Consider the following 57,151-nt stretch of genomic DNA (forward strand, 5'->3'; position numbering starts at 1 on the left):
TACTTATCGACAATCAATCCCGGCAAAAAGTCCGCTTCGCCATAAACCGCGCGGCAGGAGCGAACGCCGGGAATCATTCGTTCACGATACGCCCATGCTTTGCGGATCCGCTCGATAAAAAACGCTTCATTTAATTCATCGTTCGGATTTTGCGTCAATACGCGCACAATCATTTGCGATTTTGGATTGATGTATCCTTTCGCTAAAAAATAATTTTGGTGGTTATATACATCAACGAAGTCCCCTGGTTCAAAATCTCCCTCAATATAATCCACTTCGCTTTGAAAAATCCATGGATGCCCTTGTTCGAGTCGTTTTTTTCGCTTCCGTTTCAAAAAGACTTTTGCCACGTTCTCAACTCCATTAAATAGAATTATTTGCTTTTTTTATGATACAGAATGAAGGAGAAATAAGCAACGTTTCCTTCTTTCAACAGCGATGCAGTTCCCTCTACGGCACAGCAGTTGTTGTCGAAGAATAATGAAGAAATTGTATAAAAATTCTTGACAACGATTTGAAAACGTAGTTATGATAAATTCAAATAAAACTGAATAAATGATGAATTCCACTAGGGGTGCCTTTAGATAGGCTGAGATCAAAGTGTGCCTTTGAGACCCTTAGAACCTGATCTGGATCATACCAGCGTAGGGAAGTGGAAGTGGCGAAGTTGCACATTTATTCTACCAGGTATTTCCAACCACTTTCTTTACGCTTGTAAAGAAAGTGGTTTTTTGTTTGTGTAAATCACAGAATCGGGGCCCTGTTCTGTGTTTTCCATAAAACGATTTTTCATTTTGGAGGGAATGCTATGTCATTTGCAAAACAGCTGCGCAAAGCGGCAGATTCTATTTGGGAAGCGAGCTTTCAACATCCATTTGTAACAGAGTTAGGCGATGGAACGCTTGATTTAAGATGCTTTCGTTATTACGTTTTGCAAGACTCGTATTATTTAAGCCATTTTGCGAGAGTTCAGGCGTTGGGGGCAGCGAAAACCGCTGATTTACATACGACTGCCCGCATGGCGCATCACGCGCAAAATACGTATGAAGCGGAGCTAGCATTACATGAAAAATTCATTAAGAAATTGGGAATTACCGAGGAAGAAAAAGCTTCCTTTGTTCCCGCGCCGACTGCTTATGCGTACACATCGCATATGTACCGCGCCGCGTATGAGGGGCATTTGGGAGATATTCTTGCGGCGATTTTACCGTGCTATTGGCTTTATTATGAAATCGGTGAACGCTTGAAAGATTGTAAGCCGGAAGAGCCGATTTACCAGGAGTGGATCGCTGCCTATGGATCCGAGTGGTTCCGCAGTTTAGTAGAGGAACAAATTGCCCGGATGGATGCGATTGCTGAAATGGTTACAGAAGCAGACAGAAAGCGGATGGAACAACATTTTATCATCAGCAGCCAATATGAATACGCCTTTTGGGAAATGGCTTATACGTTGGAAACATGGCCTGTAAAAGGAGACGGTTGAACATGCCAAATAATAAGGGATTAAAATTAGCTGACGTTTTAACAACCGTTGTTATTTCCATTGTATTCGGTATTGTCTATAAACTTTGGGGACCGTTTTATTATTTTGTTAAACCTTTTGGTTTGCATATGGACCAACTTATATATGGAATGTGGTTTATCGCGGCGACAGTTGCCTATCTCATTATTCGTAAACCGGGTGTAGCACTTCTTGCCGAAACAGCGGCGGCATCGGGCGAATTTATTATGGGTTCTGAATGGGGACTTGAGGTATTGATTTATGGATTTGTACAAGGATTATTTGCCGAGCTTGTGTTTGCTGCCTTCCGTTATAAGCGTTTTGATGTATTTGTCGTTTCTTTGGCTGCCGCTGCTTCCACCATTGGTTCGCTCATTATGGACTTTTACAAAGGGTATATTGAGGAACTGGCTGTTTGGAATCTTACGTTGTTTATCGGTGCCCGTTTTATTGGTGCCATCGTTATCGCCGGCATCTTTGCCCATTCTCTCGTAAAAGCGTTGGAAGCAACAGGGGTGACACAAATGGTGCGCCCGGCATCAAAAGAAGATTATGATGCACTGGATCGCTAGAAGGTGAGTGAATGGAAAAAGTTGCTTTTGTTGAAAAATTACGATTAAAATTTCCCGGCAAAGATACGTTGTTATTTAAAGATTTATCCGTTTCCTTTCATAAAGGAGAAAGAGTATTGCTATTAGGACCTTCAGGGTGCGGAAAATCAACTTTGCTGCAAGTAGTGGCAGGGTTGATTCCCCATTCGATTGATATACCGATGAAGGCGGAAAACATTCGCATTCCTGAAAAATGGGGATATGTATTTCAAGATCCCGATACGCAGTTTTGTATGCCGTTTGTCGATGAGGAAATTGCGTTTGTCCTTGAAAATCTAGGAGTTCCGCGGGAGAAGATGCAGGAACGAATCAATGAGCTTTTAGAGCTCGTTGATTTACGGCTGCCAACTCCCCATGTGAATATTCAAACATTATCTGGAGGAATGAAGCAGCGGCTTGCCATTGCTTCCACACTGGCATTGAATCCGGACGTTTTATTTTTAGATGAACCGACAGCGATGCTTGATGAGGAAGGAACGAAAACCGTTTGGGAAACGATTAAACAAATTGCCGGCGATAAAACGATCATTATTGTTGAGCATAAAATCGCACATGTTCTCGATTTTGTCGATCGCATCATCTTGTTTAATCACACCGGAGAAATTGTGGCAGACGGTGAGGCAGAAACGATTTTCCGGGAATATAAGAGTGTGATTCAGCAACAGGGAATTTGGTATCCCGATGTTTGGAACGATTATATAAAGAACCGTTCCCAACGTCCCGAGTTCCATCCGCAAACGGAAGTGCTTCGTCTGCAAGACTTTAAAGGCTATCGAAATAAAGAAGTGAAAATCCGTATCAATGAAGCGGTTGTTTATGAGGGAGAATGGATTGCTGTTACAGGGCAAAACGGAGCTGGCAAAAGCACGCTGCTGCACGCCATTACGGGGTTAATTCGCACAGATGGAGTTTGCCTGCTGCACGGCAAGAATGTTCGGGAAATGAAAAATATCGTGAACTATATCGCCTTTGTGTTTCAAAATCCGGAGTTTCAATTTGTCACGAACTCTGTGTATGAAGAAATTGCCTATACGCTTCGCCTGCAAAAAAGAGCGGAACCGGAAATAAAAGACACGGTTGCTTCAATGTTAAAAATGTTCGATTTAGAAGAACAAAAGCAGCAGCATCCATATCAGCTGTCAATGGGACAAAAGCGGCGCTTAAGTGTAGCAGCTTCGATTGTAAATGGACAAAAATTGCTGTTGTTAGATGAGCCGACATTCGGACAGGATGCGAAAAACACATTTGCTTTGTTAGAGCTTTTAGAAGAGTACCGCAGGCAAGGTTCCACCATTATCATGGTCACCCATGACGAACATATCGTTAAACATTTTGCGACAAGACGATGGGAAATAGAAGACGGCCGTTTAATCCGCGATGAACTGCTTATATCTTCCTGTTCTGACAGCGCTGTGTTGAGTGTTTGAAAGGGGGAGGAGCGGTGAGATTCGATATCCATTATCGTGAAACATGGCTGCACCGAATTAATCCAAGTTTAAAACTTATCGTAATGACCGTCTTATTTGTCGCTGTTCTGTTTATTCATAACCCTAATGTATTGATTAATTTAACACTCGGCTTTTTACTGTTACTGTTTGTGTTTGCAGGTTATCCATTGAAATATGTTTTATTATTTCTTTTGCCGTTTTTGTTTATTTTTGTTTCGACGGCCGCATCGATGATTCTTTTCGGTAACGGTCAAACAACATGGTTTCAATGGGGGCTTATTCATATTACGGAAGAGAGCTTTTTTCGCGGCTTGCATCTCGGGTTCCGCGCGCTTATTTTTGCGCTGCTCGGTCTCCTCTTTTCATTAACAACAAGGCCGGTTTACTTATTTTACTCGCTCATGCAGCAGCTCAAATTAAAGCCGAAATATGCCTACAGCTTTTTAGCGGGCATTCGTCTCATTCCGATTATGCTTGAGGAGTTTCAAACGGTGCAAAACGCTTTGAAAGTGAGAGGAGCGGCTGAAAACAGCAACGTTTTTCACAAAATCAAACGGTACGCTATTCCGCTTCTTTCCCAAAGCATTCGCCGCGCGCAGCGAATCGCGATCGCTATGGAAGCGAAACGTTTTTCCAAGGCAGAGGGCAGAACGTTTTACTATGAGCTCGGCTTTAGTAAATATGACATATTATTTGCCAGCTACGTCGTTGTCATTAGTCTGCTGGCATACTATGTATCTACTGTTTATTCGTACATCCCGATTGCCGATGTACGCTAGGAAAGAGGGAAATGATGGTGGGAGAATTTCATGTCATATCGACGGGGCAGCAGTCAAATGAACGTTTAATTGAAGTGATTACACACATTCATCCTTATGTCGATGCGATTCATTTAAGAGAAAAGCAGAAAACAGCAAAAGAGCTGGCGGCGCTTATTTCTGTACTTATAGCAAAAGGAGTGCCGGCGGAAAAAATAATGATCAATGACCGAGTCGATGTAGCAGTTGTCTGCGGAGCAGCCGGGGTTCAGCTTGCTTATCATAGCCTAAATGTAAAAGCGGTTAAAGAACATTTTCCTTCATTGCGTGTCGGCTGCTCCGTTCATTCATTGGAAGAAGCGCAAGAAGCAGAGAGGGACGGCGCGGATTATTGTCTATACGGACATATTTTCCCGACTGATTGTAAAGCGGGACTGGCACCGCGAGGGCTTTTTGAGCTGGAAGTCGTTGCTAAACAAATTCACATTCCTGTTATTGCGATTGGCGGGATTAGGCCAAATAACGTTGAGAAGGTGCTGCAGGCAGGAGCAAAGGGAATTGCGGTCATGTCGGGAGTGTTTCTTGCTGATGATCCGGTGGCTGAGGCGCGCCTTTTTGCCGGTATTTTAAAAAAATGGGGGAGAAAAAATGAATAAGATATATGATGTTGTCATTGTCGGCGGCGGGGTTATTGGCTGCTCGATTGCTTTCCAGCTGGCGAAACGCGGTTTGTGTGTGATTGTGTTGGAAAAAGAGAGAATAGCCAACGAAGCATCAAGTGCCGCAGCCGGAATGCTTGGGGCACAGTCGGAATTTTCCGGCGATAGTCCAATGATTCCGCTCGCATTGAAAAGCAGAGAAATGTTTTCGGAGCTTGCTGCTGAGTTGAAAGAGCTAACCGGCATGGATATCGGCTTCATCCAAAAAGGATTGGTAAAGCTTGCTTTTACGGAACATGAATTAAACGAGCTGCAACAACAATATCAATTTTGGCGGACGCGCGATGCGAGTGTGCGCTGGCTGACAGCAAAAGAGCTTTGTGAGTTGGAACCGAATGTAACTGAAGACATTTCCGGAGCCATGTATATTCCAAATGACGGCCAAGTAGACGCGGCGGATTTGTCTCATGCATTGGCAAAGGCAGCCGCCATCTATGGAGCAGAAATTCGCGAATATACGGAAGTTTACTCACTTTTACTTAGAAACGATCAAGCATGCGGCGTTGTTACAAATAGCGGAACGATCTACGGCAATACAGTCGTTGTGGCAGCCGGGGCATGGTCGGCGCATCTGTTAAAGCAAACGGGAATTGAACTAAACATGTATCCTGTTAAAGGAGAATGTTTTTCCGTTGTCACTGAACAACCGCTGCTGCAAGCAACAATGTTTGCGAAAAACGGCTGCTACATTGTTCCAAAGCGCGGAAACCGGCTTTTAATCGGGGCGACATCAACACCGAATACATTTAATAAACATGTCTCTGTTCAAGGAGTTTACAGCTTACTTGAACGGGCACAACAAATGATGCCGAAGCTTGCAGAAGCAAAATGGGAAAAAATGTGGGCTGGTATTCGTCCGCAAACCGGTGATGGGTTGCCATATATCGGGGAACATCCGCGCTGCAGCGGGCTATGGGTCGCAGCCGGCCACTATCGAAACGGAATTTTGCTTAGTCCTGTTACAGGAGTATTGTTAGCGGATTTCATTATCAAGGAAAAAACAGACATTGATATTTCTAGTTTCTCATTGATTAGAAAAGTGACATGTATCACTTAGAGGGGGGGAACACCGTGGAACTTATTATTAACGGTGAGATGATTCAGCTGCCTGAAAGTGTAAAAAACGTTTCCGATTTGCTCACCTATTTTCAATTAAACAACAAAATCGCGATTGTCGAAGTGAACTTAAACATTATCAATAAACAAGATTACGAAACAACGACATTATCGAATGGCGATAAAGTAGAAATTGTTCATTTTGTAGGAGGCGGTTGATATGTTAAAAATCGGTCCTTATGAATTTCAGTCGAGGCTGTTATTAGGAACAGGAAAGTATCCGAACTTTGATATTCAAAAAGAAGCGGTGGAAGTATCGGGAGCGGAAATTTTAACGTTTGCCGTCCGCCGTATGAACATTTTTGAAGCGAATCAGCCGAACTTTTTAGAAAAACTTGATTTAACAAAATACAAGCTGTTACCAAACACAGCGGGAGCAACAACAGCGGAAGAGGCGGTGCGTATTGCAAGGCTGGCAAAAGCATCAGGGTTATGTGATATGATTAAAGTGGAGGTAATTGGCTGTCCAAAAACCTTGCTTCCAGACCCTGTAGAAACATTGAAAGCTGCTGAAATGTTATTAGAAGAAGGATTTATCGTTTTACCTTATACTTCAGACGATGTCATTTTAGCGAAACGCCTGCAGGAGCTGGGATGCCACGCTGTCATGCCTGGAGCATCGCCAATCGGCTCAGGGCAAGGAATTATTAATCCGTTAAACATTAGCCTAATTATTGAGCAGGCAACCGTTCCTGTCATTGTTGATGCAGGAATCGGCAGTCCGGCGGATGCAGCTTTGGCAATGGAATTAGGTGCGGATGGTGTATTATTAAATACAGCAGTAGCTGGCGCAAAAGACCCGGTGAAAATGGCAAAAGCAATGAAATTGGCCATTGAAGCCGGCCGCCTTGGCTATGAAGCCGGGCGAATTCCGAAAAAGCGTTACGCGACTGCGAGTAGTCCAATGGAAGGAATGAGTGTTGTTTGACAGAACGTTACTCACGTCAGGAGTTATTTGCACCGATTGGCAAAGAAGGACAGAAAAAAATTGCAGCAAAACACGTGCTTATTATCGGCGCAGGAGCGTTAGGGACGGGAAATGCAGAAGCGTTTGTACGGGCCGGGGTTGGTAAAATTACGATCATTGATCGCGATTATGTGGAGTGGAGCAACTTGCAAAGACAGCAATTGTACAGCGAAGAAGATGCGAAGGAACGTCTGCCTAAGGCGATTGCCGCCAAACAACGTCTTGAACAGGTAAACTCAGATGTGTCCATTGAAGCGATTGTCGGCGATGCAACCGCAAGAGAACTGGAGGTAATCATCGAAGAAAGTAAGCCGCATTTGCTCATTGACGCTACCGATAATTTTGAAACAAGAATGGTCATTAACGATATTTCACAAAAATATCGAATTCCATGGATTTATGGTGCCTGTGTCGGAAGCTACGGCATCAGTTATGCGATTATTCCGGGAAAAACGCCGTGCTTAAATTGCATGCTTGAAGCGGTGCCGCTTGGCGGTTTGACGTGCGACACGGCGGGAATTATCAGCCCGGCCGTGCAGATGGTCGTTGCCTATCAAGTAACAGAAGCGTTGAAAATTCTTGTAGAAGATTGGCAGTCGCTGCGAAATAAGCTCGTTTCTTTTGATTTATGGAAAAATCAGCATACAGCGATTCGTGTCGATAAAGTAAAAAAGGCGGATTGTCCATCTTGCGGAGACAACCCTACCTATCCGTATCTTTCTTATGACATGCAAACCAAAACCGCGGTGCTGTGCGGCAGAGATTCGGTGCAAATCCGCCCTGCTGTCCGACAAGACCGCGATTTAGAAGAACTTGCCGAATTGCTTGCGAAACAAGGGATACAAGTCGAGAAAAATCCATATCTTCTTTCGTTTATGGCCGATGGGCACCGTCTAGTTGTTTTTAAAGACGGACGTGTTTTAATCCATGGAACAAAGGATATGATCGAAGCAAAGACGTTATATCACCGTTATTTAGGATAATGCCGCCTCTGCGGACACAGCACGCATGATGAGCTGATGAAAAAGAAAGGAAAATATTGTTGATGTATCAACTCCAACAGGTGCAAAAGGGCGAACGATAGCGAGGCTGTCTCATAAGGGTCTGACCTCACGCGTATTTCACAATATATTGTTCATTTATCCAACATGATGTCCTATATATTGTGTTGTGGGGTCTGACCATGGAGATTTTGAGACGGTCTCTTTAGATTTTCCGGCTCGGCATGTTCATAAATTGTTCACTCCATAGTCAAAAAAATGTACGATTTGTTGCGATTGTATGATAAAGCGGCGTGTTACGCTATAAAGGGGATTCTATTCATCATAGGAAGGAGACGGCAAGATGGAAGAATGGTCTGTTACGTTAAATATTGCTTCCTTGATAATATTATCTTATTTTATGGGCGTATGTTTATGGGAAGCATAATGACTGCGGCATGGCTCCGCAGTTTTTTCTTTTTTATAAGCATTATTTCAACGAGAGCAAGATTCTTAAATAATCGAGAGTTACATGGAAGCAATGCAAATCTAGTGGGGGACATTTTCATTTTCTGAAAAATTTGCTATCATGATGCATATAAATACATTGGATAATCATAACAAAGTAACCATTTGGGAGTGTGAATATTCCTTGGGAGAGTTGCCTCTGAGTTTGTGTGGGCTGATTCTTTTTCTTATTATTTTATCTGCTTTCTTTTCCTCTGCAGAAACCGCCTTTTCCTGTGTCAATAAAATTAGGTTAAAAAACTATGTTGAGGAAAATCGACGCGGCAGCAAAAAAGCATTATACATTACGGAAAATTTAGATGCAGCTTTATTAACTGTCCTTGTTGCCAATAACATTGTAAATATCGCAGCCGTTTCCGTTTCTGCCAAAGTTGCAATGGATATATTTGGTGAGAATATGGGGCTGTTTCTCAGCATGGTCGGCATGACAGTTCTCATTTTAATATTCGGTGAAATTTTGCCGAAGTCGTTCGCAAAGGAAAATGCAGAATCTCTTTCGCTTAAATACTCGGGGATTGTCTATGTGCTAGTAAAATTTTTAGCGCCCATTACCATTTTTTTTGCGGTGTTAAAATCGAAATTTACGACATGGCTCACCCGTGGCATTTCTGTTCCTGCCGTCACGGAAGAGGAAATTAAAGTGATGATTGATTTAAGCGAGGAAGAGGGAGTCATTGATAATAAAGAAAAAGAGCTTGTACATCGTTCGCTTGATTTTAATGATATTTTAGTCGGCGAGATTTTTACGCCGCGCATTGATATGGTAGCGGTGGAAGTAAATCGGCCAATTGAAGAAATTCGCGATCTTTTTCTTCGCGAAAAATATTCACGAATTCCGGTTTATGAAGATGATATTGATAATGTGATTGGAATATTGTCAGAGAGCGACTTTTTCAGCCAGCTTGTTCAGCAAAAGGCAGTGAATATTCGCGAATTGTTAAGGCAGCCGTTATTTGTTGTCGAATCGATGAAGATTTCAGCATTGCTCCCAGAGCTGCAAAAGAGCAAAGTGCATATGGCAATTGTCGTCGATGAATTTGGCGGCACATCAGGCTTAATTACATTAGAAGATATTCTTGAACAAATCGTTGGTGAGATATGGGATGAACACGATGAAGCAGTAAAAACGGTTCATAAAATTGATGAATTTCAATATGAATTTAACGCGGAATTGCCGCTCGATAAGTTTTGCGAAATCATGAAAATTACCGAGCCGGAAAGCTCTTCCCATACATTAGGCGGCTGGGTATTCGAAACATTTGCCCGCATTCCGAACGTTGGCGAAAAATTTACCTATGAATCATTAACATTAACAGTCAGACAAGTCGAGAACAGACGAATTCGTAAAGTGCTTGTTCGGATTAACGATCCGGTCAGCGACAGTATCTAAAGCGTTTTCATGTAAGTCAGACCTCTTGAACGAGTTGAGAGGTCTGATTTTATTTTTTGCAGGAAATAAATGTGTTTGACATATAGGATAATCTCCTTTACTATGACATATGTTTCTGTAAAACCAATCGGAATAGTGGGAGTTAATAAGATGAAAAAGTGGTCTTTATTACTAACAACTATTTTCTTGATTTTCCTGTTATTGTTAACGGCATGTGGAAATAACGCAGCTCAAGAAAAAGAGAAGAAAGAAAATACAACAGCAAAAGAAGAAACAACTGATTTATTGGCGAAAGTGAAGAAAGAAGGAGAGTTGCGTATCGGTACGGAAGGAACATACCCACCGTTTACGTTTCATGATAAAAACAACGAGTTAACAGGATTTGATGTGGAAATCGCGAAGGAAGTGGCAAAGTGTCTTGGTGTGAAGCCGGTATTTATGGAAACGCAATGGGATGCGATGTTTGCCGGTTTAGATGCGAAACGCTTTGATATGATTGCCAACCAAGTAGGAATTCGCCCAGATCGCCAAGAAAAATATGATTTCTCTGAGCCATATATTACGTCTGCTGCTGTATTAGTTGCACATAAAGATAATAATGAAGTTTCCAAATTTGAGGATATTAAAGGTTTAAAATCAGCACAGTCGATGACAAGCAACTATGCGGATTTAGCACGTTCGTACGGTGCGGAAATCGTTGGTGTCGATGGATTTAATCAGGCGATTGAACTGTTAGGCTCTAAGCGCGTAGATGTAACGATTAACGACAAATTGTCTGTACTTGATTTCTTAAAACAAAAACCTGATGCGCCGATTAAGATTGTTGCTACTCATGAAGATGCTTCCCAAAGCGGTTTAATGTTCCGCAAAGGCAGCGATACGTTAGTTGATGAAGTCAACAAAGTGCTGAAAGAAATGATGGAAGACGGCACATATTTGAAAATCTCAGAGAAATGGTTTGGTCAAGATGTATCTAAATAATGTATTTACGGATCCTGAACGTTTAGAAAGGCTAATAAACATTGCGCAAAGTTCCCTTCTCCCTTTGGTGAAGGGGGCTTTGTTTTACACCATTCCACTTACTCTTATCACATTTTCTATTGGTTTAGTATTGGCGATTTTGACAGCGTTGGCGCGTCTTTCGAACATGAATCTGTTACAAATCATTGCGAGAGTATATGTATCAGCGATTCGTGGGACACCGCTGTTAGTGCAGTTGTTTATTATTTTTTACGGGCTGCCAACCGTCGGAATTACGATTGACCCATTTCCAGCCGCGGTCATTGGCTTTTCGTTAAATGTCGGAGCATACGCATCAGAAATTATCCGTGCGGCGATTTTATCGATTCCGAAAGGACAGTGGGAAGCGGCGTATTCGCTCGGTATGAGCTACGCTCAAGCATTAAAGCGCATCATTTTGCCGCAGGCATCTCGTGTATCCGTTCCGCCGTTATCGAACACGTTTATTAGTTTAGTAAAAGATACATCATTAGCTTCGCTTATTCTTGTTTCCGAAATGTTCCGTAAAGCCCAGGAAATCGCTGCGACGAACTATGAGTTTTTATTACTTTATACCGAGGCTGCCCTTATATATTGGATTATTTGTTTTCTTCTCTCGATTGTTCAAGCAGGAATTGAACATCGATTAAACCGCTATATTGTGCGTTAATCATAAGGAGAAAAGGAAAATGATTTCTGTTCAAGGATTATATAAAACGTTCGGTGACTTAGAGGTCTTAAAAGGCATTGATTTACAAATCGATAAAGGCAAGGTTGTCGTAATCATCGGCCCGTCCGGTTCAGGAAAAACGACATTGCTTCGTTGTTTAAATGTGTTAGAAACACCGACAAAAGGAATCATTTCGCTCGGCGATAAGAAATTGGATTTTTCGAAAAAGATAACAAAACAAGAAATAAGTGAGTTTCGCCGTTTAACGGGAATGGTATTTCAAAATTATAATTTATTCCCGCATATGACGGCTTTAGAAAACGTGATGGAAGGACCGGTAACGGTTAAAGGTGAAGCAAAGGAAAAAGCACGGAAAAAAGCGGAAGAGTTATTAGCGAAAGTTGGCTTAGCTGACAAAATAAACCTTTACCCATTCCAGCTTTCAGGCGGACAGCAGCAGCGCGTCGGCATTGCAAGAGCCCTGGCAATGGAGCCGGAGATCATGTTGTTTGATGAACCAACATCGGCATTGGACCCTGAATTAGTTGGTGAAGTATTAAAAGTAATGAAAGATCTTGCCAACGAGGGGATGACAATGGTCGTTGTTACTCATGAAATGCGCTTTGCAAGAGAGGTGGCGGATGAAGTGATTTTTATGGATCACGGTGTCATTATTGAGCGCGGGATGCCAGAGCAGATATTTACGATTCCAAAACATGAACGGACAAAGCAGTTCCTTCAGCTTATTCAGTAAAATAAAGCCCCAAGCATAACGCTTGGGGCTTTAGCCATTTATATGAAATTGTCAAGCTTTAAATTAAAATCTACCGCCGCCAAGTTGTTGTTGAGCCATAGAAACTAGGCGTTTTGTGATTTCTCCACCTACGGAACCGTTAGCGCGTGAAGTGGTGTCAGGACCAAGGTTAACACCAAACTCTTGAGCGATTTCGTATTTCATTTGATCAATTGCTTGTTGTGCACCTGCAACTAGTAATTGGTTAGTGTTGTTGTTTTGAGCCATGTTGAATCATCTCCTCATTGAAGTTTTAATGGCTGGGTCAGCTGGATTTGCACCAGCGGCGCGTGAGAGTATCACGCTGCCAGTCTTGGCCTAACCCATCGGTATTGTTTACTGATGTTACTACTATTTTGAGTAGTTTTTAAATGATTATTCTTGGTAATTTTTATCTTTTTTGTGGTTACATGTTTTTTATACATTAGGGAATATGTAGAAGTGTGAAGAATTTTCGCACAGGAGGTATAAGCATGCGATGAATATTTGTCCGCTTTGTAATGGCTTCCGTGAGCTTCTATTATATTGTGAGAATTGCGGCCGAAAATTAGAAGATAAGGGGAAAATAATGGACTATTTCGATGATTATAGTCCATATATGGAAATTGACCTCACGAAGCGTGAAGACGGCTATCCTTCTACACTAAGGCGACATGAATGCGTTCATCTTTTTTACTGTCTGCATTGTGATCACGAGCAAATACAATGGATTAAAGAATAAGAGGCTGACCAAAGTGCCAGACCTCATAACGATAATCACTATATGTGAGGTCAGATACTTATGAGTCAGCCTCTTATTGAGCATTTATTAAAAAGGGGGGCATAACAACGAGAATTATGCTTTTTCGGCGTTTGAACGAATGCGAACTTCCGTATCTGCATCGAAGAAGTGGGCTTTGTTCATATCTAAAGCAAGCTCAATTGTTTGTCCAGGTTTTACTTCTGTACGGGCATCAACACGGGCAACGAACTCCTGGCCACCAATTTGTGAATAAACCATTGTTTCAGCGCCCATTAATTCAGCGACTTCAACATTTGCGGTAATTTTCGTATTTTTTGATGCTTCAATAAATACAGGCTCGTCATGGAAATCTTCCGGACGGATACCTAAAATGACTTCTTTGCCGATATAACCTTGTTCGCGAAGCACTTTCATTTTTCCTTCCGGCACAGCAATGGTTACATTGCCAACGACAAACACGCCGTCTTTTAATGTACCCTTTAAGAAGTTCATCGCCGGAGAGCCGATAAAGCCGCCGACAAAGACGTTTTCCGGTTTTTCATATACTTCTTTTGGCGTTCCGACTTGTTGAATAACCCCATCTTTCATGACGACAAGCCGGGTTGCCATTGTCATTGCTTCTGTTTGGTCGTGTGTTACGTAAATGGTCGTTGTTCCTAAACGTTGATGCAATTTTGCGATTTCTGAGCGCATTTGTACGCGAAGTTTGGCATCGAGATTAGAGAGTGGTTCGTCCATTAAGAATACTTTTGCATCGCGAACAATTGCACGTCCCAGTGCGACGCGTTGACGCTGGCCGCCAGATAATGCTTTCGGTTTGCGGTCTAAATATTGTTCAAGGCCGAGAATGCGGGCTGCTTCGCGAACGCGGCGATCGATTTCGTCTTTTGGAAACTTGCGAAGTTTTAAACCAAACGCCATATTGTCATATACACTCATGTGCGGATATAGTGCATAGTTTTGGAAGACCATTGCAATGTCGCGATCTTTAGGAGGAACATCGTTCATACGTTTTCCATCAATGTATAAATCTCCTTTTGAAATTTCTTCCAAACCAGCAATCATGCGCAGCGTTGTTGATTTACCGCAGCCGGATGGACCTACGAAGACGATAAACTCTTTATCCTTAATATGTAAGTTAAAATCCTTTACGGCTGTTACGTTATTATCATAAATTTTATAAATGTGCTCGAGACGGAGCTCAGCCATTTTAGTACCTCCTCTGATAACGGTTTCATTTGCTATAAGAGTACTAAAACTATCATCTTCCGTAAATGTACAACTTGCACAAAAAATAGAAAAGTTTTTAGGCATCCTGCCGGTTTTCATGATTAAGATACTGATGGGCCAACATAGCTAAATATGTTGTAACGGCTCCTTTGAAATGTTTGATCTCAATTCCTGTCCGTTCGCTGAATTTTTCGATTCGATATTGCAGGCTGTTGCGGTGCATATAAAGCTTTTTCGCTGCCAGTGAAACGTTTAAGTTGCATTCGAAAAAGGCTTTAATCGCTTGGAAAAGCTCGTCATCTTCTTTGATTGAATCGATGAAGTGAATAGCGTGTTGCAGTTCTTTGTTGTTTATGCTGCTTTTTATGAGCAGGAGGGGAAAAACATCTTCAATTGTCAATATATTTTGTTTGGATATATGAGCCAGCGCAAGCCGAAAATATTGCTTTTCCATCATGTAATATTCACGCAGTGTCTCTGAGAAAGGATATACTTGTCCGACAAATATCCGAAGATTAATATATAAATCACTTGATAACGTATCAATAAATTCCGCAAAGGAGACAACGTCACGATCGCCCTCGTTCTTCTCCTCGATGATGACTCCTTGATGAGCGTTTTCCCAAATAATGATGAGATTAGACGGAAGCAATTCTTTTACAGCTGCACAAAAATCTTCTTTATAAACCGTTGTTTGTTTGAGGTGAAATTGGATAAAACGGTAGCAGGGAGCATGATTTTGCTGTAAATCGATTTGTTTCGTATTGCCATGTATTAAAAAATTGTACCAAATGAATTCTTGTTTGTTCGTAAATGGCTGGTTTTGCGGTATAGGCGTAAGAAAGATGGATAATAATTGTTTTTCCTGCTCTGTAAGATGCCGTTTTAAAATTCCTAATTGTTCTCCGCTGTTTGTATAAAACCACTCGTAGTCATTCGGATTGGAGATCGACTTATCCGTTGTCAGTGCTTCTTTATAATGGGCTTTTAGTTGTTCGAGCATCGTACATTTCCTTTCGCAAAAATTTTTACCTTTATTATACCAGATACCAGCAGTAGGGCTGTCTCAAAAACAAAGGGTCAGCCCCGCAACTACCATGGCTCTATATGGTGGATGATGTATGGGACAGACCCTTATGGGATTTTAGCTTATTTCATTTTCGCTTATTTCATGAGGCGGTTCTTCTTCTAAGAGATCATGGGCTTCTTCGATGTTTGTTGCATTGTGGCGCATATGGACAGAACCGCCGGACATGCCTTCATTCATCATTCGCTCAATGTCCATAAAGTATTTGTCTCGGCCTTCATGGCACGAATCTTTGTGATGATTGTTCATAATAATTCCCTCCTTATTTATCCCGTTCTAATCGTCCGTAAGAGAGGCTGTCCCAAATGCCCCAGGGTCAGCCCCCGCAACACAATATATAGGACATCACATTGGATAAATGAACGATATATTGTGAAACTCGCGTGAGATCAGACCCTTATGAGACAGCCTCATAACGGACGCTAGAAGTGCGATAAGTTCAACTAACATCAATGGGGATGAAGAAAAACCCACTGATGAAGTTGACTTTATGTGTAGTTTGTGTGTAAAGAGGATGGGCTAATAGCGGAAAATTTGTCATGTATTGCATATTTTTCTCATATAGATGAAGCAGATGGACAAGCAGAGGGAGGGAAGGCAATTGCTGGATGTGCTGCAAAAAATAATTGACGCGGCTTGTTTTTCAATCAACCTGTATCAATCACTGTGTGGCAAAATGAATGATGAAAAGCGGAAACGGCAGCTGCAGCTCTTTTTGGAGCATGGGCAAAAACAGTATCAATCGTTTCAGTATCTCCATTTTTTAATAAATGGGACCTATTATGAACATCAGCCACGCCCGATCGTTCATGATTCAACAAATGACTTGATTGATACGGCATTGTTCAATGAGGTGAGAAAAACGAATTGGTCTTATGAACTGTTCACAAATTTTACAGGAACAAAGAAACAGATAATGAAGCAGGCTTTGAAACATTCATTACAGTGTGCGGCAGCATTGCTCGAAATGGTTGAAGAAGTTAAGCTTGAACAAATCCGCTCAGCTCATGAAACGCACGGATAAGATTTTTCGTTCCTTGCTGTTGGATTTCCGGTTCATCGAAAATCATTGGCTTTGAGTTGAGCTCATAAATATAATAATGTCCGTCCGGTGTCCGCCCGAGATCAAGCGAAAATTCACCAATCAGTCCTAAATGGGCAGAAAGTGTTTTACCGCACTGTACAACGATATGACGCAAAAGAGATTCGTCGTTTTTGTCTTTTATGAATTCGTATGGAATGAGCCTGCCGCCGTTTGGAATATGTGTTGTAATTTCTTGGGCTATCGATTGTCTAACGCCGATGCCGCTTATCACAAAACTGTTGTTTTGGTAATGGGCGAGTATGCGTAAGTCATATCGTTTTCCGTTAATTGTATCGGATTGAATCGCTTGCTGAGCTATATATTCATCTAAATTGTATAACTCGAAAAGTGTCGTTATATTTTCAAAAGTTCGTTTGTGCTTCATATTGGAAAAAACGACTGTACGTTGTTCGCCATTTAATTGAAGGGTAAAAATTCCTTTTCCTTTATGGCCTTCGTTCGGCTTCATATAAATATGTCCGTATGCGTTCAGCATCGTAATGACATCATTGAAGGATGAAATGCGCAAAGTTGCCGGCAAATAAGGGCGAAGTATTTTATTCGAATTTAAAATTTGATATAACTGCCATTTCGTAAAAAAGGAAGGATTAAAGTAAGGAATGTTGTTTTGCTGCAAGAACTGAAAAAAATGCCGGCTTTCTGTCGTTCGTTCCTCTTTTCGGGTTTTAATGCGGTTGTAAACGATATCCGGCAGCGGAGCTTTTACACGAACCCACTCCTTTTTATCATCAGAAAATACATAACCGTGTATTTCATTTGTTTGTACGTTCTCCGCTGTGAAAACGATGCATACTCCTCCAAGCGACTTTAGCTCTTGATGAATCTGTTCAAAACTGCGTTTATGGCCTTTTAACAGTTGTTTAACGGCAGAATTGCTGATGACAATGCCGATGAGAGGACCAAGCTGGCGGCCTTTTTTGACAACGGAAAAAGATAAACAAGATCGTCTCGCTTCGGAAAAGGGAAGCGAAATCGCATTTTTTCCAAATGTATAAGAGGAGTCATTATCATGAAACCATTTTTCTTGCTCAAAATCGTAATAAATGGTCATTTTCATGTGATGATGGCCTCGGGTTTTGTAATGATTTGTTCACTTAAATAGAGGCCGTACTCTAATGAAAGGGTAGTAGTTAATTCTTCATATTTTTTTAACTTTGGATGAGTAAAAATGGAGCGGCCGGGTTTTGAGTTTGCTTCAAACAGCCAAACATTCCTTTTTTTGTCGATTCCGATATCAAATCCAATTTCTCCAATTGCCGTCCCCATTTGTTCTTCTAAGCATTGGCTAAGGGTGAGGGCTGCCTCTTTCAGTTTTTCTGTCATGAAACAGCGTTCTTGTTCATGTTCGAAGATTTCGTCTAACGTTTTCACAATGCCCCCGTTATTGATATGTGTTGTCACGCTTCCTTTCCCTGCTGTTTTTGCTGCTATGGCGCTTACCTGCCATTTTCCGTTTTTATTTTTATTTGTATGAATTCGAAAATCGACTTGTCTTCCTTTATAACGTATAAGTGGAATTCCTTGCTGAACAATATAGCGTTCCATTTCTTTTTGCGCAAATGTCTTGTTCCATAATGAAGAAAGAGAGGTGAATTTTTTCAGACGGTTTTGTTCATATTCATCGCGATAGCGGCAATAGTAGGTTTTTTGGTCTTTTGCTTGAATGATTTGATACACGCTTAAACCATGGCTTCCGTTTGCCGGCTTCACATACACACGCCCGTATTTTTCCAGCAGCATCTGTACGATTTCTTCCGTTGGATGGGCATGCGTTTCCGGAAGATAAGGCAAAGCGGACGGGTGTTTTTGCAACAGCCGGTAAATTTCCCATTTATTAAAAAAACTTTCGTTAAACCACGGGATCAAATACTCGTTTTTTAATTTATGTTTAATTTGCTGGAACGCCGCTTCATTTTCTGTCCGCCGATTTGGAAGCCGGTTATAAATCACATTTGGAAAAGGAACTTCAAATTGCTTCCAACCGTTTTCTGTATAAAAATAGCCGTTGATCGTTCCCGTTTCCCAGTTAATATGATGGGCGCCGAATACAAAGGCAAAGCCGCCGACTTCTTTTTCTTTCGTCAGTAATTTCGCAAAGAAAAATGTCCTCTTGCCAAGTGGACGAATATTTGACTTTCTGAATCCCGCTGTAAAAATGCCAATAAGCGGTCCAAGATGAACGGATTGTTCATCGAGAAATACGCAAATAGGACTTGAAAAAGGGATTTTCAATTTTTTTGCCAAATCTTTCGTGATTGTGATTTCGTTTTTGTCGTCTAAACGAGAAATAAGCAAACATGGTTCACTATAGCTTCCAAACATGGCTTGCGTTTGTCCGGTAATAGGGATGTTAGAAGGCAGCCATACGGTTTTTTGACCTTTTTCGCTGAGCTTTAATGTATAAATCATCGCACTTCCACTCCTTCAAAAAGAAAGCGGCAATAACGGAGAGGGGCGTGATATAAGTTTTCCGCTTCATGAGGGGACGTTTCTAACACAATTTTTCGTCCGGGCTTTGAATTAACATCTAAAATCCATACAGCACCTTCATCTGTAATGCCAATATCCAAACCGATTTCGAAAAGTTGACCGTGTGTTTCATCAAGGTAAGAAGGCAGCAAAGTAATAATCGTATCAATTCCGTCATTAATAAGCACTTGCTGTAGCTCTGGAATTTGGCTCATCCACTCTTTAAATGGGATAATGGCTGCTCCTGCACTTACATTCGCAATAAATGTTTCTTTTTCCCCGATACGAATACCCCTTCCTCGTTCTTTCCATTGGCCGTGTTCATCTTTTTGCAAAAGTAACCGAAGGTCAAATGGTTGGCCGTATTTATTTTTTAAAGGAAGAAGCGGCTGGCCTATATAAGACTGCAACTGAAGCTGCTTTTCTGCCCAAGCTTTTAATTCTGCTTTGCTGTTAATAATTTGTATATCTTCTTTAGAAGTGCTTTCGATTTGCAGCGAATGTTTCGTTTGCTTTAAGCTGTACATTCCTTTCCCTTGAGAACCTGTTTCCGGTTTTAAGATGATATTTTTTTCCGACTTCAACGCTTCAATCACATCATGAACAGAAGTGATGCGCCAAGTTTTTACTGTGTACGGAGAAAGAAGAGGATGGGCGCGCAGACTTTCATATAACTCCCATTTATTTGGGAGGCCGTTCCCTAAAAATACGAGATCAGGCCGTTTCTTCAGCCATTGAACAATTGGTTTGCTTTGTTTTGAACGGGAGTCAGAATGATAAAAACAACGGTCATAGATAAAAGTTGGAATATCAAATAGACAAGAAACCCACGATTGTAATTCGTGGCTAAATTTCTCGCCATTTACTTTTTCGGTTAACGGGTCAATCGAAAGCGGAGTAAAACGATACATCTCGATTCCGTAAAGGGAAGCCCGTTTAGCCATTTCGGTTGCGTATTCGTGTTCCTGATGTTCGCGGATGGTTAAAAAACCGAATGAAATCAAGAAAATTCCTCCTCTTTTTGGTTGATTAAATAAGTACAATAATCAATAATCGCTTTAGCGGAAGGGCGAATTCGTTTTGCGGAGAACGCCATATCTAAATTCTTTGAAGGTTTTGTATTCACTTCAATCACCCATGATTTACCGCATGTATCAAGCGCAAGGTCGATACCAAATTCGCCGTATAAGCCAGCGGTGGAAGCGGAAAGGATAGCGGCGATTTCAAGGGACAATTCTTTTAAAAATTTTTTTTGCCATGTGCTTGTACTTGGCTCATAAAGCTCTTTTAACATTTCATTCATATGAAAGAGTTCTCCGCCTCTTGCCGCGTTTGATACAAAGTTTTCTTCAGAAGCAACGCGGGCAACCAAGGAAGTAACTTTCCATTTACTTTCATTAACGCGATGACATAATAAGCGAAAATCAACAGGACGGTTTTTATATGTTTGCAATGGTATTCCCTGCTGGATAATGACCGGCTGGTTAATTCTTTCTTTAAGAGCAAGAAACAGGGCAGAAACAGACGGATATATTTGCTCTTTTTCCACTGAAAAGGTCGAATAGTCCAGCAGAAAGTGACCTTCCTTCTTCTGTATGCGGAAAATTTTTTTGCCTTGGCTGCCGTGAATCGGTTTGATAAATACTGTTTCATATTCAGCGAGAAATTGTTCTAATGTTTGCTTCGATGTAAACATTTTTGTTTCTGGAAGAAAGGGACATAAGTATTCATAGCTTGATAAACATTGGTAAACTTCCCATTTATTCAAAAATCGCTCGTTGAATATAGGGATATGATTGTTTTGCAGATGTTGCAGAAACTCTTGAAAGTTCGGCGAGTGTTCTGTTTTACGTGAATGGATGCGATTATAAATACAACCAGCCTCAGGGACGGGAGTTTTCACCCAACTGTTATTCTTCCATATATATCCCAGCCGTTCATTTCCTGTATAAATAGTGAGGGAAGTTACGTAAAACAGGAACCCTTTTCGTGCGGCATATTCAGCAAGCTCTATACAGAAGTCATGGATGGAGCCGAAATGATTCGTTTCATTTGTTTCTAAGATTTCTGTTATAACAGCAATGGCACGTGTCGAATTCATGTTTCTCCCTCATTTGCTCTTTCGATTAACAAGCGATATAATCAAAAATTAGGCAAATGCTTGATATGTTATCGTATGATAATCGCCTAAGATAGGTGACTTGATTTTCTAAGCTCAAGATGAGGAAAGGGGAGAAGCATGGATATTGTTTTTTATTTAGCATTTATGATGATTGTCGGAGCTGCAATTGGGGGAGTAACGAACTCATTAGCGATTAAAATGTTGTTCCGTCCGTATCATCCGATTTACATAGCGGGAAAGCGCCTGCCGTTTACTCCCGGTTTAATTCCAAAGCGCCGGGAAGAGCTCGCTTATCAGATGGGACGAATGGTTGTTGAACATTTGTTAACTCCAGAAGGAATACGAAGAAAATTAACAGAGCAAACATTTATACAAGGTGTTGTGAAATGGGCACAAGAAGAAGGGGAAAAATGGCTCAGCAGTGATAAGACAATTGGCGAACTCGTTACGTTGCTTGGAGTAAAGCAGCCTGAGGAAATGATTCAAAGGCGAATAACTTCCTTGGTGGAAACGAAATATGAACAGTGGATGAAGGAAATCCGTTCCAAAACGATTCATGAAGCCTTTCCTGCTGAATTGCATGCGAAAGTAGAAGCAACATTTCCGGCGCTTGCCAACTACATTGCCGATAAAGCCATTGATTATTTTAACAGTGAGGAAGGAAAACAGCGTATTGATCGAATGGTTGGTGATTTCTTGTCAGGACGCGGCATGTTGGGAAATATGCTGCAAATGTTTCTCGGCAATGTGAGTTTAGCGGATAAAATTCAGCCGGAAATTATCAAGTTTTTAAATAATGAAGGAACAAAAGAGTTATTGGCGAATCTTTTAGCAAAGGAATGGGACAAGCTGAAAGCATATAAACTCGCTGATGTTGAGGCGTGGATCGGTAAAGAAAGAGCAATGGATTTTGTAAAGAACTTCGTTGTCGAAAGCTTGGACATTGGCGAACTTTTAAACAAACCGCTTTCGACTGTTATCGCTCCATATAAGGAAACAATGATTCATCATTTGATTCCGAAAGCGGTAGACGTTTTGAGCGGGTTGGTTGTTGAAAAGGTTGATACGATCATTCAACGTTTGCAGTTAGAAGAGATTGTCCGCTCACAAGTCGAAACGTTTTCCGTAGAGCGTTTAGAGGAGATGATTTTATCCATTTCAAAACGGGAATTTAAAATGATTACTTATTTAGGCGCGCTTCTAGGCGGGATTATTGGCATCATACAGGGAATTGTCGGGTTAATCATTAGTTAAAGTTGACATACTGCCGTTCTCCTGTTCATATAATCCAATAGGAGAACGGCAGGAATTTTTATGAGGAGGATTTTTATGTCTATTTATGAAGTTGCTTACAACTTGGAAAAGGCGATTCGTCAAAGCGAAGAGTTTCAGCGTTTAAAAAAGATGTATGAAGAAATTCAACACGATGAAACGTCAAGCCGGATGTTCAATAACTTTCGCAACATTCAAATGCGGCTTCATCAAAAACAAATGACAGGTGAGGAGATTTTGCCAGAGGAGATTGAGCAGGCGCAAAAGGTGGCAGCGTTAGTGCAGCAACATGACAAAATTGCGCAGCTGATGGAGTTAGAACAGCGCATGAGCTTTCTAATTGCGGAATTGAACAAAATTGTGTTGAAGCCTCTTGAAGAGTTATATAACGAGTTTGAATAGGGCTGACTTATAAGTGCCAGACTTTATAGTCAATTGTTTTATCGTAATGCCAGAGTGAAAAACAGCATTCCTGTAACGAAGAAATGAGACGTATACTTCCCCCTAATGAATTTAAACACTCATGGAAATGGGTGTTCTTTTTTTGTCCTTATTGTCATAGCTATAAGTGACAAGGTAAGTGACAACAGGAAAAGGGGGATACAGCCTTGATTTATAAATTGCTTGCTCTTAACATTGACGGGACGGTTTTAAAAAATAACGGACGCCTGCAAAAAGAAACGAAAGAAGCGATTGAATTTGTCAAACAAAAGGGAGTGTATGTCACGCTATTAACGGGCCGAAATTTTTTATCAGCAAGAAAAGTCGCGAAAGCATTGAAGTTGAATGCGATGCTCGTTACGTTTCAAGGAGCGGTCATTGGAAAAACTCTCGATGAGAAAATATACGAAAAAACGATTTCTGAAGAGAAGACATTTAATATTGTTCAAGTGCTGGAGAATTTTGAGTGTAATATTCGTTTAATGCATGAACGTTACTCGATCGGTAACCGAAAAAAAATCCAAAAAAATCTCGTCGTACAAACGGTATTGTCAACGGGAGACCCGTTCGTTTATCCGACGCAATTTGTTGATTCGCTTGGAGATACGCTCCGTGATGAACCTTTAGCAGTGCCGAAAATAGACGTGTATTTTCCAAGCGAAGAAGAAAGAGACGAAGCGGCAAAAGTATTGCGCAAAGCTTTTTACGGAATTGACCTCATTATGCAGCCGAATTGGAAAATAGAGATTGTGACAAGTGGTGTCTCGAAATTAAACGGTTTAAAAAAATTAGGGGATTATTTGGGGATTTCTTTAAAGGAAATGGTCGTTATTGGCGACGGTCCAGACGATATTTCAGCGATTGAAGCGGCAGGATTAGGCGTGGCGATGGGAAATGCGCCGTCTGAAGTGAAAAGGGCAGCCGACTGGGTGACGCGTTCGAATGAACAACTAGGTGTCGCTTACATGATTAAGGAACATTTTCGCAAGCAGCAGCGTCTTGAATTTTTGCGGCAAATCAAGATTAATAGATAGTCGAAAAGAGGCTGGCAAAGGGTCAGACTCGACGGCAATATACTGTGCACTTTATTTGGCAGATGCACTTTATATCGTCGGGTCAGACCCTTATGTGACAGCTCTTTTTTCAAATACCATTGAAAAGATATCATCGTTTTCTTGACGAACTTTCGTTATCTTCTGTACACTTATATAAGTTTGACATGGAATTTCAAATGAAAGGTGATTCGATTGCGAATTCAAATCAATGGGTTGCATCATGTGGAAAAGTTTCAGCGACCGCTTGAAGTGATAACGGATTTATTTTTTGAGGAAAATGAAATCTCACTCTTATCGATAGATGCTCCAGATGTCATCGTTACTTTTGAGTTAAACGGTAATGATCCATTGCATGTTCGAGGAACGCTTCGCGAAGCAGCAACAGGAAAAACGTTTGAAGCGGGCTATGAAAAAGATTTGCGTTTGTACACAGACGAAAAAGAACGTTTTAAACAAGTGAAAAATTCCGTTTCCCACGTGTATTTAACATTGCTTCAGGAATATACAGGCCTGTTGCAGCATTGGGGCATTTTAACGGGTGTCCGCCCTGTAAAGCTTTTGCATCAAAAGCTGCAATCCGGAATTTCTAAGGAAGAAGCACATAAACAATTGCGGGAAGACTATTTAGTAACAGATGAAAAAATTCGTCTCATGCAGCAAATTGTTGACCGGCAGCTGGCGGTCGTGCCTGATTTATACCATTTGGCACATGAAGTGAGTATTTATATCGGCATTCCGTTTTGTCCGACGAAATGCGCGTATTGCACGTTCCCGGCTTATGCGATTAACGGGCGCCAAGGCTCTGTTGATTCGTTTTTAGGCGGGCTTCATTATGAAATGAGGGAGATTGGCCGCTTTTTAAAAGAGCGCGGCATTAACATCACAACGATTTATTACGGCGGCGGCACACCGACAAGCATTACCGCGGAAGAAATGGACATGCTTTATGAAGAGATGTACGAATCATTTCCAAATGTAGAGCGCGTCCGCGAAATTACTGTGGAAGCCGGGCGTCCCGATACGATTACCCCGGAGAAACTGGAAGTGCTCAAAAAGTGGAACATCGACCGAATCAGCATCAATCCGCAATCATACATTCAAGAAACGTTAAAAGCGATCGGCCGCCATCATACGGTGGAAGAAACGATTGAAAAGTTTCATCTCGCGCGCAGCATGGGCATGAACAACATTAACATGGATTTAATTATCGGTCTTCCGGGAGAGGGAGTAGAAGAATTTAACTACACATTGGCGGAAACAGAAAAATTAATGCCGGAATCATTGACCGTTCATACGCTGTCATTTAAGCGCGCTTCCGAAATGACGAAAAACAAAGAAAAATACAAAGTTGCTGACCGAGATGAAATCAGCATGATGATGAAAAATGCGCAACAGTGGACGAAGCAGCATGGTTACGTTCCTTATTACTTATATCGCCAAAAAAATATTCTTGGCAACCTTGAGAATGTCGGCTACGCACTTCCAGGGCAAGAAAGCATTTATAACATTATGATTATGGAAGAGAAGCAATCGATCATTGGGCTCGGCTGCGGTGCATCGAGCAAATTTGTTCATCCAGAGACAGGGAAAATCACGCGCTTTGCCAATCCGAAAGAACCGAAAGCTTATAATGATAATTATGTGTATTATACGGAAGAAAAGCTAAAGATAATGAAAGAAATATTTTAACATGAAAGGCTGGCCTGACTGTCAGATCAATGGTTTTTACGGGAGGTCAGACATTTTGGAGCCAGCCTTTATTCATGACTATGAGATGATAATGTGGAAAATGATTAGCATACTAGCCATCAATAACATTCCAATATGGGCGAAACGAATGGAAGAATTCGCTTTATTTTTGGCAAGCATCATACCGATAACGGCTGCTGTAATCATCAATCCAGCAGCGGCGATTCCCGCATATTCACGGAGTGTCAATTCTCCTTCTGCCATATACATTAATATCCCATGTATGGAAGCTAATGTAACGGCAGCTGCCCCGATTGGAATATGCCACTTTGTAAGTGTTCTTAATAGATTGATAAATAATGATTTCCCATTTGGAATTGTTTTTGTAAAAAAGGAAATTTTCCGCCGTAAAGGAAAAAGAGTTCCGGCAGCGACTGTGGCAGCAACCGCTCCCCATCCTAATAATTCTCCACCTTCTTCAACAAAGGCTTCATTTTCGTTTTCTTCTTCATGCCCCTCATATTCTTCATATTCTTCATCATCAGCAAAAACAGGAATCGCTTGTCCGTAAGCGATATTGAGCATAAAAATAAACACGGACACCATCATTAATTTTTTCATAAACTCCACTCCCTATTTTGAAGTTATTGAATAGGCTGCGGAAGCGTAACGATAAAACAACTTCCTTTTCCTTCTTCGCTCTGTACGCTGATTGTTCCACCATGAGTGTCAACAATCCATTGTGCAATCGAAAGGCCAATCCCATTTCCTTCAAGTTGGCGTGATCGCGCTTTACTTACGCGGTAAAATCGTTCAAAGATGTGATGCAGATGTTCTTTCGGTATGCCGATCCCCGTATCGTTTATTTCGATTTTTATATTTTGCGATTCACGCGATATCATAATGCGAATGAGTCCATTTTCGACATTGTACTTTACGGCATTATCGAGCAAAATAAGAAGCAGCTGCGTAATTCTCTCTTTATCCCCGTACATTGTTATTCCTTCTTGTATATTCGTGAGAAATTCAATATTTTTTTGTTCCGCCCAAGGGAGGCATTTCCTTATCAATTCATTAATAATCGGCTCAAGCTCAAACCATTGTTTATTCAACTCGACAGCATCGGCATCGGAGCGGGCGAGCAGCAATAAGTCATTAATTAATTTTGTCATTCTTTTTACTTCATCTTTCATATCATCTAATACTAGCAAGGAAAATTCGCCCATTTTCTCTCTTTCATCCGCTTCGATGACTTCAAGGGATGATTGGAAAATACTAAGCGGTGTACGCAGCTCATGGGAGGCATTGGCAACAAACTCTTTTTGTTTCTGAAAAGACTTGGCTATTGGCACCATCGCTTTTCCGGACATATAGTAGCCGAGCAAAGCAGACAGACCGATAAATACGAGCGAAATTAAGCTTAATATCATTAATGAAGTTTTTACAACATAGGTTTGCATTGTAATATTTGTTCCGGTATAAATCGTTCCAATATATACCCCATTTTTAAATACGGATTTTCCGGAAAGCAGCAATGATATTGTTTTTCCGTTTTGCATTTTGATTGTTTCATGGCGCACTTCTTCGTTTTGCGGAATCCATCCGTGAATCGTTTTTAGTATATTTTCGCGCAACTCTGGAAAAGATTCGTCTCCGTCTAGTATCTCCCCGTTCCGCGTTATGACATAATAGAAAAATGGAGCTTCTGGATTGTACTCAAGATAATCATTTCTCGCTTTGTTACTGCTTACATTTTTGGCATGATCATACCAATGAAAAAGCTCGTTTTTATGTTCAGCATATTCTGCCTCAGCTAATGTAATCACTTGCTCTTTTTGTTTATTTGTAATTAGCGATGACAGCAGGCTGTAACTGATGACTGTGAACGATATTAAAAAGATAACGATAAGACTTGTAAAAAGAAGAGTGAGACGGAAGCGGATTTTTTTAAACATTTTGTCGTTCATCGCTAAGCTTATAACCTACCCCTCGAATATTTTGAATAAGCGTACCGTCATCCCCAAGTTTTTTTCGTAAAAGACGAATAAAGGAGTCGATATTATTGCTTGTAATATTAGCGTCTAACCCCCAAATTCGTTCAATAATCAGTTCGCGGGGCAAAATTTGATTCGGATTGCGCATAAATAATTCCATTAATTGAAATTCGCGGTTTGTTAATGAAATTTTTTTACCTCCTTTTTTGATAGAGTATTCACTTAGATGAAGAGATAAGTCTCCTAGAGAAAGTTTTTCGGTTTGAAATGGTTTTGTTGCTCTTCTGGCGAGAGCACGAATTCGGGCAAGAAGTTCGGAAAATTCAAATGGTTTGACAATATAGTCGTCCGCTCCTAAGTCTAGGCCTTTCACCCGATCTTCAAGTGCATCTCTCGCTGTCAGCATGAGAATAGCTCCGTTAAAGCCTTCCTTGCGCAATGTTTTGCAAACTTCGGTTCCTTCTTTAATTGGCATCATCCAATCGAGAATTAATAAATCATAACTTGCTTGTTTCGCAAAATAATATGCATCTTCCCCGTTTTGCACCCAATCAACAGTATGATTTTCTTTTTTCAGCATATGAACAATCAGCTTGCCAAGCCGCATATCATCTTCTGCCAAGAGAATATACATCTTTCCCACCTTCATTGTGATGATTTTTTAAATGTTTTGGCGGTTTTGTAAGAAAACGAAAAATCATTAATAATAAAAAAATGGATATACTGCTGATATAAATGATTTTCACCCATGTTTCATCTGCGTCGCTTCCAACAAACATTCCGTGTATACTTGCAAAGATAAAGTTTGGCAAAATAAGAAGATGGACGGTTTTCCATATATTTCGCCCTACTTTTTTTAGTAAATCGCTTGTTAAAAATAGGAGAAACATTGAATAAAAAGAGATGATTCCTAATCCTGTAAAAAAAGGTTTATATTTTGCAAGGAACGGTACAAAAATTTCGAGTAGCGAAAATGGCTGATAACGATCAAAGTAGAGTAAAAAGCCGTGCAAAAATGCGAACAAAAATGCGAGCCATCCAGCTGTTTGATGGATGACAAGAAAGTGCTTGCCGATATTTCTTGGGATGATGCTCATATTTTGCATGATGCCAAAGCAGATAGATATAAAAAGGAGAAAATAGGCGCTTAATCCAGAAGCGCGAATCCATTCCCAAGTAGAAAATTCAATCATCTTTAAATCGCCAGCCTTTCAATATAACGCGAAATAGAAGGAGTTATAAGCAACTCTCTGCTTTCGGTCACGATCATACACGCTGATTGCGGAAATTTTTCTTTTAACCATTGCACACCTTGACGAGAAGGAAGCATGCAAAGTACTTTCGCAATCACTTCTGCTTCTGAGACGCACTCAGCAAAAACGGTTGCCTGGACAACATCGCTGACCGGATTTTTTCCAGTCTGGCCGTTAATGATATGATGAACGGTGTCTCCGTTTACTTTCCAGCTTCGGTAAAGAACATTGGATGTTGCGATTGCGCCGGAAGAAATAAAAAATTGTGCGATATCTTCGTTTTCTGCAAAAGGATTTGCAACTCCTATTTTTCTGCCGGCATCTCCCCAAATGAACATATCACCTCCCGCATCAATAACTCCAGCGTTTATCCCTAAGTCTCTTAATAAATGGTATGCTTTATCGACACTCCAGCCTTTGCCGATTCCTCCAAGGTCAATTTCCTCGGTTGTATGTTTGATTACAGCTTTTAATGCGGGAAAAAACGACAAGCTGTTTGCAGACGGCACACGAAATAAATCAATATTTTCTTTATGTTCGGGTAAAAAATGCTGCTTGTGAAAAGATTGCGTATAACCTATATTTTTCATGATAGTTCCTACAAATGGGTTAAAATAAAATTCCGTCTTTACCGCATATTCGAACGCTGTTTGCAGGACGTCATAGAGAATAGGGTGAATTTGTATCACTGTCTCAGCAGGGACCTGATTTAATTTAGTTAATTCGCTGTCATCTAGGAAACGGGAGCAAATCTTTTCAAAAGTAGTAAACCAAGTTTGCACAAGCAGCTTCCAGTTGAGCGACCGCTTGTACTCTATTACTCGAACATTAATAGCCGTTCCCATACCGTTCATTGATAATGATTGTTCTTCACCCATTGTTATGATCTCCTTGTCCGGTTTTCTGCCGGCTGCAATCGGGAAGTTTGTGTTTTCGGTATGGCGATAATGGCTTCGTTCGAATATTCGACATCCCAATTTCCTTCATCCCAATCTAGCGACAGCAGCAGCTGCTCACGCTGTTTTTTTGCTTCATTCACTTCTACACTATTATTTTGAGATGAAACGGTTTCTTCTTTTAATGAGATTTGCGTCTTGTTTTGCTGCCCGTTGTCATGTGCGTCCGAATTGTTTACCAGCTGAAGAAAGCTTGTAAATACAGTAATACCGCCTAATCCTACAATCCATTTTGTCCATTTATTTGTTCTCATAAAGAACTTCACCTGCTTTCTAATAAACGAGTATTTGCTGTTGCTTTGTCCATGTAACTTGAAATCCTAAACTGTTCGCTAAAACGCTGATTGGAATATAAAGTTTTTGATTTTTTTCAAAAATAGGGAGAGGCATTGGTGTCTTTTTCATATTTTCGTAAGCTGCCCTTGAGCCGTTTTTTACAATCAAAAGTTTGTCATTGAGTTTGATTTCAGCTATTTTTGATGTTGAATATACAATAACTGAAGCACCTAAGTGTTGTGCCGTTTCCTCAAGCGGAACAAATAGCTGCCCTTTCATAGGAATGACGTTCGTATACAGCAAGTCTTTTTCTTTAAATTGAATTGGCACGGTTTTTTCTGAAGAGATTGGTGTTGCTGCAAATTTATCAGGTGCTTCAGGAGAGCGCGACCACTTGTACCAATATTCTTGCTTTAATGTGATTCGTTTTTCAGAAGTGCCGGTATTTTGCTCATAATAGCTACCGTTTGCATTTCTTTCTTCTTCAAATTCTTCATCATATTCTTCATCATATTCCTCCTCATACCGTTCGTCATCATCGTGATCGTACTCATCATCGTTTTCATGTTCATATTCTCCTCTTTCTTCGTATTTCTTCTCATCATCGTCAGCTTGAACGAATGCAGCATGAAATCCGGCTGTTGCTGAAATAAAGAAAATGAAACTTAGAATGGAAAAAATTTTTCTCATTGCGGTTTCCCCCTTTTTCTACTTCCTTTTGGGATTATTTTAAAAGTAAATTCTGAAAAGAAAATGAAAAAAAGGAAATAAAGATGTGCCGGAAAAATCGTTTCAACAAATAAAAGGGGCTGACCCAAAGGCAAGTGTCAGACCCCGAAATACAGTATAATAGGACATAATATTGGATAAATGAGCTATATATGTGAATACATGTGAAATACATGTGAGGTCAGACACTTACGGGCAAGCCCCTTTTTAACGATGGAAAAGAATCAATTTGCCGCTTGAAGATGTACAGCGGTATGTTTTTTCGTGGCAGTTTTTTTCTCTTAGCTTCTGTTCGCCGATTTTTTTTGCTTCCTCTTCGCTCGCTGCTTCAAAAGTTTCGTCTAACAACTTTTCGCCGTTTTTCTCAAATACCGTTAACGTATATGTTTTCATCGGCGCTTCCCTCCTTGATGATTGGTTTTCACTGACTACTATTCTTTTTATTTTCGCAATTTTCCTTCAAAAAAGATGGAACTTTTCGTTAAAATAAACGTGTAATATAATGTTGGAATTTTTGGTGTTTATTAACAAATGTGAAGTTGAGAGGAGTTTTTATGTATGAGCTTGCGCTTGCAAAATGTGATAAAACGGTTTGGGGATTTTACGGCAGTTGACCATTTGACACTGGAAATTCCTGAGGGGGAAATGTTCGGCTTTTTAGGGGCAAACGGTGCCGGCAAAACAACAACGTTCCGCATGATATTAGGATTATTAGACCCGACAGAGGGAGAGATTACGTGGAACGGTGAGCCGATTGATTATGCAAGCAGCCACCTCATTGGTTATTTGCCGGAAGAACGGGGATTGTATCCGAAATTGAAAGTAAAAGAACAACTTATATATCTGGGCCGATTACGTGGACTTGGCAAGCCAGCCATTATAAAAGAAATGGAACATTGGCTGGAGCGGTTTAAAGTACCCGATTATGCGAACAAGCGGGTAGAAGAACTGTCAAAAGGAAATCAGCAAAAAATTCAATTTATTGCTTCCGTCATTCATAAACCGAAGCTGCTCATCTTAGATGAACCTTTCAGCGGACTCGATCCCGTGAATGTAGAACAATTAAAGGAAGCTGTCATTGATTTGAAAAACGCAGGAACAACCATTGTCTTTTCGAGCCATCGAATGGAGCATGTCGAAGAGCTTTGCGAGCATCTTTGTATTATGCATCGTGGCAAGCCGGTTGTGCATGGCACGTTAAAAGAGATAAAACGTTCATTCGGCAAAAAGAACGTTGTCATTCATGCGGACTTTCCGCTTAATGATTTACATGAGTTTCCCGGTGTTGTGAAAGCGAAGACGACAGCGGAAGGGATTCATCTGCAAATTGAAAATGAAGAAATTTCTCAGCGCATTTTGTCTCATATTGCTGGAAAAGGATTTATTCGCAAATTTGCTCTTGAGGAACCGTCTTTGAATGACATTTTTATTGAAAAAGTAGGTGCGTCATATGAATAAATTTTGGATTGTTTTAGCGCATACGTATTTCACAAAATTAAAATCGAAATCGTTTCTGATTACGACGATGATTACGGCTCTGCTTGTTTTTGGAGTGGCAAACTTAAATCATATTATTGAATTTTTTAGCGATGATGAAACAAAAACGGTTGCTGTTATTGATAAAACAAATAAGCTGTATGAGCCGTTAAAAGCGCAGCTGAAAACAAGCGGGAAAAAAGATATAGACTTACAAATGTTTAAAGGAACGGAAGAGAAGGCAAAAGAAAAAGTACAAAACGGAGAGTGGCAGGCGTATGTTGTTCTTGGCTATGACGATAAACAATTACCAAAGGCAGCTTATTATGCAATGACAGTAGCCGATAGTGACACGCTTTTACAATTAGAGCACGCATTGCAGCAGATCAAAACAACATTAGCGACGGCGAAAATCGGATTAAGCCCTGAACAGGTAAAGGAATTGTATGAACCGGTTGTGTTTGACAAAGTGGCATTAGAGAAAAATGCCAAAACAGAGGAAGAATTAAATCAGGCGCGTTCGCTTGTATATATTTTATTATTTGCGATTTATATTTTTGTGATTATGTACGGCAACATGATTACGATGGAAGTGGCAACGGAAAAATCGTCCCGCGTCATGGAAATATTAATTTCGAGCGCTTCGCCTGTACAGCAAATGTTTGGCAAAATTTTTGGCGTTGCGTTATTGAGTTTAACGCAGTTTATCCTCCTTTTTGTGATCGGTTATACATCGATCAAAGGAAATAGTGAGATGACCTCTATTTTTGGTTTTGAGCAAATTCCAGTTGCAACTCTTGTTTATGCCGTTGTCTTTTTCTTGCTCGGTTACTTTTTATACGCGACTTTATTCGCTTTGCTCGGTTCGCTCGTGAGCCGCATTGAAGAAGTGCAGCAAATGATTACTCCTGTTACATTATTAGTTGTTGCTGCTTTTTTTATTGCAATGTTTGGCTTGAGTGATCCAGAAGCTCCTTTCATCACAGTGACATCGTTTATTCCGTTTTTTGCGCCAATGATTATGTTTTTGCGTGTCGGGATGTTAAATGTCTCGATATGGGAAGTTGCTTTAAGCATTGGTTTATTAGTAGCGACAATCAGTTTCTTCGCCTATTTTGGGGCAAAAGTATATCGCGGCGGCGTGTTGATGTACGGAAAAACGACATCGTTCAAAGACATTAAAAAAGCGCTGCAACTGACGAAAAAATAGTGATAAATCAAGGCTCGCTTTCGCCAAATTGGCAAGCCGAGCCTTTTGCTTTTATCGTAGTCATTATTTGCATAATAGGCTCATGTGATATAATGAATATACGTTGAACGCGAAACGGAGGAGAATAGCTTGACAAAAGGAATTATTCATTACGAAGTCGGCCAGCAGGTCGATATTTATTTGCTTATCAAAACGGTGACAAAAGGCATTGCCAGCAACGGTAAACCGTTTTTAACGCTGATTTTGCAAGATAAAACCGGCGAAATTGAAGCAAAGCTGTGGGATGCGTCTCCGGAAGATGAGGCTGTGTATGTGCCGGAAAGCATCGTCAAAGTGTTTGGTGATATTAATAATTACCGCGGCCGAACACAGCTGAAAATTCGAAACATCCGCCCGGCAAACAGCAGTGATCCAGTGCGGGTTGCCGACTTTCTTGAAGTGGCGCCGATGAAGCGGGAAGAAATGATTGATAAAATTACAAAATATATTTTTGAAATGAAAAACCCAAATATTCAACGAATTACAAGACATTTATTAAAAAAATATCAAAACGAATTTCTTGAATATCCAGCGGCAACGAAAAATCATCACGAATATATTTCAGGTTTGGCGTATCACGTTGTTTCTATGCTTGACTTAGCAAAAGCGATTGCTAATCTTTATCCGTCATTAGATAAAGATTTATTATATGCCGGCGTCATTTTGCATGACCTTGGAAAAGTGATTGAGTTATCGGGGCCGATTTCGACAACGTATACAGTAGCAGGAAATTTGCTCGGACATATCTCGATTATGGTTAATGAAATTGGCAAAGCAGCTGAACATTTAGGAATTACCGGTGAAGAAGTGGTGATCTTGCAGCATATGGTACTTTCTCATCATGGCAAGGCAGAGTGGGGAAGTCCAAAACCGCCGATGGTGAAAGAAGCAGAAATTCTTCACTATATTGATAATTTAGATGCGAAGATGAATATGCTTGATCGTGCGCTCGAAAAAGTAAAGCCAGGCGAGTTTACCGAGAAAATTTTTGCGCTTGATAATCGTTCTTTCTACAAACCGACGTTTCATCAGTGAAAAGACGCTGTCTTAAAAGCAAGGTCAGACCCCTCCGCCATGATATGTAGTGTATGACATTAGCTGAAATACATTATATATCATGATTAGTATGTGAGGTCAGACCCTTATAAGACAGCTTTTTTATGTATACAATGAAATCTAACTGCGTATAGTTGAAGTAAGACAAGTTTACAAGGGGGGATTATCGGTGCTGAGCGTGCCTTGGTGGATTTATTTAGTCCTGATGGGAATCGTTGTAAGCGGCTATATGACGATTCGCACAGCGAAAAAAGACCGGGAAATTGACGCAGCTTTTATTGAAAAAGAAGGAGAAGTATATATAGAACGGATTAGGGAAGAAAGAGAGCGCCGGCAGCAGATAAAAAGGATGACCTAAAAACAAAATGTCGGCCTCCTCAATGATCATATATAGGGCACGACACAGTTATATATTATGGATGCGTGCAAGGTCAGATACTTAGCGGTCTGATCCTTTATTTTTTTGTGTAATTTATTCAAAATTCTCTTTATTTTTTATGATTTCATGTTAGGATAATAGTAACTGTTATTCACTAAAGAGATAAAGCGGGGGATTGAACGTGAAACGAGCATACAATTTTAACGCAGGACCGTCTGCATTGCCGCTTCCGGTGTTACAACGCGCACAGGAAGAATTGCTTAATTTTCAAAATACCGGTATGTCAGTGATGGAATTGAGCCATCGCAGCAAAGAATATGATGAGGTGCACAACAAAGCAAAACAGTTATTAAGAAAGCTCATGAACATTCCTGACACACATGACATTTTATTTTTGCAGGGCGGAGCGAGCCTGCAATTTTCAATGGTACCAATGAATTTGCTTCATGAAGGGAAAGTTGCCAACTATGTACTGACGGGAGCATGGTCGGAAAAAGCGTTAAAAGAGGCAAAAAAAATTGGTGAGACGCATGTCGCTGCATCAAGCAAAGAAGCCAACTATACACACATTCCGGCATTGGAACATATTCAGCTTTCTGAGCGGACCGCTTATTTACATATTACATCGAACAATACGATTTTCGGCACGCAGTGGCATGAGTTTCCTGATTTACCTGTCGATTTAATTGCCGATATGTCGAGCGATATTTTAAGCCGGGAAGTTGATGTGAAAAAGTTTGCATTGATTTATGCGGGAGCACAAAAAAACTTGGGACCATCCGGTGTTACCGTCGTTATTATTCGAAAAGACTTGCTTGAAAACATTCCTGATCATCTCCCGACAATGCTGAACTACAATACTTACAGCTCAAGCAATTCGTTATACAATACGCCGCCGACATTCGCCATTTATATGCTTTCTCTTGTGCTTGAATGGGTGGATGAGCAAGGCGGGATCAGCATCATTGAAAAACGCAATAAAGAAAAGGCAGATATTTTATATCGCTGCATTGACGAAAGCAAAGGCTTTTACTCACCGCATGCAGAAAAGGGAAGCCGTTCGTTTATGAATGTAACGTTTACATTGCCGAATGATGAGTTGACGAAAACGTTTTTAGCGGAAGCAAAAGAACGGGGATTTGTCGGGCTGGCTGGCCACCGTTCCGTCGGCGGCTGCCGCGCGTCTATCTATAATGCCGTTCCGCTTGAAGCGTGTGAAGCGTTAGCTGATTTTATGAGAGAATTTCAACAAAGATTTATTTGAAATTTTTTCTTTTTACTATATTTCACTATAGATTATAAAGTGTTATAATAAACCTAAGTTTCCCGCAATAGGCATCGAGGGCACTATTGGGGAAATGAACAGCTAGATTAGATGAGGAGAGATGAGAAATGAATACGAGAGTTTTAGTTTCACTTGCGTTGTTAGTTGGAATCGGAGCAGTTCTGCATGCGGTCATTCCCGGATTTTTCTTTGGCATGAAGCCGGATATGATGCTGACGATGATGTTCCTTGGCATTTTGCTTGTTCCTTCGAAAAAAACAGTTGGTTTATTAGGAATCGTAACAGGAATTATTTCCGGTGTGACGACGAGTTTTCCGGGGGGCTTGCTTCCGAACATGGTTGATAAACCGATTACCGCCATTGTTTTCGCAGCGCTGCTTTTACTTGTGAAAAAATACAGCCAGTCGGTCATAGCGGCAGCCATTTTGACCGCTGTCGGTACGGTTGTATCCGGTGCCGTATTTTTAACAGCGGCATTATTGCTTGTCGGTCTTCCAGGTGGCGCGACTTTTTCAGGGTTATTTGCAGCTGTTGTTTTACCGGCCGTGGTTGTCAATACAATCGCTATGGTGATTATATATCCAATTGTTCAATCGATTTTCAAACGCGCCAACTTGGCTGCTCAACCGTAGCATAATAAAAAACCCGATCTTTATGGTCGGGTTTTTCACTGTTTTCTTTTAAAAATACTGAAAAGACCAGCCAATTAGAATGCATAAAAGCGCACCCGTTATATACAAACCTATTTTTTTCTTCAATACTTGCTTTGGCGGGTACATTCTTGCTTTATTTAACGAAAGAAACGTCGTGATAGCTAAGTAAGAAAAAATGGCGCTTATCATATAGAAAATGGATATTGCGTAAATCATTGGTATCTCCCCTTTTTACTACTTACTGTATGTAATTTCATTGCTAACTATGAATAAGACAAGACGACTATTTTTCTAATAAAACAAAAGAAAATTTCATAAGCTGATAGAATACAATCATTGAATAAAAGTAATTAGCGATTTTCGATGCTGATTTATCTATTTAAAAATTCAAAAATTTTTTTCTTTATTAATCTTTATTTTATTGGCATAATAGATAATAAAAATATAGATATGGTGAGGGAAGAGTGGGTGGAAAGATGAAAGGTACAGAGCGAAACTATTCTATAAAAGAGGCGATGTTATTCAGTCAGCGTATTGCCCAGTTGAGCAAAGCGCTATGGAAATCAATTGAAAAAGATTGGCAGCAATGGATTAAACCATTTGACCTTAATATTTAATGAACATCATATTTTATGGATCGCTTATCATTTAAAAGGGGCGTCTATTTCAGAAATTGCTAAATTTGGTGTCATGCACGTTTCCACGGCTTTTAATTTCTCGAAAAAACTAGAAGAGCGGGGGTTGTTATCTTTTTCCAAGAAAGAAAGTGACAAACGAAACACCTATATTGAACTGACAGAAAAAGGCGAAGAGATTTTGCTGAAATTGATGGAATCGTATGATCCAACGCAAAATGCAGTATTTAACGGAGCTTTACCTTTACGTGATTTGTACGGAAAGTTTCCAGAAATTTTAGAAATGATGTGTATTATCCGCAATATATATGGCGATGATTTTATGCAAATTTTTGAAAAATCATTTGAGAATATCGAAAACGATTTTGTTGAAAAGAACGGCAAATTGCTTAAGCGCAAAGAAAGCAAAGAAACCAAAGAGGAACCGGTAACTCATTCATAAATCATTCAAGTCGGCAATGATTTTCTTAAATTCTTGCATAAGCGGTACAAACATATTTTGGCGCAGCAAAGCGTCAATCGTTTGTTCGAGCGGAAGCTTAGGGTGAAGCATTCCGGCAAATTGAGTAAGGAGCGGGGTGAACACAATAAGACCTTCCGCTTTCTGTTTTTCGTACTCTTCACTTAATTGCTGGCATAGCTGGATGACTTCGTCTGCTTCTTCTTTTGCTAAGTTTGCTTTTATAATGAGTTGATAAAATGGTTTTTTCGTTCCATCGATCATTTCCAATAATAAAGATTGGTGATATTCTAATTTCGCGATTCGTTCTTCGAGTGTATCCATAACGGTACTCCTTTAATTAGGCAATCTGTCATTATCATGTATATTTTACCTAAATTGCTGTCAACAACCAATAGGGAATTATCGTGAAGGCCATATTGATTTCTTTTATAAAACGTTGTAAAGTAAATGAGTCATCTATTTTGTCGGGGAAGATAGGAGGGGAGCAAACTTGGCATTGTATTTTATCCCTCTTGCTGTTGTCATTTTATTCTATATTAATAAACTGACAAATACACTTTGTGTCCAAAGGGAAATTCCCGAAGACAAACAGCCAAAAGTGTTTCGGACGATTAATGTACTTATTACCATCTTGCTTATTACTTCTTATATTGAGGTACTATTTACATAGAAAAAAGGGCTGACCTATAATGTCTGACCTCACGGATAACTCATAATATTATAATGTTCTATCCGTTGCGATGTCCTATAATATTATGATGTGGGGTCTGACACTTACTTTTTTGGGTCAGCCTGTTTTTGTTTATCTTAATTAATATAAGCACGCACAACCAACGATAATTAATAAGATAAACAATACAACGATTAACGCAAAGCCGCCTGCATAACCTGCGCTCATCTACAGCACCTCCTTTCGTTGAAGGGAGAGTTCTTTTGAATATTTAGCGTATTTGATGAACGAGACACTTTATCATATGTAAATTAATGAATTTGCGTATAGGCAAATTACATAGTTGGCAAAAGGAGTAGGAAAAAATTTTTTTATCTTGAACAAATATGATATAGTTATTGTTGTGATTTTTGTCACGTAAAAAATTTGGAATGTAGGAGTTGTGAAAAGAATGAAAAAGTGGGTTCTTGCTTTATCGACTGCTGCTTCTCTTTTTGCTTTATCTGCCTGCAATGGCGGAGATTCGGAAGTAATTGTAGAAACAAAAGCAGGCGATATTACAAAAGAAGAATTTTATAATGTGATGAAAGAGCGCTTTGGAAAAGATGTCATTCGCGACCTTGTGCATGAAAAAGTATTAAGCAAAGAATTTAAAGTAACCGATAAAGAGATTGAAAAAGAAATGGAAAAATTAAAAAAAATGTATGGCGCGCAATATGAAATCGCTGTTCAGCAAAACGGCGAGCAAGCCATTAGAGATATGGTGAAGCTCGATCTTTTACGGCAAAAAGCAGCGATGAAGGATATTAAAGTAACAGAAGAAGAAATGAAAAAGTATTATGACGAATACAAGCCAAAGATAAAAGCAAGCCATATTTTAGTGGATGATGAAAAAACAGCAAACGAAATTAAAGCAAAGCTTGATAAGGGAGAAGATTTTGCAAAGCTTGCGAAAGAATATTCTAAAGATCCGGGATCTGCGGAAAAAGGCGGCGATTTAGGATGGTTTGGCTCAGGAGAAATGGTGAAAGAATTTGAAGATGCGGCATATGCGTTAAAAGCAGGAGAAATCAGCAAACCAGTAAAATCGGAATATGGTTACCACATTATTAAAGTAACCGATAAAGAAAAGAAAAAATCCTTTGAAGAAATGAAAGAAGAAATTGAGTGGGAGCTTAAGAAGAGCAAGCTCGATCCTGCGAAAGTTCAGTCTGAAGTGGAAAAATTAGTTAAGAAAGCGGACGTAAAAGTCAATGATGATCAATTAAAAGAGGTTTTTGAATCTAGTGAGAAGGAATAACGAGGCTGATTCAGAGCGAGTCATGATTGGATAAAAAAGGGATGTCTCATATGTAATAAGACATCCCTTTTTATCATTGAATGGCAGAGTGAATAGCGGAAGCGATTTCCTGCAAGTCTTCAAACGAGTACTGGCTTTGATGCGACTTCCAAACAGCTCCGAATCCGTCGCCTTTTCCATAGCGCGGGATTAAATGCATATGGAAATGGAAGACGGTTTGTCCAGCAGGCTCTTTATTGTTGTTTAAAATATTTAATCCAATTGGTGAAAAGCTTTCATTAATAGCATTCGCAATTTTTGGAACAACGGAAAACAATTTTCCGGCGATTTCCGGTGTAAGTTCAAACACATCTTTTTTATGTACCTTTGGTATCACTAATGTATGACCTTTTGTCACTTGGCTAATGTCAAGAAAAGCGATAACATGTTCATCTTCGTATACTTTTGCACACGGAATGTCCCCATTGATGATTTTGCAAAAAATGCAATCGCTCATTATATCTCATCCTTTCCTTTTCATTTTTTTATTCGTATTGTAACACAAAAAAAGAAACAGAGTGTACAGCGGATTTGTGTACACTCTGTCTGTGTGAAAAGGGGAAGAGTTTTTATAGATACCTCATTGATAAATGGGATAGGAAGTGAGTTGCTTTCTGCTTAGGTTGATCATCCCTTTATCATTGCAGGTATTTTTTAAGTCCTACAACTACAATTGATGATCTTTGATGAACACCTCATTTACGAAAGAGTTTTTATAGGCAACTGTTGAGAACTTCTAGTGTTTCTCGCGTGCCGTAGACACCTCATTTCAAAAAGTGTGTTCTTAAACTCGCAGTGTTTTGCTCACTTTGTTCAAGATGACCATCCCCTGTTTCAGGTAAGGTAAAGAGAAAATGAGTGTGATACTACAGGAAGTAGTCTTTCGTAAACACCTCATTTCAATGTTCAAACATCATCCCCTCTTCGTTCATTATGATGCCCGGAAATGAAAAGACTATACGGTTTTTTTGCAGATATTTTTGGAAAGGAGCTTCTTGCTTTGATACAATAAAAATAAATCATGGGATTAGAGAGGATAAAGGAAATATGACATTGCTTGAAGTGCAAAACCTTTACGGAGGATATACAAATAAAAACGTGCTTGAAGATGTTTCATTTGTTGTAAACCGGAAGGAAATCGTCGGGCTTATCGGCTTAAACGGAGCCGGGAAAAGCACAACGATCAAACATATTATCGGACTGATGGAACCGAGAAAAGGAACGGTTTCGATTAATGGAAAGACGTTCGCTGACGATCCGGCTGCCTACCGTTCCCAATTTACGTACATACCGGAAACGCCGATTCTTTACGATGAGTTGACGTTACAGGAACATTTGGAATTGACAGCGATGGCATACGGCTTAAATAAACACGAATATGAGCAGCGATTAGAGCGGCTGTTAAAAGAATTCCGGATGGAGAAAAAGTTAAAATGGTTTCCTGCCCATTTTTCGAAAGGCATGAAGCAAAAAGTCATGATTATGTGCGCCTTTTTAATTGAACCTCCTCTTTATATTATCGACGAGCCGTTTGTCGGTCTTGATCCGCTTGGGATTCAGTCGCTGCTTGATTTAATAAATGCGATGAAGGAAAGAGGAGCGGGGATTTTAATGTCGACTCATATTTTAGCGACAGCCGAGCGGTATTGTGATTCATTTGTCATTCTTCATAATGGAAAAATAAGAGCGAAAGGTACGCTGGAAGAGCTGCGCCAGCAATTTCAGCTGCCGTCAGCTACACTTGATCAAATTTATATCCAACTGACAAAGGAAGAAGAAGTATGATTGATGGCAAGCAGTTATGGAAACAGCGGGTCATTGCTTATTTCAACGAACTTAAGCGCTACTTGCGCTATATGCTTAATGACCATCTATTATTTATCTTGTTAATTGGAATTGGTGCAGGTGCCGTTATTTATAAACAATGGGTGAATGGATTGCCGCATGATTTCCCATTTGCATTTGTCGTTGCATTGGTTTTGGCGCCGTTTTTAACGCACAGTCCGGTGCAAACACTTTTGAAAGAAGCAGATCTCGTCTTTTTACTGCCGGCAGAAAAGCAGCTGGGTCCTTATTTTCAACGTGCCTTTCTTTTTAGCCTGATGATGCAAATATATACGCTTCTTATTGTCATTGCGGCTATTTCGCCTTTGTATATCAAATTTTCACATGTGCCAATTTGGTTTCTATTTATTGTGTTGTTGCTGCTGAAAGTTTGGAACATGTGGATGATTTGGAAAGGAAATTACTTTATTGAGCCAATGATGTATCGGTTAAGCTGGGGCGTGCGTTTGCTACTCAATTTCTTATTTATATATTTTTTGCTTGCCGAAGCGTCTATCGGTTTTACGGCAAGTTTATTCGTGATGATGCTCATATTGCTCGGCTATTTTGCAAAGGCGACAAAGCAAAAAGGATTGAAATGGGAACGTCTCATTCATCAAGATGCAAAGCGCATGATGACATTTTACCGCCTTGCGAATTTATTTACTGACGTGCCGCAGCTGAAAGAGCAGGTGAAACGCCGAAAATGGCTTGATGTATTTTTACCGCTCGTTTCGTATCGTCAAGAAAACACGTTTTTGTATTTATATATGCGGACATTTTTTCGAGCGAGCGACTATTTTGGGCTTTATATCCGCCTTATCATTATTGCCTGTCTGCTTATTTATATGGTTCCGTCTAGTTATGGAAAAAGTGCCGTGTTATTGTTTTTTATCTATGCAACAGGATTTCAGCTGTATACGTTGTCGCGCCATCATCGTACAAAAATGATACTGAAGCTGTATCCGCTTGCAAATGAACAGAAAAAAATCACATTATTAAGGTTTTTATTTACATTGCTGACCATACAAACGGTCATTTTATCTGTGTTTGTTCTGCTGACAAGCCATTTCCTTGTTGGGATGTTGTCATTTATTAGCGGAATACTATTTAGTTACCTATTTTTATTTCTATATGCACAAAAAAAATGGAGTTAGTGGAAACTTCCATCTTTTTTATCCGTAAATATGACTAAGATGACATGACAAAAAGGATGAAATGAGATGGGAACATATGACCAGCTTGTGCATAAAGAGCTTTTCTACTGGAATAAGAAAATGATGCAAAATTCAGGTTTGCTGCATCGTCTTTCAAAACGAGCACAAACAAAAGTGAATGAATTCATTCCGGAAAAGGTACATCGAGTTGTCACAGAGAGTATGAAAAAAGTGACTCAAGCTGCGCTTGTGCCGGGAATCGGCGCGGTTGTCGGTGCTGTTGCGAATTATCTTTTACTGGATCATCTTGGCGAAACAGCGATGAACTGTTATCGATTGCGGCTATTTGCAAAAGAAGGGGTCAACCCAAATACAAAGTGTTAGACCCCACAGTCATAATATAGGGTACTTAATGAGTGTGTAGCTCATTAAATACTTTGTATTATGTGTGAGGGCAGGGCAGACATTTATGGACAAGACCCATTTTTATTTAGATATCTCAGTGAAACAATGTTGTTGATTTTTTACTACTGTTGAACCTATTCCAATCGTTGAGAAAAAGACCTGTTTATCGGTTCAATTGCGTCAACGTTGTGCCACATCAGCATGATTCGCTGAATAAGTCATTTTTCTAACAATTTCATTATCATTATTACATTTCCTTCATTGCCGAAATGATTGACAATTTGATAAAATTTATTTAACATACCCACATAGGTATAAAAGGAGGGGTATGATGGAAAGCTTGATGATAAACGGAATTTTAATTGTTTTATTAGCATACTTCTTTATTACAAAAATTCTTCCGCCTAAAGGAGCTAAGCAAATTACGATAGAAGATTTAAAACAGCTGCTTGCAAGTAAAAACAACTGCCAGTTTATCGATGTAAGAACACCGATGGAATATAAAGCGCGCCGCATTAAAGAGTTTAAAAATATCCCATTGAATGAATTAAGTTCGCGGCTAGATGAACTAAATAAAGAGAAAGAAATTGTTGTCATTTGTCAAAGCGGCATGCGAAGCAATCAAGCAACTAAATTGCTTGTAAAGCACGGATTTAAAAACGTAACAAATGTAAAAGGCGGAATGAATGCGTGGAATGGATAAGACAAAAGCATCCAACTGAAATAGTTGGGTGTTTTTGTTTTGTGAATGATGATAAATATTTGATGGGCAAAGGAAGATGAAAAATGAGTAAGATTTTCACTAAAAAACGAATTGTTTTTTTCGTTATTAGTGTGTTTGTTTCGCTTTGGATAATTGGTTCATTGCAGTTAGGTAAAGAACTGTGGCTTGACCAATTTTCGTTCACCGCTGATAAAAATTCTCTTATGTATAGTGTATGTACTTTTATTACATTTTTTGGTTCGGAATGGGGGATTATTGCTGTCGGACTTATTTGGCTGTTCATTTTAGTATGGAGAAAAGATTACATAGCGATAGCAGTTACTCTAATCAGCGTCATTGGCGGCAATGAACTTAATGAATGGATGAAAGAGCTGTTTGCCAGAGAACGACCGCTAACAAACATATTGGAAGAGGGATATAGTTTTCCAAGCGGGCATGCGATGGTAGGATTCATTTTTTATGGTTTTATCGCGTATCTTTGTTATACTCATATCCCTGCAATGAAATATTTTGCCCGTTTTCTTGTTTTATTTATTTTTCTTATCGGCATAAGCCGAGTGGTGTTAGGCGTCCATTATTTATCAGATGTCATTGGTGGATTTGCGCTTGGGTATATATATTTGTTTTTCTGTGTTTTCCTTTACGAAAAAGCAAACCGTAGAGCAAAACTTTCTGCCAATCAAGAACGAGGTGTACAGATGTGATTGTACACCTCATTTGTCTAAATAAAGAACATCGCTGCAATCGTTGTCACGGTTAATCCGATCGTCACAGGAAGAAGATTGCGTCGCGCTAATTCAAACGGGTCAACACCGCAAATGGCTGCTGCCGGGATAAGCGCCCAAGGAACAAGTGTCCCGCCTCCGACCCAAATCGCAGCAATCTGACCTAATGCTGTCAATGTAGCTGCGCCTGCTCCAATGGCGGTTGCGAACAATTTAGCAATCGAGCCAGCCAAGGAAATGCCGGAAAATCCCGAGCCGTCCAACCCGGTGATCGCACCGACTCCTGCTAATGTAACGGCGCCGATTTCTTTATTTAACGGAACAAGATGCGCAAGTGCTATCCCTAGATCATTTACGATTCCTTGTGATGTTTTCGGCAAGTATTCACCGATAACTTTGATAAAACCGACATCTCCTAAGTAGAAAAATGCTGCGATGGGAATAACAGGCCCAAACACTTTGAATCCGAATTGAAAACCTTCAATTAAATAGTTTGTTGTTTCTTCTAATCCTTTATGTTTATGGGCAAGAAGAGCAATCATAATCAAAATAAATATCGATGTTCCTCCAACTAACGCTGTTGCGTCGCCGCCTTGCAAATTTAAATAGTACATTGTAGCAACATCAACGGCAAACAACAATGGAATGATAAAAGCAAGCCATTTTTTGGATGCTTTTGATAATAGATAAGATTGCTTTTCATGGAAATCGGTGAATTTGTTTGCAGTCAGCTGCTCATTCATTTCTATTGCTAATTTTCCCTTTTTCATATCTCGGCGTAAAAGAAGGAAGGCAACCGTTACGGTAACAATTCCCATGATAAAAACGAGAGGAACGCTCGCGGAAATAACTTCGGAGACAGATAGGCCCGCTGCATCAGCAGTTAATTTTGGCGCGGCTTGAATGATGAAATCGCCAGATAGAGCAATGCCGTGGCCAAATAAATTCATCGCCATTGCCACGCCTAATGCCGGCAAGCCGACACGAAGGGCAACAGGCAGCAATACCGCTCCCATTAAGGCAACAGCTGGTGAAGGCCAGAAAAACCAAGAAATGACCATCATAAGCAATCCAATTGTCCAATAAGCTAATGCTGGCGTTCGGATTAATTTTGTAAAAGGAGAGATCATGACATCATTAATTCCGGTAACGGTTAACACTTTACTCATCGCAACGATAATGGAGATGACAAGTATGGTTGGCAGCAACTCTGTAATGGCAAAAATAAAGCTGTTAAAAATGCTGCTAATAGAAGCGCTTAATGAGTGTGTCGCTGTGAACGTTAATAAAAAGATTCCGGCAATGCAAATGAATGATGTATCTTTTCGCATAATCATAAAGCTGATAATCAGCAAAATGAAGGTAATGTAAATCCAATGTAATACTGTTAATTCGATACCCATATCGTTTTCCTCCTCATCGATATCATCCATTAGTGCCTGTGATAATGGCCTAACTGATGTAATACAGAATATGAATGGAGAAATAAGATGTGAAAACTTTCGGAGACTGATAGGGCATTGTAGAATAAAGGAATATTTCCACAGAAATGGTCACAAAAAAGAAAAATGCCGCTCTTTTTTGAGACGGCATTGACGATTAATTTTGTTTAGGGATGATATAAGTTGTAACATAGGAAGGACGGGGAAAAATGGTTTTCTGCTGGTCCATTTCCTCTTGTTTTCCGCGTTTTTGATGTGCTTTTTCATACGCTTTTGATTGCTGCCAATCTTTGAAGTGTTTCTCGCTTTCCCATAATGTCATAATAATGTATGTATCGTTAGACAACGGACGTAATACTCGGATCGCTACAAATCCAGGCGCTTTTTCAATTAATCTTGCTCGCTGGTTAAAGCGATATTCAAAGATAGGTCTCCCTTCATCTGTGACAGGGATGTTGTTGCATACAGCAAACTTGCCGCCAAAGTCACCTACAGAATCAAGCACTTCGTATTCGCGCGGCTCATTAAATACAGATTTTCCTGCCGTTTCATGAAGTAAAATGGCGGAATCTTCATTTTCAAGCAATAACATTTTTTCGGCAGGATAGTTGTTTTTTAATTTTGTTAAGTAGTCGGTTGTTCCAGCTGTGATATACATCTTCATGCTTTACTCAGCCCCTCCTTATTGTGTCTTAAATACCATTATAAAACAGACTGACAAAAATACTATTATTCATACTCACATTCCTGAACAATTCTTTATCCTAATGTTATAGTTTTTGAAGTCATTGTTGTTTATTAAGCAGAATATAAGAGATTTACGGCTAATAATCGTCGATTTTTTGAAACTTTATGTTATTCTCTATACATTAGTGAAGGAAACTTGTATAGTTGTATTTGGGAGAAACTTTGCTCGTTTTAAGCTATGAGGCTGACCCAAAAGTAAGTGTCAGACCCCACAACCATCATACTTATACGACATAATAATGGATAAAAACACGATCACATTGTGAGTTATGCGTGAGGTCAGACACTTATGGGTTAGCCCTTTATTTTATATTAACTAGGTAAGATCTTTGGAAAGGCGGATGAACATGACAAGACCATTTAACGATACATTTTTACGCGCCTGTCGCGGGGAAAAAACAGAGTATGTGCCAGTATGGTATATGAGGCAGGCAGGGCGTTCTCAGCCAGAATACCGGGCGTTGAAGGAAAAATATTCGCTGTTTGAAATTACGCATCAACCAGAACTTTGCGCTTATGTGACGCGGCTGCCTGTTGAGCAATATAATGTCGACGCAGCGATTCTTTATAAAGACATTATGTCACCGCTTCCAGCGATTGGCGTTGATGTCGATATTAAAGCGGGAATTGGCCCGGTGATTTCAAATCCAATTCGTTCCCTTGCTGATGTAGAAAAGTTGGGAGAGATCAATCCAGAAGAAGACGTTCCTTATGTATTAGAAACGATTAAGCTGTTAACAACCGAGCAGTTAAATGTTCCGCTTATCGGCTTTGCCGGTGCGCCGTTTACATTGGCAAGCTATATGATCGAAGGCGGTCCATCCAAAAACTATAATAAAACAAAAGCGTTTATGTATGCCGAGCCAAAAGCGTGGTTTGCTCTGATGGACAAGTTGGCTGATATGACGATTCGCTACGTAAAAGCACAAATTCATGCAGGTGCAAAAGCGATTCAAATTTTTGACTCTTGGGTCGGAGCGTTAAATGTACAAGACTATCGTTACTTTATTAAACCAACGATGGAACGAATTTTCTCAGCGCTTCGTGAAGAGAATGTTCCATTAATTATGTTTGGAGTCGGCGCAGGTCATTTAGCGAAAGAATGGCATGATTTGCCGCTTGATGTCGTTGGTTTAGACTGGCGTCTTTCAATCAAAGAGGCAAGAGAAATGGGAATCACAAAAGCGGTGCAAGGAAACCTTGACCCAGCTGTATTGCTTGCTCCATGGGAAGTTATTGAAGAAAGAGTAAAAGAAATTTTGGACGAGGGCACGGAGCACCCAGGTTATATATTTAACTTAGGACATGGCATTTTCCCGCAAATTCAGCCGGAAACGTTAAAACGTTTAACCGCCTTTATTCATGAATATACTGCTAACAAAGCATAAGCATTGGAACAAAACGGGTTTTCGTGCAAAATAATAAGGGAATCACAAATACATGAGGTGTACAGAATGACGAAGAAAAAAATGGGGTTACTTGTAATGGCTTATGGCACCCCTTATAAAGAAGAGGATTTAGAGCGTTATTATACGCACATTCGCCGCGGCCATAAACCGTCGCCGGAGATGCTTCAAGAATTGAAAGAACGTTATGATGCCATCGGCGGAATTTCTCCGCTTGCAAAAATTACGCTAGAACAAGCGGAAAGTTTAGAAAAACGTCTTAATGAAATTCAAGACGAAATCGAATTTAACATGTATTTAGGTTTAAAGCATATTGAGCCGTTCGTTGAAGATGCTGTGCAGCAAATGCACAGAGACGGGATTGAAGAAGCGGTAAGCATTGTTCTTGCTCCGCATTTTTCGACATTCAGCGTCAAATCATATAATGGCCGTGCCAAGGCAGAAGCAGAAAAATTGGGCGGTCCTAAAATTCATGCGATTGAAAGCTGGTATGCAGAGCCGAAATTTATTGATTATTGGGTCGAAAAGATTAAGGATATATATGCGCAAATGAGCGAAGAGGAACGGGAAACAGCGGTTTTAATTGTATCAGCGCATAGCTTGCCGGAAAAAATTATTGCTGCTGGCGACCCATATCCGCAGCAGCTGCAGGAAACAGCGGATTTAATTGCTGAAAAGGCCGGCATTAAGCATTATACAATTGGCTGGCAAAGCGCAGGAAATACGCCGGAGCCATGGCTTGGTCCCGATGTGCAGGATTTAACAAGAGAATTGCATGAGCAAAAAGGATATACATCTTTTGTTTATGCGCCAGTTGGCTTTGTTTCTGACCATTTAGAAGTGTTATATGATAATGATATTGAATGTAAAAATGTTACAGATGAAATTGGTGCAAACTATTACAGACCGGAAATGCCGAATGCGAATCCACAATTTATTGATGCTTTAGCAACCGTTGTTCTGAAACATTTAAAACGTTAAGAAATTTGATTAAAGAAGGCGATGAACAAGTGAGTAACGGAAAGAAAACAGTCGTCATTATCGGCGGCGGAATAACGGGAATTACGACAGCTTACTATTTACAAAAGGAAATCAAAGAAAAACGACTGGCGATTGACTGCAAGCTCATTGAAGCGACCCATCGGTTGGGTGGGAAAATCCAAACCGTTGTTAAAGATGGATTTGTCATTGAGAGAGGTCCTGATTCGTTTTTAGCAAGAAAATTGAGCGCTTCCAGACTTGTTAATGAGGTTGGCTTAAACGACCAATTAGTGCATAATGCAACAGGAAAGTCATATATCCTTGTGAAAGGAAAACTATATCCGATGCCAGGCGGATCGGTCATGGGAATCCCGACGCAAATTGGTCCGTTTGTGACAACCGGATTGTTCACACCGTTTGGCAAATTGCGGGCAGCAGCTGATTTTGTGTTACCGCCAACAAAATCAGAAGGTGATATCTCTTTAGGACAGTTTTTCCGCAGAAGATTGGGCGATGAAGTCGTTGAAAACCTTGTTGAACCGCTTTTATCAGGAATTTATGCAGGTGATATTGATCAATTAAGTTTAATGGCTACATTTCCGCAATTTTTCCATGTTGAACAAAAGCACGGCAGCTTGATTTTAGGAATGAAACGGTCTGCTCCTAAACCGAAGCATACAAGTCCAAAAGGGATTTTTCAAACGTTAAAAACAGGATTGCAGTCACTCGTAGAAGAAATTGAAAATCGATTGGAACCTGGCAGCGTTTTGAAAGGGCTTCGGGTTGAGAATATTAAAAAGAATGAATGTGATTATGAGCTAACATTAAGCAACGGAGAAATCATCAGAGCGGACTCGATTGTTGTTGCTACACAGCATCAAGCTGTACCGGCAATGTTTTCACAATATGAGTTTTTTGCACCTTTCAGCCATATGCCGGCTACATCGGTTGCCACCGTGGCGCTTGCGTTTCCAGAAACGGCGATTCAGCAGGATATTGACGGAACCGGCTTTGTCGTGTCACGCAACAGCGATTATACGATTACTGCCTGTACATGGACACATAAAAAATGGCCGCATACTGCTCCGAAAGGAAAAGTGCTGCTTCGCTGTTATGTCGGACGAGCCGGCGATGAGGCGATTGTTGAACAGGCAGATGATGAAATTGTAAAAGTGGTAATGGATGATTTAAATAAAATTATGAATATTACTGCATCACCGGAATTTTCGATTGTGACAAGATGGAAGCAAGCGATGCCGCAATATGTAGTCGGGCATAAGGACAGACTTGAAAAAATCAAAGAAAAGATGACGGAGCATCTTCCAGGGGTCTTTTTAGCAGGAAGTTCTTATGAAGGTCTAGGGCTACCAGACTGTATCGACCAAGGGGAAGAAGCGGTGAAAAAAGTGCTTCATTATTTACAAGCCGGTACAAAAGAAGTGGTTGAGGTTAGCTAATCGTTAGTTAACCTCTTTATTTTTATCAAAAAGTATGCTACTCTTTAATTACGAAATGACCAAAATGTTCATTTAGTCAATTTGAAGGATGAGGAAAATGGCTGTTAATCGAAAACAACAAATTATTGATGCAGCGACAAAATCGTTTTCTCTTTTTGGCTATAAAGCAACGACAATGGATCAAGTCGCAAAGTTAGCGAATGTAGGAAAAGGAACGATTTACACTTTCTTTAAAAATAAAGAAGAATTATTCGATGAAATCGTCTCGACATTAATTTCAGAAATGAAAGAAGCGGCAGAGCAGGTGATTGACCCTCAGCTCAGCTTTTTTGAAAACGTACATCGCGCTTTGTACCGAATTTTAGAGTTTCGTAAACAACATCAATTAGCGATTAAGTTATTTCAAGAAGAGCGTGAGATGGGGACGCCTGCTGTTCAAGAAGTGATAAAAAAGTTAGAAACAGCTATTATCGCTTACATTAAGCAAAAAATTGAAGCAGCGATTGAAAAAGGGGAAATCCGTCCTTGTGATGCAGAAATTACGGCTTTTCTTATGTTGAAACTGTATGTCGCCCTTATTTTTGACTGGGAGAAAAATCACGAGCCGCTTGAAAAGGAAAAAATCGCTGAATTATTTGAACTCTACTTTTTGAAAGGATTGTCAAAATAGATAGTCCTTCTTCTTTTTTGTTTAAACTGACTAAATGAACAAAATGGTCAAATATCCTGGAAGGAGGGAGTAACATGCGGGCGTTTTCGTTATTTTTTGAGGAATTAAAAGCAATGGTGACAAACCGGAAAGTTTTCATTCCTGTCATTGCGGTGTTATTTATTCCGGTGCTATACAGCGGCATGTTTTTATGGGCATTTTGGGATCCATATGCTCATCTTGATGAATTGCCTGTGGCTGTTGTGAATAACGATAAAGGCGCCGTTTTCAATGGAGAAAAGCTGGAAATCGGCGATGAGCTAGTGAAAAACTTAAGAAAGAACAAACAGTTTTCTTGGCATTTTGTCGATGAAGAAGAGGGGGAGGAAGGATTAAAAAACCAAAAATATTACATGGTCATAAAAATCCCGGAAAACTTCTCGAAAAATGCGACAACGTTACAAGATGAGCACCCAAAAAAGATGGAGTTCATTTATATGCCGAATGAAAGTTTTAACTTTTTATCGGCACAAATCGGCAGCACAGCCGTAGAAAAAATTAAAGAAGAAGTTTCCGATACGTTAACGGCAACTTATGCGGAAACGATGTTCGAAAATATTAAAGAGGTAGCAAAAGGATTAAATGATGCAAGTGATGGTGCAGGAAAGCTTCACGGTGGAATTGTCGCTGCAAAAGATGGTTCGACAGAAATTTACAAAAATTTAAAAGTGTTAGCGGAAAAATCAATTGCATTTAAAGACGGATTGCAAACAGCTGCCTCCGGTTCTGAACGTTTAAATTACGGGCTAGATACGTTAAACAATGGTTTTGCGCAGTTGAAAGAAGGGCAGGCGCAGCTCTTGGAAGGAGCGAAAAAGGCGGAGACAGGTTCTAAACAATTAGCCGGCGGCTTACAACAATCACTTGCAGGAACGGAAGAAATGAATGAAAAACTTCCGCAGCTTACAAATGGTGCGGAGCGATTAAAAGACGGAGCAAGCAATCTTTCCGTTTCATTGGAACAATGGAGACAAGGGGTGGAACAAACGAAAGCAGGAGCTGTGCAAGTAAGCGCTGGACTGGAGAAAATGGTCGCACAGCTCGATGCCATGATTTCACAAACCGTTGATCCGCAAGAAAAAGCAATGTTAGAAACATTAAAAAATAATATGAAGCAGTTAGCCGAAGGAAGCAAGAAAGTCTCAGGAGGAATGGAGCAGCTTTCTGCAGGGGCAGCAGCATTAAAAAACGGTGCCAATCAACTTGCTTCTGGTGCGACGCAATTATATAATGGTCAGCTCGCTTTAAGCAATGGAATGAAACAGTTAATCGCCGGACAAGAGCAGCTGGCCGCAGGTGCTCATACGTTAGCTGTTGGACAAGCGAAACTTGTCCAAGGATTAACCACATTCGGTGAAAAAATGAATGAAGCAAAAAGCGGCGTTGAACAACTTGCGAGCGGCAGCAGCCAATTATCGTCAGGCTTAAATGAACTAGCTTCCGGTTCCAATCAATTACAGGATGGTGTGAACAAACTAGCTTCTGGTTCGGGTGAGCTTTCCGCTGGAATGGGGAAACTAGACGAAGGTTCTCGTGAACTTGCAACGAAGCTAAAAGACGGTGCCAAAGAAGTTGGAAACGTAAAAGCGAATAAAGATGTATATGACATGTTTGCCAAACCAGTTGAAGTAGAAAATAAAAAAATAAATGAAGTGCCAAACTATGGTACTGGCTTTGCGCCGTATTTCTTATCATTAGGTTTATTTGTTGGGGCATTATTATTATCCATTGTCTTTCCGTTACGTGAACCTGCCGGTGTGCCAAATTCAGGAATAAGTTGGTTCATTAGCAAATTTGGTGTTTTAATGATCATTGGAGTGATTCAAGCGCTGTTGGCGAATGCCGTATTGCTTATTGGACTAGATATTGAAGTGAAAAGTGTAGCGAACTTTATTTTATTCAGCGTGATCACAAGCCTTACATTTATTGCTTTAATTCAATTCCTTGTAACTACATTAGGAGATCCCGGAAGATTTATTGCCATTATTATCTTAATTTTGCAATTAACCACAAGTGCTGGAACATTCCCGCTTGAATTAATTCCAAAAGTGTTGCAGCATTTTAACGCCTGGCTGCCGATGACTTATTCCGTATTTGGTTTTAAAGCAGTGATTTCAAGCGGAGACTTCGCGTTTATGTGGAAAAACGCATTCACATTAATAGGATTTATCGCTGTCTTGTCTGCAGGAACAATTTTATATTTTACAATAAAACATAAAAGACAATTCCATACAATGGTGCATGATGAAGCAGAAATTCCTAAGGCATTATAAGTCTTAGGAGTTTTTTATAATAGTTGATGATAGGAAAGCTGCATTGTCTCCAGCGGGAAATTTGCGAGTTTCCACTAAAATTAGTTGTAAGAGAATCGACAATTTCTAACTCATTGCAAAACTTGTAACGAGGAAAATGGAAACTTTTTTGTTTGATGAAAGAATAAAAAAAGGAGCTGAATTTTGTCAGCTCCCTTTTTCTTATTTATAGACGACTTGTAAGCACTCATTACATTTGTTTCCATAGCACTCATGCTGTTCTTCCATTTCTTGGCCGCATTCGATACATTTTTTTGGCGGAAGGTTTTTGAAAAATTCCGAACTTTTGATCAACATTTTTATCGCCTCCGAATCATTTGTTGATTATATTGTATTATAACAGAAATGATTATGTCAATATCTGTTTTGTAACAAATTTATAAAACAATGCAAATGTTTACGAAATCGTTTATAGTGAGAAGCAGAAGCAGAAATTTTCTAAAAGGAAGGGATAGGTATGAAAGTAACGGTTGTCGGTTTTTGGGGAGGATTTCCGGCAGTAAATGAAGCAACTTCCGGCTATTTATTGCAACATAACGGCTTTAATTTGTTAGTGGATTGCGGGAGCGGAGTATTAGCCCGACTGCAAAATTATATATCAGTTGAAGAGCTCGATGCGGTGATTGTTTCGCACTATCATCATGACCATGTTGCTGACATCGGTCCTTTACAATACGCCCGTTTAATTAAAAAGAATCTCGGCGCTAATCTTGAAGAGCTTCCGGTATACGGACATTCTTTTGATAAAGACGGTTTTGTCCGGTTAGCCCATAAAGATGTTACAAAAAACATTGCTTATAACCCAGAAGAAACTTTGCAAATTGGACCATTTGCGATTCAATTTATGAAAACGCAACATCCGGCCGTTTGCTATGCAATGCGAATCACAGCGGGAGACGCTACTGTTGTTTACACAGCTGATTCCAGCTATTTGCCGGAGTTTGTGCCGTTTGCGCAAAATGCCGACTTGCTTATTTGCGAAAGCAATTTTTATGCAGGGCAAAACGCAGCGCCGGCTGGACATATGACAAGCGAAGAGGCAGCAACAATTGCCCGCGATGCCAATGCCGGTGAACTGCTGCTTACACACCTGCCTCATTTTGGAGAGTTAGACAATCTAGTGAAAGAAGCAAAAGCAGTTTTCAACAGACCAGTCCATTTAGCAAAATCCGGATTTGTATGGGAGAAATAAAGAGAAAGGGGGAGAATATTTTGCTTTTTATTGACAACGAAGGAATGACTGATCCGCGCGTAAACTTAGCGATAGAGGAATATGCGCTGAAAAACCTCGACATGAATGAAACGTATTTATTGTTTTATATTAACGAGCCGTCCATTATTATCGGGAAAAACCAAAATACGATTGAAGAAATAAACACGAAATATATTGAAGAAAAGGGCATTCATGTGGTGCGTCGCTTATCAGGCGGGGGTGCAGTCTATCACGATTTAGGCAACTTGAATTTTAGCTTTATTACGAAAGATGACGGTGAAAGTTTTCATAATTTCAAAAAATTCACGGAACCTGTGATTCAGGCGTTGCGCAAACTTGGTGTTAACGCTGAGTTGAGCGGACGGAACGACATTTTAGTAGAAGGACGGAAAATTTCCGGCAATGCGCAATTTTCCACTAAAGGAAGAATGTTCAGCCATGGCACACTTCTTTTTGATTCTGAAATTGATGCGGTCGTTTCGGCGCTAAATGTAAAAAAAGATAAAATTGAATCCAAAGGAATTAAATCTATTCGCAGCCGCGTCGCTAACATTAGCGAATTTTTAAAAGAGCCGATAACAATTGATGAATTTAAGCAAATACTGCTTCACTCTATTTTTGACACGAATGGGGAAATTCCAACATATAAATTGACCGAATCTGATTGGAAAGAGATTTACCGTATTTCTGAAGAGCGTTATAAAAATTGGGATTGGAATTACGGGAAATCACCAAAATTTAATTTACAGCATACTCATCGTTTTCCGATAGGGCAAATCGATGTCCGGCTTGAAGTAAACAAAGGAATGATCGAAAACTGTAAAATATACGGAGACTTTTTTGGAGTCGGTGATGTGAGCGATATTGAAAAATTATTAACTGGTGTACGATACAGCAGGCAAGAAATTGAGAAAGCATTAAAGGAAATCAATGTTCAAACTTATTTTGGAAATATTACAAAGGAAGAGTTTATTGATTTAGTTTACTAGCTAGATGAAGCTGATCCAAAGCAAGTGTCTATCGGACGTAATTGTGAAAGGAACGCGTCAGACACTTACGGGTCAGCTCTTTTTATATTGTCGACCGGAAAAAAGACATGATTATTGTCGGCGGCTATAATGTGTACCCGCGTGAAGTGGAAGAAGTGCTTTACAATCATCCTGATGTCGTTGAAGCCGCGGTTGTCGGCGTTCCCGATCCGAACTTTGGAGAGAAGGTAAAATGTTTTGTTGTTTCAAAAAATGACAGCTTAACAGAAGAAAAGTTAATAGCTTATTGCCGTGAGCATTTAGCGAAGTATAAAGTGCAAAGCTCAATGGAGTTTTTAGAGGAACTGCCAAAAAATACGACATGGAAAATTTTGCGGCGTGCATTAAAAGAACAATTAACGGCACCAAAATCATAAGCGGCAGCTTTATAATGATCTGATTTCCTCAAACTTGCTGCAATATTTTTTATAGAAATTTTTTCAGTTTGCCCATGAGGGATCAGACCTTTTGTTGTTGCGGTAATTCTTATTTTATTAAATACTCAGAATATGCTTGAAACGGAAATGATGGCTTTGTATAATTTAACACATAAAAGCATAGAAGGATAAAAGTGATAAAGTTGTTAAGGGGGAAGAGGAGATGAAGAAGGAAGTTAGGAAACTTGTTTTTATGTTAGCAGCCAGTCTGCTTTTGCTAGGCGGATGTGGGGCAAGTGAAACAAGTAAAAAGGAAGAAACAGGATCAGATAATAAAGAAAAAACTTATAAAATCGGGGTTACGCAAATTGTCGAGCATCCTTCATTGGATGCGGCTTTTGAAGGATTTAAAAAAGCATTGGAAGATAAAGGGTTGTCCGTTACGTACGATGTACAAATTGCTCAAGGAGATATGAACAACAATCAAACGATTGCCAACAATTTTGTTGCTGATAAAGTTGATTTAATCTTTGCCAATT

The 57,151-nt window shown here is 40.0% G+C and carries 64 protein-coding genes, 2 pseudogenes and 1 riboswitch (2 of these 67 only partly in view); of the genes and pseudogenes, 42 read left to right on the top strand and 24 right to left on the bottom strand.

Annotated features, from left to right (window positions below; translation table 11 throughout):
* Positions 1-350: the beginning of a class I SAM-dependent rRNA methyltransferase gene (locus tag B0I26_RS08915; protein ID WP_111645099.1), read on the bottom strand. 835 nt of this gene lie to the left of the window's left edge; only the first 350 of its 1,185 coding nucleotides appear in the window; its start codon is at positions 348-350; the stop codon falls past the left edge of the window.
* Between the two features lie 210 nt (positions 351-560).
* Positions 561-668, top strand: a riboswitch (TPP riboswitch).
* 140 nt (positions 669-808) lie between these two features.
* On the opposite strand from B0I26_RS08915, the gene tenA reads away from it, so the two are divergent.
* The 13 genes from tenA (at position 809) to B0I26_RS08980 (ending at position 12,441) form a co-directional block, all read left to right on the top strand.
* Positions 809-1,483, top strand: coding sequence for a thiaminase II (tenA, locus tag B0I26_RS08920; protein WP_111645100.1), 675 nt, complete (start codon positions 809-811; stop codon positions 1,481-1,483).
* A gap of 2 nt (positions 1,484-1,485) precedes the next feature.
* The gene (locus tag B0I26_RS08925) at positions 1,486-2,073 is read left to right on the top strand and encodes an ECF transporter S component (RefSeq protein ID WP_111645101.1); all 588 of its coding nucleotides are present in this window, start codon (positions 1,486-1,488) and stop codon (positions 2,071-2,073) included.
* A gap of 11 nt (positions 2,074-2,084) precedes the next feature.
* A complete protein-coding gene (locus B0I26_RS08930; protein ID WP_111645102.1) occupies positions 2,085-3,539 on the top strand; it encodes an ABC transporter ATP-binding protein in 1,455 nt (484 codons plus the stop codon).
* Between the two features lie 14 nt (positions 3,540-3,553).
* Entirely contained in the window at positions 3,554-4,339 is a 786-nt protein-coding gene (locus B0I26_RS08935; protein ID WP_111645103.1) for an energy-coupling factor transporter transmembrane component T family protein, read from the top strand.
* A gap of 14 nt (positions 4,340-4,353) precedes the next feature.
* Positions 4,354-4,974: a thiazole tautomerase TenI gene (gene tenI / locus B0I26_RS08940; protein ID WP_111645104.1), complete on the top strand. Its 621-nt coding sequence runs from the start codon at positions 4,354-4,356 to the stop codon at positions 4,972-4,974.
* Positions 4,967-6,094 (top strand): glycine oxidase ThiO, encoded by a 1,128-nt coding sequence (gene thiO, locus B0I26_RS08945; protein WP_111645105.1) that lies wholly within the window; start codon positions 4,967-4,969, stop codon positions 6,092-6,094. Before tenI ends, thiO begins: the two co-directional genes overlap by 8 nt.
* A 14-nt stretch (positions 6,095-6,108) precedes the next feature.
* Positions 6,109-6,312 (top strand): sulfur carrier protein ThiS, encoded by a 204-nt coding sequence (thiS, locus tag B0I26_RS08950; protein ID WP_111645106.1) that lies wholly within the window; start codon positions 6,109-6,111, stop codon positions 6,310-6,312.
* Between the two features lies 1 nt (position 6,313).
* Positions 6,314-7,081, top strand: a complete 768-nt coding sequence (locus B0I26_RS08955) for a thiazole synthase (protein ID WP_111645107.1) — start codon at positions 6,314-6,316, stop codon at positions 7,079-7,081.
* Positions 7,078-8,103, top strand: coding sequence for a thiazole biosynthesis adenylyltransferase ThiF (locus B0I26_RS08960; protein WP_111645108.1), 1,026 nt, complete (start codon positions 7,078-7,080; stop codon positions 8,101-8,103). Before B0I26_RS08955 ends, B0I26_RS08960 begins: the two co-directional genes overlap by 4 nt.
* 649 nt (positions 8,104-8,752) lie before the next feature.
* Entirely contained in the window at positions 8,753-10,018 is a 1,266-nt protein-coding gene (locus B0I26_RS08965; protein WP_111645231.1) for a hemolysin family protein, read from the top strand.
* A gap of 150 nt (positions 10,019-10,168) precedes the next feature.
* On the top strand, positions 10,169-10,999 hold the full coding sequence (locus tag B0I26_RS08970) for an amino acid ABC transporter substrate-binding protein (protein WP_111645109.1): 831 nt from the start codon (positions 10,169-10,171) through the stop codon (positions 10,997-10,999).
* Positions 10,986-11,687, top strand: coding sequence for an amino acid ABC transporter permease (locus B0I26_RS08975; protein WP_111645110.1), 702 nt, complete (start codon positions 10,986-10,988; stop codon positions 11,685-11,687). Before B0I26_RS08970 ends, B0I26_RS08975 begins: the two co-directional genes overlap by 14 nt.
* A 19-nt stretch (positions 11,688-11,706) precedes the next feature.
* Entirely contained in the window at positions 11,707-12,441 is a 735-nt protein-coding gene (locus B0I26_RS08980; RefSeq protein ID WP_111645111.1) for an amino acid ABC transporter ATP-binding protein, read from the top strand.
* Between the two features lie 63 nt (positions 12,442-12,504).
* Here B0I26_RS08980 and B0I26_RS08985 read toward each other — a convergent pair whose 3' ends face one another.
* Positions 12,505-12,708, bottom strand: a complete 204-nt coding sequence (locus tag B0I26_RS08985; protein WP_111645112.1) for an alpha/beta-type small acid-soluble spore protein — start codon at positions 12,706-12,708, stop codon at positions 12,505-12,507.
* A gap of 250 nt (positions 12,709-12,958) precedes the next feature.
* Between B0I26_RS08985 and B0I26_RS18590 the strand changes: the two genes are divergently transcribed.
* Positions 12,959-13,201 carry a hypothetical protein gene (locus B0I26_RS18590; RefSeq protein ID WP_111645113.1) on the top strand — a complete coding sequence of 81 codons (243 nt, stop codon included), beginning with the start codon at positions 12,959-12,961 and terminating at the stop codon, positions 13,199-13,201.
* Positions 13,202-13,315: 114 nt separating this feature from the next.
* Here the strand turns inward: B0I26_RS18590 and B0I26_RS08995 are convergent, their stop codons facing one another.
* From B0I26_RS08995 to B0I26_RS09005, 3 genes are all read right to left on the bottom strand, one after another.
* The gene (locus tag B0I26_RS08995; protein ID WP_111645114.1) at positions 13,316-14,431 is read right to left on the bottom strand and encodes an ABC transporter ATP-binding protein; all 1,116 of its coding nucleotides are present in this window, start codon (positions 14,429-14,431) and stop codon (positions 13,316-13,318) included.
* Between the two features lie 97 nt (positions 14,432-14,528).
* A complete protein-coding gene (locus B0I26_RS09000) occupies positions 14,529-15,455 on the bottom strand; it encodes a PucR family transcriptional regulator (RefSeq protein WP_111645115.1) in 927 nt (308 codons plus the stop codon).
* 141 nt (positions 15,456-15,596) lie between these two features.
* Positions 15,597-15,788 (bottom strand): hypothetical protein, encoded by a 192-nt coding sequence (locus B0I26_RS09005; RefSeq protein WP_111645116.1) that lies wholly within the window; start codon positions 15,786-15,788, stop codon positions 15,597-15,599.
* Between the two features lie 352 nt (positions 15,789-16,140).
* Between B0I26_RS09005 and B0I26_RS09010 the strand changes: the two genes are divergently transcribed.
* A complete protein-coding gene (locus tag B0I26_RS09010) occupies positions 16,141-16,563 on the top strand; it encodes a hypothetical protein (RefSeq protein WP_111645117.1) in 423 nt (140 codons plus the stop codon).
* Here B0I26_RS09010 and B0I26_RS09015 read toward each other — a convergent pair.
* From B0I26_RS09015 to B0I26_RS09030, 4 genes are read right to left on the bottom strand one after another with little or no spacing between them, the layout of a single operon-like run.
* Positions 16,520-17,701, bottom strand: coding sequence for a YheC/YheD family endospore coat-associated protein (locus tag B0I26_RS09015; RefSeq protein ID WP_111645118.1), 1,182 nt, complete (start codon positions 17,699-17,701; stop codon positions 16,520-16,522). The two genes, B0I26_RS09010 and B0I26_RS09015, sit on opposite strands and share 44 nt — an antisense overlap.
* Positions 17,698-19,053 (bottom strand): YheC/YheD family endospore coat-associated protein, encoded by a 1,356-nt coding sequence (locus tag B0I26_RS09020; protein WP_111645119.1) that lies wholly within the window; start codon positions 19,051-19,053, stop codon positions 17,698-17,700. The genes B0I26_RS09015 and B0I26_RS09020 overlap by 4 nt, the downstream gene beginning before the upstream one ends.
* Positions 19,050-20,117, bottom strand: coding sequence for a YheC/YheD family endospore coat-associated protein (locus tag B0I26_RS09025; protein WP_111645120.1), 1,068 nt, complete (start codon positions 20,115-20,117; stop codon positions 19,050-19,052). The genes B0I26_RS09020 and B0I26_RS09025 overlap by 4 nt, the downstream gene beginning before the upstream one ends.
* Positions 20,114-21,214: a YheC/YheD family endospore coat-associated protein gene (locus tag B0I26_RS09030; protein ID WP_111645121.1), complete on the bottom strand. Its 1,101-nt coding sequence runs from the start codon at positions 21,212-21,214 to the stop codon at positions 20,114-20,116. Before B0I26_RS09030 ends, B0I26_RS09025 begins: the two co-directional genes overlap by 4 nt.
* 138 nt (positions 21,215-21,352) lie before the next feature.
* On the opposite strand from B0I26_RS09030, the gene B0I26_RS09035 reads away from it, so the two are divergent.
* The 4 genes from B0I26_RS09035 to B0I26_RS09050 all read left to right on the top strand — a co-directional run bounded on the left by B0I26_RS09035 (position 21,353) and on the right by B0I26_RS09050 (position 25,692).
* Positions 21,353-22,489: a DUF445 domain-containing protein gene (locus B0I26_RS09035; RefSeq protein ID WP_111645122.1), complete on the top strand. Its 1,137-nt coding sequence runs from the start codon at positions 21,353-21,355 to the stop codon at positions 22,487-22,489.
* 69 nt (positions 22,490-22,558) lie between these two features.
* On the top strand, positions 22,559-22,909 hold the full coding sequence (locus B0I26_RS09040) for a YlbF family regulator (RefSeq protein ID WP_111645232.1): 351 nt from the start codon (positions 22,559-22,561) through the stop codon (positions 22,907-22,909).
* Positions 22,910-23,118: 209 nt separating this feature from the next.
* Positions 23,119-23,982 (top strand): Cof-type HAD-IIB family hydrolase, encoded by an 864-nt coding sequence (locus B0I26_RS09045; protein WP_181502819.1) that lies wholly within the window; start codon positions 23,119-23,121, stop codon positions 23,980-23,982.
* 207 nt (positions 23,983-24,189) lie between these two features.
* Positions 24,190-25,692: a coproporphyrinogen III oxidase gene (locus B0I26_RS09050; RefSeq protein ID WP_111645233.1), complete on the top strand. Its 1,503-nt coding sequence runs from the start codon at positions 24,190-24,192 to the stop codon at positions 25,690-25,692.
* Positions 25,693-25,770: 78 nt separating this feature from the next.
* On the opposite strand, the gene B0I26_RS09055 is transcribed toward B0I26_RS09050, so the two are convergent.
* The 8 genes from B0I26_RS09055 to B0I26_RS09090 form a co-directional block, all read right to left on the bottom strand.
* Positions 25,771-26,313: a hypothetical protein gene (locus tag B0I26_RS09055; RefSeq protein ID WP_111645124.1), complete on the bottom strand. Its 543-nt coding sequence runs from the start codon at positions 26,311-26,313 to the stop codon at positions 25,771-25,773.
* Between the two features lie 23 nt (positions 26,314-26,336).
* Positions 26,337-27,659, bottom strand: coding sequence for a sensor histidine kinase (locus tag B0I26_RS09060; protein WP_111645125.1), 1,323 nt, complete (start codon positions 27,657-27,659; stop codon positions 26,337-26,339).
* Positions 27,640-28,320 carry a response regulator transcription factor gene (locus tag B0I26_RS09065; RefSeq protein WP_111645126.1) on the bottom strand — a complete coding sequence of 227 codons (681 nt, stop codon included), beginning with the start codon at positions 28,318-28,320 and terminating at the stop codon, positions 27,640-27,642. Before B0I26_RS09065 ends, B0I26_RS09060 begins: the two co-directional genes overlap by 20 nt.
* Positions 28,295-28,879, bottom strand: coding sequence for a ferric reductase-like transmembrane domain-containing protein (locus B0I26_RS09070; protein WP_111645127.1), 585 nt, complete (start codon positions 28,877-28,879; stop codon positions 28,295-28,297). Before B0I26_RS09070 ends, B0I26_RS09065 begins: the two co-directional genes overlap by 26 nt.
* Positions 28,880-28,881: 2 nt before the next feature.
* Positions 28,882-29,817 carry an FAD:protein FMN transferase gene (locus B0I26_RS09075; protein ID WP_111645128.1) on the bottom strand — a complete coding sequence of 312 codons (936 nt, stop codon included), beginning with the start codon at positions 29,815-29,817 and terminating at the stop codon, positions 28,882-28,884.
* 2 nt (positions 29,818-29,819) lie between these two features.
* On the bottom strand, positions 29,820-30,149 hold the full coding sequence (locus B0I26_RS09080; RefSeq protein WP_111645129.1) for a hypothetical protein: 330 nt from the start codon (positions 30,147-30,149) through the stop codon (positions 29,820-29,822).
* 19 nt (positions 30,150-30,168) lie between these two features.
* A complete protein-coding gene (locus B0I26_RS09085) occupies positions 30,169-30,861 on the bottom strand; it encodes a copper amine oxidase N-terminal domain-containing protein (RefSeq protein WP_111645130.1) in 693 nt (230 codons plus the stop codon).
* 246 nt (positions 30,862-31,107) lie between these two features.
* Positions 31,108-31,293 carry a YhzD family protein gene (locus tag B0I26_RS09090; RefSeq protein ID WP_111645131.1) on the bottom strand — a complete coding sequence of 62 codons (186 nt, stop codon included), beginning with the start codon at positions 31,291-31,293 and terminating at the stop codon, positions 31,108-31,110.
* Positions 31,294-31,458: 165 nt separating this feature from the next.
* On the opposite strand from B0I26_RS09090, the gene B0I26_RS09095 reads away from it, so the two are divergent.
* From B0I26_RS09095 to B0I26_RS09120, 6 genes are all read left to right on the top strand, one after another.
* On the top strand, positions 31,459-32,358 hold the full coding sequence (locus B0I26_RS09095; protein ID WP_111645132.1) for an ABC transporter ATP-binding protein: 900 nt from the start codon (positions 31,459-31,461) through the stop codon (positions 32,356-32,358).
* Positions 32,351-33,586, top strand: coding sequence for an ABC transporter permease (locus tag B0I26_RS09100; RefSeq protein ID WP_111645133.1), 1,236 nt, complete (start codon positions 32,351-32,353; stop codon positions 33,584-33,586). The genes B0I26_RS09095 and B0I26_RS09100 overlap by 8 nt, the downstream gene beginning before the upstream one ends.
* Before the next feature lie 129 nt (positions 33,587-33,715).
* Entirely contained in the window at positions 33,716-34,660 is a 945-nt protein-coding gene (gene yhaM / locus B0I26_RS09105; RefSeq protein ID WP_111645134.1) for a 3'-5' exoribonuclease YhaM, read from the top strand.
* 190 nt (positions 34,661-34,850) lie between these two features.
* Positions 34,851-35,039, top strand: coding sequence for a sporulation YhaL family protein (locus B0I26_RS09110; protein WP_111645135.1), 189 nt, complete (start codon positions 34,851-34,853; stop codon positions 35,037-35,039).
* A 202-nt stretch (positions 35,040-35,241) separates the two neighbouring features.
* Entirely contained in the window at positions 35,242-36,324 is a 1,083-nt protein-coding gene (serC, locus tag B0I26_RS09115; protein WP_111645136.1) for a 3-phosphoserine/phosphohydroxythreonine transaminase, read from the top strand.
* 128 nt (positions 36,325-36,452) lie between these two features.
* The gene (locus B0I26_RS09120; protein ID WP_111645137.1) at positions 36,453-36,977 is read left to right on the top strand and encodes a tryptophan transporter; all 525 of its coding nucleotides are present in this window, start codon (positions 36,453-36,455) and stop codon (positions 36,975-36,977) included.
* A 48-nt stretch (positions 36,978-37,025) separates the two neighbouring features.
* Here the strand turns inward: B0I26_RS09120 and B0I26_RS09125 are convergent, their stop codons facing one another.
* Positions 37,026-37,214, bottom strand: a complete 189-nt coding sequence (locus B0I26_RS09125; RefSeq protein WP_111645138.1) for a hypothetical protein — start codon at positions 37,212-37,214, stop codon at positions 37,026-37,028.
* Positions 37,215-37,474: 260 nt separating this feature from the next.
* On the opposite strand from B0I26_RS09125, the pseudogene B0I26_RS09130 reads away from it, so the two are divergent.
* A pseudogene (locus tag B0I26_RS09130) lies at positions 37,475-38,075 on the top strand (HTH-type transcriptional regulator Hpr).
* On the opposite strand, the gene B0I26_RS09135 reads toward B0I26_RS09130, so the two are convergent.
* Entirely contained in the window at positions 38,070-38,417 is a 348-nt protein-coding gene (locus B0I26_RS09135) for a YhaI family protein (RefSeq protein WP_111645139.1), read from the bottom strand. The pseudogene B0I26_RS09130 and the gene B0I26_RS09135 overlap by 6 nt on opposite strands.
* 169 nt (positions 38,418-38,586) lie before the next feature.
* On the opposite strand from B0I26_RS09135, the gene B0I26_RS09140 reads away from it, so the two are divergent.
* Positions 38,587-38,766, top strand: a complete 180-nt coding sequence (locus tag B0I26_RS09140; RefSeq protein WP_111645140.1) for a hypothetical protein — start codon at positions 38,587-38,589, stop codon at positions 38,764-38,766.
* A gap of 141 nt (positions 38,767-38,907) precedes the next feature.
* On the opposite strand, the gene B0I26_RS09145 is transcribed toward B0I26_RS09140, so the two are convergent.
* Positions 38,908-38,994, bottom strand: coding sequence for a YjcZ family sporulation protein (locus B0I26_RS09145; RefSeq protein ID WP_111645141.1), 87 nt, complete (start codon positions 38,992-38,994; stop codon positions 38,908-38,910).
* Between the two features lie 223 nt (positions 38,995-39,217).
* On the opposite strand from B0I26_RS09145, the gene B0I26_RS09150 reads away from it, so the two are divergent.
* Complete coding sequence (locus B0I26_RS09150; protein WP_111645142.1) at positions 39,218-40,066, top strand: peptidylprolyl isomerase; 849 nt, start codon at positions 39,218-39,220, stop codon at positions 40,064-40,066.
* Between the two features lie 73 nt (positions 40,067-40,139).
* On the opposite strand, the gene B0I26_RS09155 is transcribed toward B0I26_RS09150, so the two are convergent.
* Positions 40,140-40,562 (bottom strand): HIT family protein, encoded by a 423-nt coding sequence (locus B0I26_RS09155; RefSeq protein ID WP_111645143.1) that lies wholly within the window; start codon positions 40,560-40,562, stop codon positions 40,140-40,142.
* Between the two features lie 590 nt (positions 40,563-41,152).
* On the opposite strand from B0I26_RS09155, the gene B0I26_RS09160 reads away from it, so the two are divergent.
* The 5 genes from B0I26_RS09160 (at position 41,153) to B0I26_RS09180 (ending at position 44,919) form a co-directional block, all read left to right on the top strand.
* Complete coding sequence (locus B0I26_RS09160) at positions 41,153-41,890, top strand: ABC transporter ATP-binding protein (RefSeq protein WP_111645144.1); 738 nt, start codon at positions 41,153-41,155, stop codon at positions 41,888-41,890.
* Entirely contained in the window at positions 41,887-43,086 is a 1,200-nt protein-coding gene (locus tag B0I26_RS09165) for an ABC transporter permease (RefSeq protein WP_111645145.1), read from the top strand. The genes B0I26_RS09160 and B0I26_RS09165 overlap by 4 nt, the downstream gene beginning before the upstream one ends.
* Before the next feature lie 66 nt (positions 43,087-43,152).
* Positions 43,153-43,470, top strand: coding sequence for an EcsC family protein (locus B0I26_RS09170; RefSeq protein ID WP_111645146.1), 318 nt, complete (start codon positions 43,153-43,155; stop codon positions 43,468-43,470).
* Between the two features lie 352 nt (positions 43,471-43,822).
* Positions 43,823-44,194 (top strand): rhodanese-like domain-containing protein, encoded by a 372-nt coding sequence (locus tag B0I26_RS09175; protein WP_111645147.1) that lies wholly within the window; start codon positions 43,823-43,825, stop codon positions 44,192-44,194.
* Between the two features lie 83 nt (positions 44,195-44,277).
* On the top strand, positions 44,278-44,919 hold the full coding sequence (locus B0I26_RS09180; RefSeq protein WP_111645148.1) for a phosphatase PAP2 family protein: 642 nt from the start codon (positions 44,278-44,280) through the stop codon (positions 44,917-44,919).
* A gap of 17 nt (positions 44,920-44,936) precedes the next feature.
* On the opposite strand, the gene B0I26_RS09185 is transcribed toward B0I26_RS09180, so the two are convergent.
* Complete coding sequence (locus B0I26_RS09185) at positions 44,937-46,343, bottom strand: hypothetical protein (RefSeq protein ID WP_111645149.1); 1,407 nt, start codon at positions 46,341-46,343, stop codon at positions 44,937-44,939.
* 196 nt (positions 46,344-46,539) lie between these two features.
* On the bottom strand, positions 46,540-47,046 hold the full coding sequence (locus B0I26_RS09190) for an antibiotic biosynthesis monooxygenase family protein (protein ID WP_111645150.1): 507 nt from the start codon (positions 47,044-47,046) through the stop codon (positions 46,540-46,542).
* Positions 47,047-47,476: 430 nt separating this feature from the next.
* Between B0I26_RS09190 and hemE the strand changes: the two genes are divergently transcribed.
* The 5 genes from hemE to B0I26_RS09215 all read left to right on the top strand — a co-directional run bounded on the left by hemE (position 47,477) and on the right by B0I26_RS09215 (position 53,955).
* Positions 47,477-48,517 (top strand): uroporphyrinogen decarboxylase, encoded by a 1,041-nt coding sequence (gene hemE, locus B0I26_RS09195; protein ID WP_111645151.1) that lies wholly within the window; start codon positions 47,477-47,479, stop codon positions 48,515-48,517.
* Positions 48,518-48,583: 66 nt separating this feature from the next.
* Positions 48,584-49,516, top strand: coding sequence for a ferrochelatase (gene hemH / locus B0I26_RS09200; RefSeq protein ID WP_111645152.1), 933 nt, complete (start codon positions 48,584-48,586; stop codon positions 49,514-49,516).
* 29 nt (positions 49,517-49,545) lie between these two features.
* Entirely contained in the window at positions 49,546-50,973 is a 1,428-nt protein-coding gene (gene hemY, locus B0I26_RS09205; protein ID WP_111645153.1) for a protoporphyrinogen oxidase, read from the top strand.
* A gap of 97 nt (positions 50,974-51,070) precedes the next feature.
* Positions 51,071-51,643, top strand: coding sequence for a TetR/AcrR family transcriptional regulator (locus B0I26_RS09210; RefSeq protein WP_111645154.1), 573 nt, complete (start codon positions 51,071-51,073; stop codon positions 51,641-51,643).
* A 74-nt stretch (positions 51,644-51,717) separates the two neighbouring features.
* The gene (locus B0I26_RS09215) at positions 51,718-53,955 is read left to right on the top strand and encodes a YhgE/Pip domain-containing protein (RefSeq protein ID WP_111645155.1); all 2,238 of its coding nucleotides are present in this window, start codon (positions 51,718-51,720) and stop codon (positions 53,953-53,955) included.
* A gap of 201 nt (positions 53,956-54,156) precedes the next feature.
* Here B0I26_RS09215 and yhfH read toward each other — a convergent pair whose 3' ends face one another.
* A complete protein-coding gene (yhfH, locus tag B0I26_RS09220) occupies positions 54,157-54,291 on the bottom strand; it encodes a protein YhfH (protein WP_111645156.1) in 135 nt (44 codons plus the stop codon).
* A 160-nt stretch (positions 54,292-54,451) separates the two neighbouring features.
* Between yhfH and B0I26_RS09225 the strand changes: the two genes are divergently transcribed.
* The 4 genes and pseudogenes from B0I26_RS09225 to B0I26_RS09240 all read left to right on the top strand — a co-directional run.
* Positions 54,452-55,186: an MBL fold metallo-hydrolase gene (locus tag B0I26_RS09225; RefSeq protein WP_111645157.1), complete on the top strand. Its 735-nt coding sequence runs from the start codon at positions 54,452-54,454 to the stop codon at positions 55,184-55,186.
* Between the two features lie 20 nt (positions 55,187-55,206).
* Complete coding sequence (locus tag B0I26_RS09230) at positions 55,207-56,196, top strand: lipoate--protein ligase (protein WP_111645158.1); 990 nt, start codon at positions 55,207-55,209, stop codon at positions 56,194-56,196.
* A gap of 80 nt (positions 56,197-56,276) precedes the next feature.
* Positions 56,277-56,612: pseudogene (locus tag B0I26_RS09235) on the top strand (AMP-binding enzyme); the annotation flags it as partial.
* A 223-nt stretch (positions 56,613-56,835) separates the two neighbouring features.
* Positions 56,836-57,151, top strand: partial view of an ABC transporter substrate-binding protein gene (locus tag B0I26_RS09240; protein WP_111645159.1) — the beginning only. It continues 686 nt past the right edge of the window; only the first 316 of its 1,002 coding nucleotides appear in the window; its start codon is at positions 56,836-56,838; its stop codon lies off the right edge, out of view.

Source organism: Paranoxybacillus vitaminiphilus, assembly GCF_003259935.1.
Taxonomy (GTDB): Bacteria; Bacillota; Bacilli; order Bacillales; family Anoxybacillaceae; genus Paranoxybacillus; species Paranoxybacillus vitaminiphilus.

Coding starts and splice junctions, on each gene's coding strand:
- B0I26_RS09210 (WP_111645154.1), top strand. CDS start 51,071: ATGGCTGTTAATCGAAAACAACAAATTATTGATGCAGCGACAAAATCG.
- thiO (WP_111645105.1), top strand. CDS start 4,967: ATGAATAAGATATATGATGTTGTCATTGTCGGCGGCGGGGTTATTGGC.
- B0I26_RS09020 (WP_111645119.1), bottom strand. CDS start 19,053: ATGATTTATACATTAAAGCTCAGCGAAAAAGGTCAAAAAACCGTATGG.
- B0I26_RS08955 (WP_111645107.1), top strand. CDS start 6,314: ATGTTAAAAATCGGTCCTTATGAATTTCAGTCGAGGCTGTTATTAGGA.
- B0I26_RS09160 (WP_111645144.1), top strand. CDS start 41,153: ATGACATTGCTTGAAGTGCAAAACCTTTACGGAGGATATACAAATAAA.
- hemH (WP_111645152.1), top strand. CDS start 48,584: ATGACGAAGAAAAAAATGGGGTTACTTGTAATGGCTTATGGCACCCCT.
- B0I26_RS09085 (WP_111645130.1), bottom strand. CDS start 30,861: ATGAGAAAAATTTTTTCCATTCTAAGTTTCATTTTCTTTATTTCAGCA.
- B0I26_RS08930 (WP_111645102.1), top strand. CDS start 2,085: ATGGAAAAAGTTGCTTTTGTTGAAAAATTACGATTAAAATTTCCCGGC.
- B0I26_RS09120 (WP_111645137.1), top strand. CDS start 36,453: ATGAATACGAGAGTTTTAGTTTCACTTGCGTTGTTAGTTGGAATCGGA.
- B0I26_RS09070 (WP_111645127.1), bottom strand. CDS start 28,879: ATGATTGAATTTTCTACTTGGGAATGGATTCGCGCTTCTGGATTAAGC.
- B0I26_RS09065 (WP_111645126.1), bottom strand. CDS start 28,320: ATGTATATTCTCTTGGCAGAAGATGATATGCGGCTTGGCAAGCTGATT.
- B0I26_RS08980 (WP_111645111.1), top strand. CDS start 11,707: ATGATTTCTGTTCAAGGATTATATAAAACGTTCGGTGACTTAGAGGTC.
- B0I26_RS09135 (WP_111645139.1), bottom strand. CDS start 38,417: ATGGATACACTCGAAGAACGAATCGCGAAATTAGAATATCACCAATCT.
- B0I26_RS09015 (WP_111645118.1), bottom strand. CDS start 17,701: ATGAAAATGACCATTTATTACGATTTTGAGCAAGAAAAATGGTTTCAT.
- tenA (WP_111645100.1), top strand. CDS start 809: ATGTCATTTGCAAAACAGCTGCGCAAAGCGGCAGATTCTATTTGGGAA.
- B0I26_RS09095 (WP_111645132.1), top strand. CDS start 31,459: ATGAGCTTGCGCTTGCAAAATGTGATAAAACGGTTTGGGGATTTTACG.
- B0I26_RS08995 (WP_111645114.1), bottom strand. CDS start 14,431: ATGGCTGAGCTCCGTCTCGAGCACATTTATAAAATTTATGATAATAAC.
- B0I26_RS09215 (WP_111645155.1), top strand. CDS start 51,718: ATGCGGGCGTTTTCGTTATTTTTTGAGGAATTAAAAGCAATGGTGACA.
- B0I26_RS09000 (WP_111645115.1), bottom strand. CDS start 15,455: ATGCTCGAACAACTAAAAGCCCATTATAAAGAAGCACTGACAACGGAT.
- B0I26_RS09100 (WP_111645133.1), top strand. CDS start 32,351: ATGAATAAATTTTGGATTGTTTTAGCGCATACGTATTTCACAAAATTA.
- B0I26_RS08975 (WP_111645110.1), top strand. CDS start 10,986: ATGTATCTAAATAATGTATTTACGGATCCTGAACGTTTAGAAAGGCTA.
- tenI (WP_111645104.1), top strand. CDS start 4,354: ATGGTGGGAGAATTTCATGTCATATCGACGGGGCAGCAGTCAAATGAA.
- hemE (WP_111645151.1), top strand. CDS start 47,477: ATGACAAGACCATTTAACGATACATTTTTACGCGCCTGTCGCGGGGAA.
- B0I26_RS09125 (WP_111645138.1), bottom strand. CDS start 37,214: ATGATTTACGCAATATCCATTTTCTATATGATAAGCGCCATTTTTTCT.
- B0I26_RS09060 (WP_111645125.1), bottom strand. CDS start 27,659: ATGAACGACAAAATGTTTAAAAAAATCCGCTTCCGTCTCACTCTTCTT.
- B0I26_RS09185 (WP_111645149.1), bottom strand. CDS start 46,343: ATGGGTATCGAATTAACAGTATTACATTGGATTTACATTACCTTCATT.
- B0I26_RS09035 (WP_111645122.1), top strand. CDS start 21,353: ATGGATATTGTTTTTTATTTAGCATTTATGATGATTGTCGGAGCTGCA.
- B0I26_RS09180 (WP_111645148.1), top strand. CDS start 44,278: ATGAGTAAGATTTTCACTAAAAAACGAATTGTTTTTTTCGTTATTAGT.
- B0I26_RS09080 (WP_111645129.1), bottom strand. CDS start 30,149: ATGAGAACAAATAAATGGACAAAATGGATTGTAGGATTAGGCGGTATT.
- B0I26_RS09175 (WP_111645147.1), top strand. CDS start 43,823: ATGGAAAGCTTGATGATAAACGGAATTTTAATTGTTTTATTAGCATAC.
- B0I26_RS18590 (WP_111645113.1), top strand. CDS start 12,959: ATGAATATTTGTCCGCTTTGTAATGGCTTCCGTGAGCTTCTATTATAT.
- B0I26_RS09030 (WP_111645121.1), bottom strand. CDS start 21,214: ATGAATTCGACACGTGCCATTGCTGTTATAACAGAAATCTTAGAAACA.
- B0I26_RS09145 (WP_111645141.1), bottom strand. CDS start 38,994: ATGAGCGCAGGTTATGCAGGCGGCTTTGCGTTAATCGTTGTATTGTTT.
- B0I26_RS09165 (WP_111645145.1), top strand. CDS start 41,887: ATGATTGATGGCAAGCAGTTATGGAAACAGCGGGTCATTGCTTATTTC.
- B0I26_RS09225 (WP_111645157.1), top strand. CDS start 54,452: ATGAAAGTAACGGTTGTCGGTTTTTGGGGAGGATTTCCGGCAGTAAAT.
- B0I26_RS08970 (WP_111645109.1), top strand. CDS start 10,169: ATGAAAAAGTGGTCTTTATTACTAACAACTATTTTCTTGATTTTCCTG.
- B0I26_RS09005 (WP_111645116.1), bottom strand. CDS start 15,788: ATGAACAATCATCACAAAGATTCGTGCCATGAAGGCCGAGACAAATAC.
- B0I26_RS09090 (WP_111645131.1), bottom strand. CDS start 31,293: ATGAAAACATATACGTTAACGGTATTTGAGAAAAACGGCGAAAAGTTG.
- B0I26_RS09155 (WP_111645143.1), bottom strand. CDS start 40,562: ATGAGCGATTGCATTTTTTGCAAAATCATCAATGGGGACATTCCGTGT.
- B0I26_RS08925 (WP_111645101.1), top strand. CDS start 1,486: ATGCCAAATAATAAGGGATTAAAATTAGCTGACGTTTTAACAACCGTT.
- B0I26_RS09055 (WP_111645124.1), bottom strand. CDS start 26,313: ATGAAAAAATTAATGATGGTGTCCGTGTTTATTTTTATGCTCAATATC.
- B0I26_RS09190 (WP_111645150.1), bottom strand. CDS start 47,046: ATGAAGATGTATATCACAGCTGGAACAACCGACTACTTAACAAAATTA.
- B0I26_RS08985 (WP_111645112.1), bottom strand. CDS start 12,708: ATGGCTCAAAACAACAACACTAACCAATTACTAGTTGCAGGTGCACAA.
- B0I26_RS09170 (WP_111645146.1), top strand. CDS start 43,153: ATGGGAACATATGACCAGCTTGTGCATAAAGAGCTTTTCTACTGGAAT.
- yhfH (WP_111645156.1), bottom strand. CDS start 54,291: ATGTTGATCAAAAGTTCGGAATTTTTCAAAAACCTTCCGCCAAAAAAA.
- B0I26_RS09150 (WP_111645142.1), top strand. CDS start 39,218: ATGAAAAAGTGGGTTCTTGCTTTATCGACTGCTGCTTCTCTTTTTGCT.
- B0I26_RS09075 (WP_111645128.1), bottom strand. CDS start 29,817: ATGGGTGAAGAACAATCATTATCAATGAACGGTATGGGAACGGCTATT.